Source organism: Paraburkholderia sp., assembly GCF_026225065.1.
Lineage (GTDB): Bacteria > Pseudomonadota > Gammaproteobacteria > Burkholderiales > Burkholderiaceae > Paraburkholderia.
Map to the genome: position 1 here is coordinate 1 of NZ_JAMFSB010000411.1, position 46,730 is coordinate 46,730.

42 protein-coding genes and 1 pseudogene are annotated in these 46,730 nt (G+C 62.1%); 12 read left to right on the plus strand and 31 right to left on the minus strand.

The genetic code is table 11. From position 1 onward, the window contains the following. Together M0954_RS28325 and M0954_RS28330 are read right to left on the minus strand one after the other, a co-directional pair. Window positions 1-108: pseudogene (locus M0954_RS28325) on the minus strand (DNA-binding response regulator); the annotation flags it as partial. Window positions 109-426: 318 nt separating this feature from the next. Then, window positions 427-1,689 carry a hypothetical protein gene (locus M0954_RS28330; RefSeq protein ID WP_297356803.1) on the minus strand — a complete coding sequence of 421 codons (1,263 nt, stop codon included), beginning with the start codon at window positions 1,687-1,689 and terminating at the stop codon, window positions 427-429. 304 nt (window positions 1,690-1,993) lie between these two features. Between M0954_RS28330 and M0954_RS28335 the strand changes: the two genes are divergently transcribed. Continuing rightward, complete coding sequence (locus M0954_RS28335; protein WP_297356805.1) at window positions 1,994-2,491, plus strand: DUF2165 family protein; 498 nt, start codon at window positions 1,994-1,996, stop codon at window positions 2,489-2,491. 31 nt (window positions 2,492-2,522) lie between these two features. Here the strand turns inward: M0954_RS28335 and M0954_RS28340 are convergent, their stop codons facing one another. Both M0954_RS28340 and M0954_RS28345 read right to left on the minus strand, forming a co-directional pair. After that, window positions 2,523-4,043, minus strand: a complete 1,521-nt coding sequence (locus M0954_RS28340) for a DUF4387 family protein (protein ID WP_297356807.1) — start codon at window positions 4,041-4,043, stop codon at window positions 2,523-2,525. Window positions 4,044-4,183: 140 nt separating this feature from the next. After that, entirely contained in the window at window positions 4,184-5,104 is a 921-nt protein-coding gene (locus M0954_RS28345; RefSeq protein WP_122155819.1) for a LysR substrate-binding domain-containing protein, read from the minus strand. 297 nt (window positions 5,105-5,401) lie between these two features. Between M0954_RS28345 and M0954_RS28350 the strand changes: the two genes are divergently transcribed. After that, window positions 5,402-6,376, plus strand: a complete 975-nt coding sequence (locus M0954_RS28350) for a dienelactone hydrolase (RefSeq protein WP_297356808.1) — start codon at window positions 5,402-5,404, stop codon at window positions 6,374-6,376. Between the two features lie 98 nt (window positions 6,377-6,474). Continuing rightward, a complete protein-coding gene (locus M0954_RS28355) occupies window positions 6,475-7,026 on the plus strand; it encodes a hypothetical protein (protein ID WP_297356810.1) in 552 nt (183 codons plus the stop codon). A gap of 18 nt (window positions 7,027-7,044) precedes the next feature. Here M0954_RS28355 and M0954_RS28360 read toward each other — a convergent pair whose 3' ends face one another. The 11 genes from M0954_RS28360 to M0954_RS28410 form a co-directional block, all read right to left on the minus strand. Continuing rightward, window positions 7,045-7,473 (minus strand): nuclear transport factor 2 family protein, encoded by a 429-nt coding sequence (locus M0954_RS28360; protein ID WP_122155817.1) that lies wholly within the window; start codon window positions 7,471-7,473, stop codon window positions 7,045-7,047. A gap of 141 nt (window positions 7,474-7,614) precedes the next feature. Continuing rightward, window positions 7,615-9,633: a phosphoenolpyruvate--protein phosphotransferase gene (gene ptsP, locus M0954_RS28365; RefSeq protein WP_297356811.1), complete on the minus strand. Its 2,019-nt coding sequence runs from the start codon at window positions 9,631-9,633 to the stop codon at window positions 7,615-7,617. An 87-nt stretch (window positions 9,634-9,720) separates the two neighbouring features. Then, complete coding sequence (locus tag M0954_RS28370) at window positions 9,721-10,098, minus strand: PTS glucitol/sorbitol transporter subunit IIA (RefSeq protein ID WP_208297260.1); 378 nt, start codon at window positions 10,096-10,098, stop codon at window positions 9,721-9,723. 19 nt (window positions 10,099-10,117) lie between these two features. Continuing rightward, window positions 10,118-11,146: a PTS glucitol/sorbitol transporter subunit IIB gene (locus tag M0954_RS28375; protein WP_122155814.1), complete on the minus strand. Its 1,029-nt coding sequence runs from the start codon at window positions 11,144-11,146 to the stop codon at window positions 10,118-10,120. Between the two features lie 48 nt (window positions 11,147-11,194). Next, on the minus strand, window positions 11,195-11,749 hold the full coding sequence (locus M0954_RS28380) for a PTS glucitol/sorbitol transporter subunit IIC (protein WP_220795546.1): 555 nt from the start codon (window positions 11,747-11,749) through the stop codon (window positions 11,195-11,197). A 111-nt stretch (window positions 11,750-11,860) separates the two neighbouring features. Beyond that, window positions 11,861-12,256, minus strand: a complete 396-nt coding sequence (locus tag M0954_RS28385) for a transcriptional regulator GutM (RefSeq protein ID WP_122155813.1) — start codon at window positions 12,254-12,256, stop codon at window positions 11,861-11,863. 162 nt (window positions 12,257-12,418) lie between these two features. Then, the gene (locus M0954_RS28390) at window positions 12,419-13,831 is read right to left on the minus strand and encodes an acetoin dehydrogenase dihydrolipoyllysine-residue acetyltransferase subunit (protein WP_297356812.1); all 1,413 of its coding nucleotides are present in this window, start codon (window positions 13,829-13,831) and stop codon (window positions 12,419-12,421) included. A 1-nt stretch (window position 13,832) separates the two neighbouring features. Then, entirely contained in the window at window positions 13,833-14,819 is a 987-nt protein-coding gene (locus M0954_RS28395; RefSeq protein WP_220795610.1) for an alpha-ketoacid dehydrogenase subunit beta, read from the minus strand. Between the two features lie 56 nt (window positions 14,820-14,875). Further along, window positions 14,876-15,916 carry a thiamine pyrophosphate-dependent dehydrogenase E1 component subunit alpha gene (locus tag M0954_RS28400; protein WP_297356813.1) on the minus strand — a complete coding sequence of 347 codons (1,041 nt, stop codon included), beginning with the start codon at window positions 15,914-15,916 and terminating at the stop codon, window positions 14,876-14,878. A 34-nt stretch (window positions 15,917-15,950) separates the two neighbouring features. After that, window positions 15,951-17,282 (minus strand): NAD(P)H-dependent oxidoreductase, encoded by a 1,332-nt coding sequence (locus M0954_RS28405; protein ID WP_297356814.1) that lies wholly within the window; start codon window positions 17,280-17,282, stop codon window positions 15,951-15,953. A 376-nt stretch (window positions 17,283-17,658) separates the two neighbouring features. After that, on the minus strand, window positions 17,659-18,648 hold the full coding sequence (locus M0954_RS28410; RefSeq protein WP_297356815.1) for a sugar-binding transcriptional regulator: 990 nt from the start codon (window positions 18,646-18,648) through the stop codon (window positions 17,659-17,661). 86 nt (window positions 18,649-18,734) lie between these two features. Here M0954_RS28410 and M0954_RS28415 point away from each other — a divergent pair, with 86 nt between their 5' ends. Together M0954_RS28415 and M0954_RS28420 are read left to right on the plus strand one after the other, a co-directional pair. Beyond that, a complete protein-coding gene (locus M0954_RS28415; RefSeq protein ID WP_123387351.1) occupies window positions 18,735-19,574 on the plus strand; it encodes a hypothetical protein in 840 nt (279 codons plus the stop codon). 34 nt (window positions 19,575-19,608) lie between these two features. Then, window positions 19,609-20,214, plus strand: coding sequence for a hypothetical protein (locus M0954_RS28420; RefSeq protein ID WP_122155806.1), 606 nt, complete (start codon window positions 19,609-19,611; stop codon window positions 20,212-20,214). 19 nt (window positions 20,215-20,233) lie between these two features. On the opposite strand, the gene M0954_RS28425 is transcribed toward M0954_RS28420, so the two are convergent. From M0954_RS28425 to M0954_RS28460, 8 genes are all read right to left on the minus strand, one after another. Beyond that, window positions 20,234-22,192: a response regulator gene (locus tag M0954_RS28425; protein WP_297356816.1), complete on the minus strand. Its 1,959-nt coding sequence runs from the start codon at window positions 22,190-22,192 to the stop codon at window positions 20,234-20,236. Between the two features lie 24 nt (window positions 22,193-22,216). Continuing rightward, window positions 22,217-24,028, minus strand: a complete 1,812-nt coding sequence (locus M0954_RS28430) for an ATP-binding protein (RefSeq protein ID WP_297356817.1) — start codon at window positions 24,026-24,028, stop codon at window positions 22,217-22,219. After that, window positions 24,025-25,116: an ATP-binding protein gene (locus M0954_RS28435; protein WP_297356819.1), complete on the minus strand. Its 1,092-nt coding sequence runs from the start codon at window positions 25,114-25,116 to the stop codon at window positions 24,025-24,027. Before M0954_RS28435 ends, M0954_RS28430 begins: the two co-directional genes overlap by 4 nt. Next, a complete protein-coding gene (locus M0954_RS28440) occupies window positions 25,101-25,487 on the minus strand; it encodes an anti-sigma regulatory factor (protein WP_166660966.1) in 387 nt (128 codons plus the stop codon). Before M0954_RS28440 ends, M0954_RS28435 begins: the two co-directional genes overlap by 16 nt. A 107-nt stretch (window positions 25,488-25,594) precedes the next feature. Next, window positions 25,595-25,954 (minus strand): STAS domain-containing protein, encoded by a 360-nt coding sequence (locus tag M0954_RS28445; protein ID WP_074268641.1) that lies wholly within the window; start codon window positions 25,952-25,954, stop codon window positions 25,595-25,597. A 34-nt stretch (window positions 25,955-25,988) separates the two neighbouring features. Then, on the minus strand, window positions 25,989-26,906 hold the full coding sequence (locus tag M0954_RS28450) for an STAS domain-containing protein (RefSeq protein WP_122159047.1): 918 nt from the start codon (window positions 26,904-26,906) through the stop codon (window positions 25,989-25,991). A gap of 264 nt (window positions 26,907-27,170) precedes the next feature. Further along, window positions 27,171-28,178 (minus strand): helix-turn-helix domain-containing protein, encoded by a 1,008-nt coding sequence (locus M0954_RS28455; RefSeq protein ID WP_297356821.1) that lies wholly within the window; start codon window positions 28,176-28,178, stop codon window positions 27,171-27,173. A 400-nt stretch (window positions 28,179-28,578) separates the two neighbouring features. After that, window positions 28,579-29,463: a CHAD domain-containing protein gene (locus M0954_RS28460; protein ID WP_297356823.1), complete on the minus strand. Its 885-nt coding sequence runs from the start codon at window positions 29,461-29,463 to the stop codon at window positions 28,579-28,581. 328 nt (window positions 29,464-29,791) lie between these two features. Between M0954_RS28460 and M0954_RS28465 the strand changes: the two genes are divergently transcribed. Then, complete coding sequence (locus M0954_RS28465) at window positions 29,792-31,501, plus strand: ATP-binding protein (protein ID WP_367279543.1); 1,710 nt, start codon at window positions 29,792-29,794, stop codon at window positions 31,499-31,501. A 28-nt stretch (window positions 31,502-31,529) separates the two neighbouring features. Here the strand turns inward: M0954_RS28465 and M0954_RS28470 are convergent, their stop codons facing one another. Then, complete coding sequence (locus M0954_RS28470; RefSeq protein ID WP_133894859.1) at window positions 31,530-32,423, minus strand: alpha/beta hydrolase; 894 nt, start codon at window positions 32,421-32,423, stop codon at window positions 31,530-31,532. A gap of 140 nt (window positions 32,424-32,563) precedes the next feature. Between M0954_RS28470 and M0954_RS28475 the strand changes: the two genes are divergently transcribed. Together M0954_RS28475 and M0954_RS28480 are read left to right on the plus strand one after the other, a co-directional pair. Beyond that, window positions 32,564-33,121, plus strand: a complete 558-nt coding sequence (locus tag M0954_RS28475; protein ID WP_122155796.1) for a glycine zipper family protein — start codon at window positions 32,564-32,566, stop codon at window positions 33,119-33,121. Between the two features lie 138 nt (window positions 33,122-33,259). Beyond that, entirely contained in the window at window positions 33,260-33,766 is a 507-nt protein-coding gene (locus M0954_RS28480) for a universal stress protein (RefSeq protein ID WP_297356827.1), read from the plus strand. 78 nt (window positions 33,767-33,844) lie between these two features. Here M0954_RS28480 and M0954_RS28485 read toward each other — a convergent pair whose 3' ends face one another. Then, window positions 33,845-35,428: a DHA2 family efflux MFS transporter permease subunit gene (locus M0954_RS28485; protein WP_122155794.1), complete on the minus strand. Its 1,584-nt coding sequence runs from the start codon at window positions 35,426-35,428 to the stop codon at window positions 33,845-33,847. A 258-nt stretch (window positions 35,429-35,686) separates the two neighbouring features. On the opposite strand from M0954_RS28485, the gene M0954_RS28490 reads away from it, so the two are divergent. Both M0954_RS28490 and M0954_RS28495 read left to right on the plus strand, forming a co-directional pair. Next, window positions 35,687-37,282 (plus strand): FAD-dependent monooxygenase, encoded by a 1,596-nt coding sequence (locus M0954_RS28490; RefSeq protein WP_297356828.1) that lies wholly within the window; start codon window positions 35,687-35,689, stop codon window positions 37,280-37,282. Between the two features lie 172 nt (window positions 37,283-37,454). Further along, complete coding sequence (locus tag M0954_RS28495) at window positions 37,455-37,625, plus strand: hypothetical protein (protein WP_183143209.1); 171 nt, start codon at window positions 37,455-37,457, stop codon at window positions 37,623-37,625. Between the two features lie 51 nt (window positions 37,626-37,676). Here M0954_RS28495 and M0954_RS28500 read toward each other — a convergent pair whose 3' ends face one another. The 6 genes from M0954_RS28500 to M0954_RS28525 all read right to left on the minus strand — a co-directional run bounded on the left by M0954_RS28500 (window position 37,677) and on the right by M0954_RS28525 (window position 44,144). Then, on the minus strand, window positions 37,677-38,879 hold the full coding sequence (locus tag M0954_RS28500; protein ID WP_297356830.1) for a hypothetical protein: 1,203 nt from the start codon (window positions 38,877-38,879) through the stop codon (window positions 37,677-37,679). Between the two features lie 122 nt (window positions 38,880-39,001). Continuing rightward, window positions 39,002-40,600, minus strand: coding sequence for a VWA domain-containing protein (locus tag M0954_RS28505; RefSeq protein ID WP_297356832.1), 1,599 nt, complete (start codon window positions 40,598-40,600; stop codon window positions 39,002-39,004). Beyond that, window positions 40,590-41,666: a VWA domain-containing protein gene (locus tag M0954_RS28510; RefSeq protein ID WP_123387366.1), complete on the minus strand. Its 1,077-nt coding sequence runs from the start codon at window positions 41,664-41,666 to the stop codon at window positions 40,590-40,592. The genes M0954_RS28505 and M0954_RS28510 overlap by 11 nt, the downstream gene beginning before the upstream one ends. Beyond that, window positions 41,653-42,189, minus strand: a complete 537-nt coding sequence (locus M0954_RS28515; RefSeq protein WP_297356834.1) for a DUF4381 domain-containing protein — start codon at window positions 42,187-42,189, stop codon at window positions 41,653-41,655. The genes M0954_RS28510 and M0954_RS28515 overlap by 14 nt, the downstream gene beginning before the upstream one ends. Beyond that, window positions 42,189-43,151 (minus strand): DUF58 domain-containing protein, encoded by a 963-nt coding sequence (locus tag M0954_RS28520; RefSeq protein WP_133894867.1) that lies wholly within the window; start codon window positions 43,149-43,151, stop codon window positions 42,189-42,191. Before M0954_RS28520 ends, M0954_RS28515 begins: the two co-directional genes overlap by 1 nt. Before the next feature lie 33 nt (window positions 43,152-43,184). Continuing rightward, window positions 43,185-44,144, minus strand: a complete 960-nt coding sequence (locus M0954_RS28525) for a MoxR family ATPase (RefSeq protein WP_123387369.1) — start codon at window positions 44,142-44,144, stop codon at window positions 43,185-43,187. A gap of 540 nt (window positions 44,145-44,684) precedes the next feature. Between M0954_RS28525 and M0954_RS28530 the strand changes: the two genes are divergently transcribed. Then, window positions 44,685-45,926, plus strand: a complete 1,242-nt coding sequence (locus M0954_RS28530; protein WP_122155786.1) for a formylglycine-generating enzyme family protein — start codon at window positions 44,685-44,687, stop codon at window positions 45,924-45,926. A gap of 78 nt (window positions 45,927-46,004) precedes the next feature. Beyond that, the coding region (locus tag M0954_RS28535; protein ID WP_297356836.1) for an HAD family hydrolase at window positions 46,005-46,730 on the plus strand (726 nt) is incomplete at its 3' end.

A 46,730-nucleotide genomic window follows, 5' to 3' on the forward strand; every position in this document is an offset into this window, starting at 1 on the left:
ACCCGCCTTGCCGTCGCGAACCCAGTCGACACTGCAATCCGCATCCTTCAATGCGCGAAGCAGGCTTTCGCCAATCTGCACATCCTCTTCAACCAGTAAAACTCGCATGATGTCCCACCGTTCTGGATAGCGTTCGCTCTACGTCGGCCGCACGCTATTGAAACTGGAAATCCCCCTGTTGATTCGGATAACGTATTGTGTTGGGCTTAAATCACCTGGAATTCACATTTGTGAAGAGTCTTGCGCATCCCCGCGCATGGTTTTGCCCTGGATCGAATCACGACAAGTGGTCGTCTTGATACTACGGGGCGCAGTGTGCAGGATTTTCTGGAATAGCGAAAATACCGACTGCCGATGCCAATATAAGCAGCGCATATAGCTCGCACCGCCCATGGTGATTTCCAGCCCGCCAGGCGCGGGCTGCCGTTACTGGCAAGCGGAATCCAGTCTCTTCACGACACTTTCCGAGATCGCCCGCATGACCGCGGGGTCGATGAACTCTTCCGCGTACACGGTGTTTGCGACCAGCAATCCGTCGAAAATCGCGACCGAAACGTTGGGGAAATTCTTCAAGCCACACGCATAATCAAAGCCGGTCACTTTCAGCCGCTGTGTCGGCCAACGAAATTTGATCGCCTGCATGTCGGAGACATTGAGCGCAACAGGTGGTTGTTGCATTCCGCCAAACAATCTCGGGTAATTCAGGTAAGTATGAAACACTGAACCGTTAGTCACGCCCTCGTGGATATCGTGAAAAACGAGTTTCGCGATGTCGAAGAGGGGACGATCCAGATCGGGGATCCGCGTGATGTGTCCTGTAATGGCCGTAAACACGAGTTCATGCGAAACGTGCGGTTCAAGCCTGCGGCGCATATCGACGCTCGATCGCATCAGAATCTGCCGCGGCTGCTCTGTCGCCACGTCGCCAATCGCGAGCGCAAACGCGGCGAGCAGAAGCGAGTGCACTGAGGAACCGTGCGCATGGGCTGCGGCGTGGATTCGCTGCATGGCGTCTGCCTGGATCATCGTCCGCTCGAGGCGTCGCCTCGGAGGCCCACCATCTTGCCGCGCCCGCGGCGGGATTTGCGCAAATGCCCCCGAATACGAAATGGGGACGCCTAGGTGGTCTGCTGGAAGCGCGGCCAGGCTTTGACTCACCGCCGCATCGAGCGGGCTCGGAACGGACTGTGTCTCCAACGCCGGGGCTATGCCGCGCACGATGCAATCGCAGATGTAAGCAAGACAGGCATGCAGTTCGACGAGCGACGTCGCGTCTGTCACTGCGTGCGTGCTTAGCATGAAGACGTCGAGCGTATCGTCACCGGCAATGACGTGGAGACTGTAGATTTTTTTCCGCGTATCCAGCTCGGCATTCAGCAACTTCGCATATAAGCCATCGGCGGAACACCGATCGGCAGACAACCAGGATTCAACCGCCTGCCAGTTGTCCGTCCGCTCCACGTATTGCCCATCCTCAACGACCGCACGGAGAATGCTGTAGCGAGCCTCCAGACACGCCACGGCGGTGTCAAATTGCTCCCTGTTGATCGCGCCTGCGATACTGCTCCGGCTCACCACATTCGTGTGCGTCTGCATGTAGATCATCTCTGTCGGCGAGGCGCGGCGATATATTCTTCTCGCGGTCCGTGGCCGGCTTTGGGAGGTAAGTTCGCAGTGAAGGCTCTGCATGGTGGGCTCCTGACAAAAAAATCAAATGAAAATGGGGCGGCCGGTCCACGATGGCGGCAATCTCTGGCCACTTCTTCGGGTTCCGGGCCAAGCCGTCGCTTGACGGTCTGATCACGCAGACAATTTAGGCCGCGAATATGAGGTGGGAATTAGAACGACTGGGACGAAGCGCAGATAATTCGCCGCTAATTGTCGATGTGAAAAATCCGGCATGCCGCCGCCTCGCTGGCTGCAGGTCCCTGAACCTTCATCAGCCGGTTTAATCTATGGCTCAACAGGACATTTTTGCCAAAACGAGGTCATCGTGACTATCCGTGTTTCCAAACTGCTGCTCGTAATGTCGATGGCGCTGCTCGCGTCGCTTGTGAGCTTCGGCAACCTCACCGACTACGGCAGCAACCTCGCGTTCGTGCAGCACGTCTTCCGCATGGATACGATCTTTCCGGGCAGCGCGATCGGTTATCGCGCGATAACGTCGCCTGTCATCCAGAACGCAGGTTATGTATCAATCATTGCGCTTGAGACCGTGGTCGCCGTCTGCTGCTGGATCGGCGCCTTCAATATGTGGCGCGCGCGCCGCGCGGACCGTGGCGCATTCAACCGCTCGAAACGGCGGGCGATTGCCGGACTCACGCTCGGGTTCCTCACGTGGCAGGTCGCCTTCATGTCGATCGGCGGCGAATGGTTCGGAATGTGGATGTCCTCTACGTGGAATGGCGAGGAAAGCGCGTTCCGGTTCTTCGCGACATTTTCCCTCGTGCTGATCTTCTTGAGTCTGCGCAATGACGATATCGCTGAATAGGGTTGCACTGGTGCGCAACAACCTACTAGCTTTATGCGAACATCGGAATGACCAGCCGCTCCAGCATGGACTGCTGTCGAGCGCCAAATACATCGCGTTCACCGGGCGCGAGCGACGCCGATACGATCGGCTTCTCCAAGGTGATCTTGATCGCGTTGCAGTTGTCGACGAAATAAGTGCCCAACACTGAGGTCAGCTCGAAGCCCAGTTCGTCCGCCACATTGCGCGCGCAGAAGAAGTTCGAGCGCAGTGCCGCCTCATACGCGTCCTTCGATACGAACAGCACGTCGAATGTTATCCAGTTGATGCCTGCGTTTGCGCTTCGGATCACACGGGCGATGTCGAGCAAAGGCCGGCTTCCCGATGGCGTCGCTTGTGGCGGCACGTCCTCGATCGCGCAGAGCGTTCTGTCGTCGAGATTCTGCGTGCCTGCCGGTTCGCCCACGTCGAAATACTCTGCTTTCGCCTCCCCTGTCCTGCTCCATTCGCGGCCATTTGCGCTGTAGTAGTGAACAGGAAACATCCGGTTGTGAATGACGTCTTCGTTTTGAAGGAGGTGATAGAGCGTCCATTCATACGTATCGGGCGTATCGAGGTCGAACAGCGCCCCCTTGGACAAACCCACGCGACGCACGCCCTCAAGCTTGATGCTCAACGGCCACGGCTTGCCGGTGCGATAAAAGCGGCTCTTGCGAATGCCCGCGCTGCGCGTACCGACGGCGAAGAACTCCGTCTTGGCCATCGCGAGCACGCCTTCAGGAAAGAACTGCAACTGCGGGTGAGCTTGCCCATGAAGCGAATGCGCAGCGAGGGAATACGGCGTACACGAACGGTTCTCGTCGGGTGCGATAAAAACCGCACTGCCGTCGTCGTAAATCTCCGCCACGAGACAGTCCGATGGCGAGCCGGGATCGCAAGCGAGCGCACCGGACTCGAGCACATGCCCGACGTGATAGGCAAGCCCCGGCGCGATGCCGCAGCGGAGCATGTCGGCTGCGAAGAGCGTCGCGCCACACGAACGGCCCGCGAAGACATACTTCGCGCCGCCATGCAGCGCTGCAAGCAGCGGATGGATGCCCATCTGCCCGACGATCGTGCTTTCGCGCAGCGACGCTTCATCGAGCGCGGGTCCCGCGCCGAGCGGGTGCAATGCTCCGGCGCGCGCTTCATCGATCACGATAGCCGGATCCAGTTCAGACCGGATGACGGCCACTTTCGCATCGCGCACGTCGAGTTCTTCGAATACCTCTCTGGCGACCTCGAGCATCCAGTCGAGATTCCGATTACCGCCCGCCATCCCGCAGTTACCGAGAATCACCGGGGCCGCGACAAGTTCTACGGCCTCGACCATCTTGCGAAAGTCTTTCTTGAGCGCATCACGCTCGAAGTATTGGGCGCCGCTGCCAGGGCAATACGGACCCGCACTCATCGAACCTGCGTTGGCGATCACAGCGTCGATACGGCCAGCCAGCGCCTTTTGCAGCGATTCCTGCGGGAATCCGGCACCCAATGCGGCGCTCGTGGCGACCACCCGATAGATTAATTTCGCCACGCCACCAACCCTCACGCCATGCATCGGACGACCTCATGTCGTCTCCAGGATGCCAAGGCCCAAGTCTGAGCGCTTTTTCAGGATGGGGAAAATACTGTCTTGCGATGCGGGTATAAGCGGCCGCGATAGCTCGCCATGGGTCATTCCCCGACTGGTTCGACGCCGGGCACCGGGTGCTCGGACAGGTGCTGTTTCACAAAGCCCGCAATGAAATCCCGCACGGCTTCCCCCGCGGCAGAGAGCGGCGTCTCCGCAGAAGAGACGATGCTGGCCGTCAACGAAACTGCGGGTTCGATGGCTTGCGCGAAAATATTACCGGGCAGTTCGTCCGTGCCGCCAAGCGGCAAGATGGTATCGCCGACACCGGCTTGTACGGCCGCGAGCATGTCGGCACTCACGTCGGCTTCAGCCGCGACATGCGGCTCGATCCCCGCCTCTGCGAACAGCCGGTCGAGTACAAGTCGCACGATATTCGGCTGATGCGGCAGCACGAGCGGGAGGCCCGCGAGTTCCTGAAATGTGATCGATCCAGGTCTGACCGATCCGTTTGTACGTCGCAGGAGAAAGAGCCGTCGATCGAATAGCGGCACACGGACACAACCCGCATACGGCTCACCTTCGAAGAGCACAGCAAGGTCGATGGCGTGTTCGCGAATGCTCGTGGCCAATTGAATGCTGCCAGCGGACGAAAGCTTCAGCCGCACTTTTGGCAACGCAGTGCAGCATGCCGCCATGATCGGCCCGGCGAGTTGCGCCGCAAGGGGGAAAGCCATGCCGATGGAAACGCAACCCTCCACCTCTTCGCCTTGTCCACGTACGACCTCAGGCAAGCGCTCGACGCGTCGCAGAATCGCACTCGCCTCCACGTAAAGCCGCTCGCCCGCAGCCGTGGCGTTCACGCCGCGAGCGCTGCGTTGCAGTAGCGATACGCCGAGCTGATCTTCGAGGTCGGCGATCTGCTGACTCAGGGCAGGCTGGGCCACATGGGCAACCTGTGCCGCGCGCGAGAAACTGCCGGCATCGACGATTGTCACGAAATAACGCAACTGCCGGAGTTTCATATAGCAGCACCTCGTCAGAGTGGCCACCATGAAGGCATACGCGCCTGGCGCGTGGTTGTTCCGTATGGCCTGGAACCGCGCCGGCTCGGGTCAGAGGGTTTGCTCGTCGGCTATGAGTAGCAGATTCTGAAAAGCGAACGATCGGCGCTCAACGAGTCTACAGCGTTGCCGGTCGACGTACAATCCGCGCTGTTGGCGCTTCCCTGAATGCCGACGTTCGCTGGCGCTTTAACCGGCGGCGGTCTTTTGCATGTCAGAGTGACGTCGACGCAAACACTGGAGAGCGCCGTGAGATTAATGGCCATGATCACCACTCTTTTTGCGCTGGCTGCTGCGCCTGCCTTCGCCGCCGATGTCGGTTTCGAGGAGGTCAAGATAGCGAGCGGCGCAGAGCCGCCGCTAACGGCCGGGATCTGGTATCCGACCGACACCCCGGCGACACCGCACGCCTTGGGCAACGTCACCCAGACTGTGGCGCCGGACGCTCCGATCGCGGGTCATCGCCTGCCGCTGGTGGTGATGTCGCACGGCGGAGGCGGATGGTACGACGGCCACTACGATACGGCTCTTGCTCTCGCTCACGCCGGCTTCGTGGTGGCCTCGGTCAGTCACACCGGCGACACGTTCGATGACCAGAGCCGGGTCTTGCAATTGTGGCGCCGTCCCGCCCAGCTTCACCTGCTGGTTGACTACATGCTTGACGAGTGGCGTGGGCATGGACGGCTGAATGCGGCCCGTGTCGGCGCGTTCGGCTTTTCCAACGGCGGCTTCACCGTGCTCGTAGCCGCAGGCGGGACCCCGGACCTCGCCCAGATCGCCCCGTATTGCGACGCCCACCCCGATCATGACCTCTGCGCGACTCTGAAACAGGCCGGCGTCGATCCCCGTCTCAGCGACGATGTTCCCGCCGGCGCCTGGGTTCACGATCCACGTATCAGGGCCGCAGTCATCGCTGCGCCCGCGTTCGGTTTTGCCTTCGGCAGCGCTGGGTTAAGCAGCGTGCACATCCCCGTGCAGCTCTGGCGAGCCGCTGACGATCGTCATCAACCGCATCCCTACTACGAGGAAGCCGTCCGCGCCGACCTGCCCCGCCCGCCGGAATATCACGTGGTCGCCAACGCAGGCCATTACGACTTTCTGCCACCGTGCGATGCGCGTCTGTCGCGGAAGAAGCCGGAAATCTGCGACAGCCAGCCGGGCTTCGACCGCGCGGCGTTCCATGACCAATTCAACGCCAGCGTGGTGCAGTTTTTCCAGGCAACGCTGCGATAGTCAATTTCCCGTCTTTAGTGCACTCGTGGTGGGTCGATCCGCGAACTGTCGAGGCTTGCGCTTGTCGGAATTGCATAGACTCGTTACAGGATAAATGGATGGCGCTCTCTGTAAGCCAAAAGAAAGTCCGTGCCACGGTGGCCCAGCTCGCCGCCGCAGTGCTATTCAGCGCGAGCGGCGCGTGTTTTGGCCAGGCTTCCGGTACTGCGAATACTGCAGATACTCCGGATACCGCGCCCGCAAGTGTCGAAGTTGCCCCTCCGATTGCCGCCTCCGAAGTTCCCGCCGAGCCGGGATGTTCCTCGGTAGTACTCAGTTGCAATACGCCGTCGCGGCCCATTGCTCCTGAACATCAGTTGCTCGATCCGGCCACGGCGCGCGATCAGGCGCAGCGCGCGCAAGCGCAGGCAGATCAAACCGCAGCCGAGCAGGCTTTGCAGCGACGCATCGAGTTCGAGCGTGAGCATCCGAACACGATCTTTGTGTACGGGGACAAGCCAACTCCACAAGAAAGCGTATCCGATGTCTTCAACCGGACGCTTGGCGTACCCACTACGACCCTGACCACCTCGACCTTTGACTCGAGGGGACGCCGGACCGAATGCGTGACTGCCTGCCGTGGGCCGCTTTGCTGTGTCACGACGCCCTAGGGCCTCGAACACGCTTTGTCAACGCTTGAAAATAGCCTTCGTCGTATCGAAGTCGATCGGAGAGGAGGTATGTTCGTGGATAATTTTCCACGCGTCGTCCTTCCGCCTGAGCGTCACGGTCATCCGATTGTCCAGCGAGCGCAAATCCGCGCCGTCGGCATTGACCGCTTTGTATGTCACGAAGGCGTGGATAACGGCGAGGTCCTGGGCGACGGTCGTTTGTGCGTCGCTGAAATCAACGATAACGCGTTCCGTACCCAGCGAGTCGAACCAGGTCACCACCATTTCTCGCCAGGACGCGATGCCGGTGTAAGACCATGCGCCCCACATGTCGAAGACCGATACGTGCGGGTCATACAGCGCAACGAACGAGTCGACGTTCTTTGCGAATACCGCAGCTTTGTAGTCATCCAGAACCTGCAGGATCGGATTGTCGGCTTTGTCCACTGTGTTTTCTCCTGGGTCGGATTGCCATGGCGGCTGGAACCCGATTACAACAGCAAACCCTCGGCTGTTGACCGGTTGCGTTCAAAGCAACGACGTTTGAACCCCGGCAGGATCGACATCTACCAGAAAAAAACCCGTGAACTACAACTCGCTCACAATCTTCTTCGCCCTCAACACCGACGATGGACTCATACTGAGTTCGTTGACCCCCAGGCCGATGAGGACCGGGATCATCTCGGGCCGCGCCGCCGCCTCGCCGCACACGGCCACGCTGATGTTCGCCTTCTTCGCCGCCTCGCAGACCATGCCAATTGCGCGCAGTACCGCCGGATGATCGGTCCTGTATAGCGCCGCCAGATTCGGATTGACGCGATCGACGGCCATCACATACTGCGTCAGATCGTTCGTGCCGATCGAGAAGAAGTCCACTTCGGGCGCCAGCAGATCGGCCGTGAGCGCTGCGGCCGGCGTCTCGACCATGATGCCCAGTTTCGGCTGTGCGTAGGTCACGCCTTCCTGGGAAAGCTCTTGCGCACAGATTGCAAGCAGCGTCTTCACACGCCGAATTTCGTCGAGATCATCGATCATCGGCAACATCACGCGCACATTGCCCACCACCGCCGCACGCAGCAACGCGCGCAATTGCGGCTTGAACACGTCGGGACGATCGAGGCACATGCGCACGCCACGCCAGCCGAGGAACGGATTGTCCTCCTGCGGAAAGACGATGCCGGGCACCGGCTTGTCGCCGCCGACATCTAGCGTACGGATCACCACCGGACGCGGATAAAAAGCCTGCGCCAGCTGGCTGTAAACGCCGTACTGTTCATCCTCGTCGGGCAAGCTGCGGCGATCCATGAACAGCAGTTCTGTACGGAACAGGCCCACGCCCATCGCGCCGGCTTCGAGCGCCGCGTCGATCTCCGTCAGTGAACCGAGGTTCGCCGCGATCTCGATGTGCCGGCCGTCACGCGTCACCGGAGCCACATCGCGATACACGCTCAATGCGGCACGCCGGCTACGGTCCTGCGCGATACGCTCGGCAAAGTCCGCCCGTAACCCGGACGACGGATCGAACCATACATGCCCCTGCGCGCCGTCGAGCGCGACGGCTGTCGCTTCGCGCAAGCGCTCCTCCGGCACCGGCAAGCCCAGCACTGCCGGGATGCCATGCGCACGCGCCATGATGGCAAGGTGCGAAGTCGCGCTCCCCTTGATGCAGACCAGACCCTTGATGTTAGCGACACAAGCGCGCGCGAAATCGAGGGCGCTCAGATCGGAGGCCAGCACGATGCAGGGCTGCGTCAATGACGCAAGGCTAACGTCATCGCGACCGAGCAGTCGTAACGTCACCTGACGCGCGATGCCGCGGATATCGTCGGCGCGGCTTCTCACATATTCATCGTCCATCGCGAGAAAGGCGGCGGCGAGTTCTTCGCCCACCTGCAACGTCGCCGCGGCCGCATCCCAACCCGACGTGATGCGATCCTTGACTGCGCCGGAAAACTCATCGCTTTGAGCGACGTCCGTCAGTGCCTCGACGATGTCGCCGTGCTGCCCCATCGTTTCGAACTGCGTATCCAGTGCGGCGATCGCTTCGCGAAACGCCACACCGAAGCGGGCCAACTCCCCTTCCACTTCATCCGGCTCGATAAACTGCCGCGCAGCACGCAACGCTTCGGGCAAGTACACGAACGCCTCGCCGTATGCCAGGCCTTCGCTCGCCGCCACGCCACGCACTGATGGTTCGCTGGCGGCTGCTCCCTCCGCTACGAGCGACTGCTTCTGCTCCTGCTGCTGCGTCTGAGCGGCTTCCGCCAGACCCGCAGCCTTTATGAGCTCGGTTACCCCAGCCTGTTCCCCCGAACCGCCATTTCCGTCATGCCGCGCAAGCGCCACCCCTGCAGTAGGCTCCGAGAGAAACTGCAACAGCCGGCGCACCGCATCGCTTTCGTCCGAACCGTCCGCTCGCAGCAGAATCTGATCGTCCTGTTTGACGCCGAGCAGCATGAGTTTCACCGCGCTTTTTGCATCGGCGCACGTCGTGCCGCGAAAGACCTGCAGCGAACAGGAAAACTCTTTCGCAAGCTTGGCGAACTGCGTGGCGGGACGCGCATGCAGTCCTTCGTTTACCTTCACGACGATTGCGGTTTCTAGCATGACAGGACCTTCTCACGTAAAGCATTCAACCGACTACTGCTCTATTGCAACCTTGACCGCGCTATCAATGCATAACGGGCTGCTGCATCAAACATCGACGATCTCGATCACGGTGCCGCTGCGGATCCACGCAAGCAGCGCATCCGTATCGACCGGTTGCGCGCAGATTTCGCCGGGACGCTCAGCGGTGCTCGAACCGTTGAAATTGATCACCACGTGACCCATCTCGTTCACCTTGTTCCATGCCGTCGGCCCCACTGCGGTGACGAACGCGCTGACCTCGCCGATGCGCAACTGCGAACCCGCGCGCGGTGCCTCGGGATGCAGTTGCTCGGCCCGATGCAGCACCGACACTTCGGCGAGTTCAGGCGGCGCGCCATCCGCGTAGAGAATCAGCACGCCGCCTTCCAGCAGGTCCCTCACTTCGGGACCGACCTCCGAGATCACCGTCTTGTAGTAATGCATAGTCATTCCATCTCACCCGTTAAAGTGCAAAGCTTGCCGCCCACGCGATCAGAACCGAAATCGGCCCCATGATCTGCCGGCTGATCAGGACCGCCGGCACGCCAATGCGGATCGTCTCCGGCTTCGCTTCGCCAAGCGCCATGCCGACCGGCACGAAGTCGCAGCCGACCTGGGTGTCGTATGCGAACAGCGCCGGGAGCGCCATCTGCGGCGGAATCGTGCCGTTGCCGATGGCCGGCCCAATGATTGCCGCGCCGATCACCTGGGCGATTACCGCTCCGGGTCCAAGTATCGGGGAAAGGAACGGCAAGCCGCAGATCGCGGATAGCACGATCAGGCCGACGATGTTGCCGGCGAGCGGCGACAGCAGATGGGCCAGCCCCGTGCCGATCCCAGTCGAGTTGATGATACCGATCAGCATCGTCACGAAGGCCATGAACGGCAGCACGTTGCGGATCACCGTATCGATCGCCTTGCGACCGCTGTTGAACAGCACGTTGACGACACCGCCCATGCCGCGCCCGATCCGCGTGATGAAGCCGATCAGGCCACGCGAGCTTTCAGCTTCGCGCGTGGCAGCGCCGACGATGCCGGTAGGCTCGGCGAACGGCGAGGTGCTGCTGCTTGCGGTACGCGCGGCGCTTGCGCGGGCAGCGCCTGGCTCGTCGTCTTCGACCGCCGTCAGGTTCGCCGGAGTGACGCCGGATACATAGGTATCCTCGGTAATAAATTGAGCCAGCGGGCCCGATTGGCCGACGGACGTCAGATTGATGGTCGGAATCTTCTTGCGCGGATAGACTCCGCAGCGCGCCGTGCCGCCGCAGTCGATCACCACCGCGGCCATCTCCGACTCGGGCGGCGGGTTGCGGAAGCCGTCGACAAGCACGCCGCCCGTCATTTCGGCGAGAACCCTCGCCAGTTCAGGGATGCTACCGCCCGTCACGGCGACGATCTTGTTGCGCTCCGCCGTGGGATGAATCAGGAGCGGGCCACCCCAACCGTTGGGTCCACGCTCGACCTTCACCGTTCTGTATGCTCTCGTATCCATGTCAGGTCTCCTCAGTCTCGATGTTGGATTGCCGGCGACGGCAGTGCATCACAGTTCGATGTTTTCACGGTGAGCCAGAATCCGGGTCAACGCCTCAGTAAGGATGCCTTTCAGCAGATTCACAAAAAGACCGACGATCAGGTAGAACAACGCGAGCTTCGGAATGGAAAACGCCAATGCATGGCTTTCCGCCAGTTTGGTGAGACCAGCCGCCACGCCGAGCCAGACAAACAGTTCGCCAGGATTGCAGTGCGGAAAGAGGCCGGTAATCGGGTGGCACAGCGAAACAGCGGAATCGTAAAACGCGGGCTTGTGCTTCTCTTCGAGAAACACCCCAAACGTGTAGGCCATCGGATTGGTCAGGAAGAACATCGCGAGCAGCGGCAACAGCGTGTAGCGGGTGATGACATTCTTCGAGAAAAAGCGCGCGAGGCCTTGCACCCGCTGCTCGCCGATCAGCGCGATCAACGTGTACACCGCGGTCAACAGCACGATCAGCGTGGGCAGGATGCCCACCACGAAACCCACAAACGTTTTACCGCCGGCATTGAAGATGCCGATGAACCCTTCAGCGACATGCGTGAGCCAATCAAGCATGAACATGGCGAATCTCCCAGATAAACCGAAACGATCGCGAAAAGCTCCGCAGGACTTGATTCAGCGTCACCCGGCGGAACCGGAAACAACAGTTTGCTAAACTATCTAATCAGGGAATCAGGTAGGTGCTTGCGCGGCGCGTTGGGCGCGCTCGAGTGCATCGGTGGCAGCCTGCGCAATGCTGCGGCGCAACTTCGAGGTCTTCAGGCGCGCGTTGAACTCGCTCGTCGACAAGCCGGTAAAACCTTCGTGAGGACGGAAGCGCGTGAAGACCGTGAGACCGGACATGCTGAGAAACTGGCAAACGCGCAGATCGGGGGACAGCACGACGATAGCGACCGCGCCGCGTCCGAGTTTGACCTTGCAGGCGCCGACGCCCAGAAAGCCGCTCTGCCAGCGCTTTGTGGTATCGCGGATCGCGTCGCCATAGCGGCGCATCTGAAACCATGAACCGACCAGTTGCAACGCCCAGAACACCGCCAGGGCGAGTAAGGCACCGCGCACAAAGTCCATCGTCGTCTCCTATGTCCCATGCAACATAGTTATCTGTGAACATCTTGTACTTTGGATAATACAATTGTTCATCTAGAATATCATTGGGGAAAACGCCATCCACTCCCCACTCACTCTCTCATCACGCGCCTTGCCGAACTGTTGCACAAGCCGCATGGTGCGCTATCGTATCGCGACACGCGCGCTCGTGTTCACCGCCATTGCAGATGCCATGTTTTGCACGACCACCCGGGCCACCTCCGCCTCGGCTTCGACGTACGGCAAATGACCCACACCCGTGAACCGGTGCACCGCGATATGGCCGGGCAACCCGTCTGCATGCCTAACCGGCAGTATGCGGTCCTGCTGCCCCCAGAGCACGCGTACGGGCATCGTCAGATCGTTGAGCAGATGCCGTAGATCCAGCATCTGTGTGCCGTCGGGAAAGAACGTATCCGCCACCATCGCAAGCCGTTCGCGAACCTCGGGGCTCTCCAGTTGCTGCCACGCAGTGGCGACAAACCCTTCATCCAGCCGCGCCGGGTCCGCAAACAACTGCCTGAGCCATGGGACGAGACTCGAACGCCGCGTCGCGTCAGTAAGGCCACGCAGGAACGCACCGTTGCTCTCGGGTCCCAGACCCGCCGGAGCAAGCAGAGCCAGTGAGCGCACCTCAAGCCGCGACGCCTGCGCCGAGGTGGCCAGGGCCAAAGCGCCACCGCAAGAATGGCCGACCAGGTGACAACGCTCGATGCCAGCGTCGAGCAAAGTTTGCTCGAGCGCCGCGACCATGTCTTCCAGCGAGCCCGCAGCCTCTACCGGCGATTTGCCGTGCGCCGGCAAGTCCACGGCCAGCATGCCGGCCTCCGTCCCGCCGAGGCGCACCACCGCCTGCGAGAACGGTCGCCAGCTATTGGATTCCGCGGCGAAGCCGTGCAATAGCACCAGCGGATCGCCGCTTCCCTTGCGTAACGTGATGCTGTGCAGGCGCGTGTGCGGTGCGCTGCTAAGTACCTGCCCTGGCGTCTCCTCTAGCATGGCCGCACGCAGCACATCTTGCGCAGCGATACGTCCATGCGGCCCGGACCCGGCAATCTCCACGAGCCGCAGTTCGTGCTCGCGAGCGAGGCGCCGCGCAGCGGGGGTCGCCCGTAAAGGCTCTTGCCCTTCAGTAGACGCGAAGTCGTCGGCCGCGTGAGGATTCTGATCGGAGGGTGCTGCGTACTCATACGCCTCCGTAGCGTAGGTTTGCGGCGTCTTTGTCTGCGTCTGCCCCTGCGTTGCCTCTTCCGGGTGCATCGACGCGCCACCCGCCACCGCTGCGCCGCCGCGCTCGCGGTGGTCGACCAACGCCTCACCCGCCGCATAAATCCACGCGACCGCCTTGCCCACCGGCACCGACTCACCAACGGGCGCATTGATCTGACGGATGATGCCGCTGGCCGGCGCGTCGATTTCCATGGTCGCCTTGCTGGTCTCGATCTCGAAGATCAGCATTCCTTCGCGTACCTCGTCGCCTTCGTCGACATGCCAGGCGGCGATCATGCCCTCTGTCATGTCCATGTCGACGCGTGGCAAGATGACTTCGGTCGGCATCTCACCCTCTCCTGCCGACGATGCGCCGTGCCGCCGCGACGATATCGTCGATCTGCGGGACCGCGGCCTTTTCCAGCTCGGGGTTGTACGGCAGCGGACAATCGGCGCCGCCCAGCCGAATCACCGGCGCGTCGAGGTAATCGAAGGCCTCACTCTCGCACGCAATGGCAGCGATCTCCGCACCTATGCCGAGCTGCTGCACGCCCTCGTACACGCAGATCAGCCGCGAGGTCTTGCGAATGCTCTCGATGATCGCTTCGCGGTCGATCGGCCGGATGCTGCGCAGGTCGATCACTTCGGCATCCACACCTTCCTGTTCGAGCTGCGCTGCGGCTTCCAGCGAGCGGATCGCCATAATCGAGGTCGCCACGATCGTGACGTCGCGTCCCACGCGACGCACAGCCGCCTTGCCGATCGGCACGGTGTAGTAGCCCTCGGGCACCGGTCCTTTGCTCTTGTACAGCAGCTTGTGCTCGAAGATCATCACCGGGTCCGGGTCTTCGAGCGCGGCCAGCAGCAGGCCCTTCGCATCGTGCGGTGTGCTTGGCTGGACCACCTTCAGGCCCGGCACATGAGCAAACCAGGCTTCGAGGCTCTGGCTATGCTGCGCGGCCGCACCGGTTCCCGAGCCCGCCGGAAAGCGCATCACCAACGGCACCGACGCTTCCCCGCCCAGCATGAAGCGCATCTTGGCCGCCTGGTTGACGATCTGCTCCATCGCCAGCGTGGCGAAGTCGGAGAACTGGAATTCGTAGATCGGCCGCGAGCCGGTCATCGCCGCGCCCACTGCGACGCCCGCGCCGCCCAGTTCGGAAATGGGCGTGTCCATCACCCGTTCCGGTCCAAAGCGCTGGTAGAGGTCACCGGTGACCTGAAACGCGCCGCCATAGACGCCAATGTCCTCGCCCATCAGGAACACGCGCTCGTCGCGCTCCATCGCAATGGCCATCGCTTCCTGAATCGCCTGGGCGTAGGTCAGTTCGCGCACTGCGTCGTGCGTCTTCTCTGCTTGCACCGTATGCGTGTGTTCAAGCACGTCCGCTGTCATTGCTCGCTCCCAGTGGTCGACGCATACACGTAACGGGTCAGTTCGGCCCGCGCCGGCGACGGACTGTTCTGTGCAAACTCGAGGCCGGCCTCGATCTGCGCTTCGACTTCTTCCCGCAGCGTGGCGATACTTGCGGCATCGAGCAAGCCGCACTGCAGCAATTCGTTCTCGAATCGCACGATTGGGTCGCGCGCACTCCACGCGTCGATTTCCTCGCGCGTGCGGTAGCGATTGCGGTCGCTCTTCGAGTGGCCACGCAGACGGTAGGTCTCGCATTCGAGCAGCGTAGGCCCGTTGCCCTTGCGTGCATGAGCAACGGCCTCTTCGCTGGCGTTGAGCACCTCGACGAAGCTGTTGCCGTCGACGGTCACGCCTGGCATGTCGTAAGCCAAGGCGCGCTGTGCGATGTGCGCGACCGCAGTGGAACGCTCCACCGACATCGACATCCCGTAGCGGTTGTTCTCGCACACGAAGATCACCGGCAGTTTCCAGATCGAAGCGAAGTTCAGCGATTCGTGGAAGGCGCCCTCGTTATTGGCGCCGTCGCCGAAGAAACACATCACCACGCGGTCCTTGCGCTGCCGCTTGATGGATAGCGCGGCGCCCACCGCGATCGGCATGCCGCCGCCCACGATACCGTTCGCTCCCAGGTTGCCCCGGCTCACGTCGGCGATATGCATCGAGCCGCCGCGACCGCGGCAATAGCCGGTCTCCTTGCCGAAAAACTCCGCGAACATGCGCTTCGGGTCCGCGCCTTTACCGATGCAATGGCCGTGGCCACGGTGCGTGGAGGTGATGTAGTCGTCGTCGGTGAGCGGCAGCGTCGCGCCAATCGCGCTCGCTTCCTGGCCGATGGAAAGGTGCATGGTGCCGTGGATCAGGCCACGCATATACGCCTGCTCGGCGCTCTCTTCGAAACGCCGCACAAGAATCATCTTGCGCAAGGCTTCGCGCAGCGTCGCGGCCCCGTGCCGGAACAATACCCCGCGCAGTGCCATGGCCGGCCTGGTGGGCAATGCTTCTACGATCTCCTGCATGTCCATCCTCCTTGACGGGCGGTGCACCCGTTCGTTACGCGACGGCGAGCGGCTTGCCGTACACCATCTCGTCCTGCAGGCGGCGTAGCGCGACGATCGGCGAGTCGCTGTCCACGGCGCAGTTGCGATAGGTCAGCAGTTCGCCGCGGCGAATCGGCTGCGTGACGCGGCCGTTTTCGATCAGCCCGCACGGCACGGCATGCTGCGCGCGCGCGTCGCCCACGGTCATGGCCCACGCTCGATAGGTGTATTCACCAATCGCGTCGAGCCGTTCGCCCGGCTGCAGGTCTTTCTTGGCGACGGCGCAGACCTCGACGACCGGCACCGGCAACGGCTCCATATCCGCGCGGCGGTACAGCACCGAGCGCGCGCAGGTGAGCGGCACTTCAAGACTGGTCAAGTGATACGGGCGATAGAACGTGTAGTACGGCCCCGCGCCGAGCTTCAGGTCCTCCATCCGCTCACGCAGGCGCGGATGCGCCAGTTCCGCGACGACGAACACGCCGGGCGCCACGCCCTTGCCTATCGTGTAATCGACCACACCCTTGCGCGACAGGATGCCGCCATCGGCCACCGGGCACAGCACCTTGTGCAGTTCCTCGAGCGTCGCCGACGGCCCATGCATGCCGGGCACGTCCGGCGTGAGGCCGGTGGCGTTACCGATTGCCGCCATCTCGACCGCCGTCTTCGAACCGTCGACGAACTCCACCAGCATGCGCGGATTCATGTTGCGGCGTTTGGCCTCGTCCATATAGACATCGGGCGTCGCGTCGATATTGAGCGGGTTGTTCTTGCCCTTGCCCGCTGCGACGATCGGATAACCGAGCGCGCTCACGAACTGGATCAGTTCGATAGTCGAGCTCGGTTCGTCGCCGGCGCCCAGCGAATACACCACGCCTAGCCGCTCCGCCTCGCGCCGCAGATAGGCGCCGATGGTCACGTCCGCTTCCACGTTCATCATCACCAGGTGCTTGCCGTGCTCCATCGCCAGCAGGCCGATCTGCGCGCCGACCGCGGGCTTGCCGGTGGCGTCGATCACTACGTCGATCAGGTCGCTCGTGCAGACCGCGTTGACGTCCTGCGTAATCGCAATCTCGCCGGCCTCGATCGCCTGTTCGAGCGCACTGCGCGTGTCGACCATCCGGTAACCCGTGTCCGCGCCGTTGGCGACACGCACGGCGGCGCGCGCAGCCTCGGGCCGCAGATCGGCGATCGCGCCGATTGCCAGGCCGTGCATCTGCCGCACCTGGGTCACGATATCCGTGCCCATCTCGCCGCTGCCAATCAGACCAATGCGAATCGGACGTCCGGAGGCGGCACGCTTTTCGAGGTCGGCCGCGAGGCCACTGGGAGTGATGTTATGCATGGGCATTGCTCCTGAAATTCAGCGCACGAACGCGCGAAGACGGATCGGCAGGCGCTTACTCGTTCCTAAATCGAACAGAACTTCTGTATTTCAGAATAGCACTTTGTTCACGCAAGGGACAAGATCGAATTTTGCCCGAACCGCGTTTTCAGGCTCGGTATTTACCCGTACGCGGACGCGTGCCTACGACGCGCCGATGGCGACGTCCAAGGTTTATCTGGAGCCTGAAAGTTCAGAGGAGAACGAACGAGCGCACGCATGCGCAAGCGCGCGCTGATTAATGCGGAGGGAGGAGAAATTTGGGTAGATGCCGGTCAGGCGGCGCGCGCAGGTCAATCAGCGCACGCCACCCCCACCGTTTTCGGGGACGTGCTACTCAGCCGGGGCCGGCAAGTTTCAGCACGTCTTTTGCGGTGTACTCGTCCGTGATAAGGACGGTCGGCTTGATTATCTTCAACGCGGCCGCGAGCGCCGGCACCTTGCTGGCCCCGCCCGCAGCCATCACGCGTACGGGCACCTTCTTGATGATATCGAGCGGCACCGACATCACGCGTTCATTGATCGGATGATCGACCAGGTTGCCGCCGGCATCGAAGAAGTTGAACAGCACGTCGCCCACTGCACCGGCCTTCAGCAGCGACGCCCGGTCGGCGTTGGAGATAAATTTCGACACGTGCGCCGTCGCATCCGCCCCCATGCCCGCGGCGCCGAGCACGACCGCGTCAAGCGCCTTCGCGAGTTCGAAAATATCACCAAGGCCGCAGCGTTCGATCAGGGTCTGACGCGTGGCCGCACTATCCACCACCAGCGGTGCGGTCATCAGATAGCAATCCGCCTGAAACAACGAAGCAAAACGCCAGGCGAATTCAGCCGGGTTGAACTTGCGCGCTTTCATGATGCCGCCGAGCAGCGACACCACGGAGACATTCTCCACCGTGCGCTCGCTCATGAAGGCGAGCGAGCTGACCAGGGTCCGGCCCCAGGCCACGCCAATCCGCATGTCGGCGCGCACCAGCGACGACACATAGGCGCCGGTCGCCGCCGCGATCGGGCCGGTTGCGTCGGCGCCGCGCGCCGAGAGCGGCACGACGATCGCCTCGTCGATGCCGAAGCGGCCTTCGAGCAGACGCTCTGCCTCGACGCACTCCGCCAGCCGATCGCCGATCGTGATCTTCACTTCATTGCGCTCGCGCGCAGCCGCCAGCAGGCGCACGACGGTCACGCGTCCCACTCCCAGCTTCAGGGCGATTTCGTTCTGGGTCATTTCCTCGACGAAATACATCCACGCGGCCCGCAAACGCAGACGCCGCGCGGGATTCTGTTCGTCGTTCTCGACGCTTTCCGGGGCAACACTCGCTTTCTGCAACCTCGGCTCCTATGATGAAAAAAGGCAATCTACGCACTGAACACTTGTGCTATCTTAACTTCAAATGTTGCAACATTGAGACGCCCATGGAGTCAAAATCGCCCTTGCCGCAGCATCTCAGCCGCGACATCAACCAGCTCGGGCTCGCGCTGCGCGATTGTGCGCGTCAACTGCGTTACGCGGCACGCAACGTGCCCGGACCGCTCAGAAGCGACCGGCCCGTGGCGCCGCTCGCGTCTTCCGCGACACCGCTCAAACCGTCCCCCCATCTATCGCTGGAATCGGTCGCTCATCTTGCGGACGGCCTGATCGAAACCGCCGAATCGTTTGCGGGTCACGCTGTACCGACCCTGCAGGATCACTGGAAATCGCCGGTTCTGCTGGAACCGCTCACGACTTACCTCGAGATGGCCAGTGGCCCGGCAAAGACGCTGCGCAAATTTTCGATGTCGTATTACGCGGCGGCAAAGCGGATGATCATGCAAAGCGGCGCAACCGACGTGCTGATTTTCGAGCACCGCATCTGCACGACGCTCGAACGCATGGGCGCGGCGTTGTCGGCGCCGCAAGCGGCCCGTGCGATGTCCTCGCGCAGCGCGCTATGCCTCGCATGCGCACAACTCGTGTTGTCGCTGCTCGATACGCAACCGATCCGCAGCACCCGCTTCGAAGTCCTACCGGATGTCAATGCACCGTGGTGGCTCGTCACCGAACCGAACGCCTATGTGTTCCTGATGCTGTCGTTAGTGTCGCTCGCGAAGGACACCTGTACTTCAGGCATCCCTACCGAACCCGATGCGGCAGTGCGATTTTTCTCCGACGTAGTGGGTGCGCGCGAAACAGCGTTCAAGCAGGCACTCAAGGGCCCCGAACCGCTGCATGCGTTGAGTCACGAAATCGAGTACGCGATCGCCCATCTTTGTTGAGGCCGGCGCTGCGTGTCTGCGAGGAGTTGTGCGAATGAGCCAACCGATCTGTAGCATCGAAGGACAGGAAATAGCGACGTGGAAGCGTGTGCAGAAGCTCACGCTATGCCGCCAGCTTTTGCAACGGTGCTGCGACGAGTACCGCGAACGGCACGCGTTGCCGGTCGAAATCGATGACCGGAATTTCACCACAGCGTTTTTTGCGTGGATCGATGTCGTCGAGCGCAGTGCAGACTATCGCCGTCAGAACGAACAGGACTACTTCCAGTTCGTGTTCGGCGTGCTGCTGCGAGATTTGCTGCGCGAGAAAGCGATTCACCTGAAGAAAGACGCGTCGACGCAGTTGCGGCCGTCGCCGGGGAACATCGCCGACTGGTGGCCGACCGGTTACGTGCTGACCCACTTTTGCATCGGCACGCTCAAAGCCACCCTGCGCGAACAGTGCGCGGTGGAAGTGCAAGCGTCCGACGCGATCTCCCACCCGGCGGTATGGCAATCGTTTCGCGAGAACATGATCGAGGAGCCCGGCCTTGCCATCGCGTTCTTCGACAAGTTCATGGGACTCGAGCCGAACTGGCGCGAACCGACCCAGATCAATAACCGGCCAGCCGCAGCGCGACGTCCCGCGAAAATCCAATAGCGTTCGCAAGAACGAATGCTTAGGCCTCCGACACTCCGCTTCCGGACAGACTCGAGGTCTTAGGGAAGCGAGTCTCGATCACACGGTGGATCTCGTCCACTGCCACCGGTTTGACCAGGTGATAGTCGAAACCCGCGTCGTGGGATCGCTGACGGTCGCCCGCCTGACCGTAACCGGTGACGGCCACTAACAGCGCGCTGGCGGTGCTATCCAGCTTGCGCATTTCCTGTGCGAGCTGAAAGCCGTCCATACCCGGCAGGCCCAGATCCAGCAAGACAACCTCAGGCTTGAACTGCGCCGCGATTTCCAGCGCCTGTGTTGACTCGTGCGCAATGCGTACGTCGTAGCCGTCCGCTTCGAGAACCATCGACAGAAGAGTCGCCGCGTCCACGCTGTCGTCCACCAGTAGCAGGCGCAACGCCGGTCCTGTACCTGGTTCGACGGGTAATGCCGCGACGGGCTCGTCCGGCACCGCCGGTTGCCCCGACTGCACGCGGCGCGTGAGCGGCAAGCGCACCACGAACTCGCTGCCCTGCCCGGCGCCAGCCGAGAATACCTGGATCTGGCCGCCGTGCAATTCCACCAGCGTGCGCGCCAAAGGCAGGCCGATACCGAGGCCACCCTCAGAGCGTTCCAGCGAGTTCTGCGATTGCACGAACAGATCGAAGATATGCGGGATCGTCTCAGCACTCATCCCAACCCCGTTATCGCGAACGGTAATTTGCACGTCTTCATCCGACTCGTGCACGTCGACCAGAATTTCGCCTTCTTGCGGCGTATATTTCACCGCGTTCGAGAGAATGTTGCCGAGCACCTGCGCAATCCGTACGCCATCGCCGACGATGTACACCGAGTCGTCCGGCATCTCGGTTCTCAGCGTATGCGCTTTTTTGGTTAGCGCAGGCGCGACGGTTTCGATGGCCGCTTCGATCGCTGCGACAAGACTGACGTTCTCCTGGCGTAGCGTGATTTTGCCCTGCGTGATACGCGCCACATCGAGCAGGTCGTCGACGAGCCGGCTCAGATGCCTCACCTGGCGTCCGATCACCTCGCGCATCGTTTCGAAATTCTGTGTGGTGGGCGCGCGGCTCGGATCGAGCAACTCAATCGCGTTGCGGATCGGGGCAAGCGGATTGCGCAACTCATGCGCGAGCATGGCGAGAAACTCGTCCTTGCGTCGATCCGCGTCACGCAACACCATTTCGTTGGCCTTGCGCTCGGAGATATCGTTGACGATACCGGCTAGCCGATAGATCGAGTCACGCGAATCGCGCACCGGAAAGGCGCGCTCGGCAACCCAGCGTGTCGTGCCGTTGGGACGCACGATCCGGTATTCGATCTCGTACGGCGTGCCGCTGGCAAGCGCCCGGTACGCCGCCTCGACCGTGGCTTCGTCCTCCGGGTGAACGCTGCCTGCCCAGTGCGCCGGTCCTGGCTGTGGCAGGATCGCCGAGTCTCCCCACAAATGATGATAAGCAGGACTGACGTAAAGCAACTGATCCGTCGCCGGGTCGAGCATCCAGAACACGTCGTCGATGTTTTCCGCCATCTGCCGAAAGCGCTCCTCGCTTTCGCGCAAGGCACCCTCCGCGCGACGCACGCGCAGCAGCGCGCGCACGTGCGCGATGAGTTCGGCGGGTTCGATCGGCTCAACCAGGTAGCTGTCCGCGCCTCCATCGAGCCCTCTGATCCGGTCGATACTCTGCACCGCAGCAGCGGAGGTCTGCAGCACCAGAATGGCCGCCGTCTCTGGAGAGGCCTTGATCTGCCGGCATACCTCGAAGCCGTTGATGTCCGGCAGCTTGACGTCGAGCAGAATCAGGTCGGGCAGTGAGGCCCGCGCAAGCTCAAGGGCCTGCGTGCCATTGGCGGCCTCGATCACTTCGAAGCCGGCACGTGAGAGGATTCGACTCTTCGCATAGCGGGCGCCGTCGTTGTCGTCGACGTTCAGTATCAGGTTGGCGGTCGCGTCATTCATGGAAGATACTTGTCCGTGGATCGGTCATGGGGCGCTCAACATCGCGTCCAGCGAAGTGAGCAGTTCGTTGCCCGACAGCGGCTTGATAAAAAAAGCGTCTGCGCCAAGAGACTCGGCGCGGCCACGCTGGTCCACATCGCTCAAAACAATCACCGGCACGTGCCGTTTGCGTGAGTCGCTGGCCGCTCTCACCGCGCCTTCGACCCGGCTTAGAAGCGAGTCATGCTCGCGCAATTCGCCTAACCAGGACCAACCGTCTTCGCGTCCGGATTCCATATCGATCAGCACGGCACACGCTGCCGTCATCGCCAGCGTCGACCTGGCTTCCCGCACGGTGGCCGCGGTGGCAGACCGGTAGCGCGTGTTGTGCAAGGACGCCTCGTAACGCAGCCGGTCATTCAGACTGGTCGACACAAAGAGCACCATATCGCGCCCGGTATCGGCATCGCTAGCGAGAGGCGGACGAGACTCCTGCCCGGCGATCTGCGGTAGATACGCCGGAATGGTCGCCGTGAAAGTCGAGCCGTTGCCGGGCTCGCTCACCAGACCCACCGTGCCGCCTAACAGCTTGCAGAGCTTGTTACACAGCGGAAGTCCGAGGCCGGTGCCTTTTACATAGGTCTGCAGCCGGTTTTCCACCTGTTCAAATTCTTCGAAAATACTTTGTTGATACTCAGACGCAATTCCGATGCCCGTATCCGAAACCGCGAACGTCAACAACTGCTGGTCAGCGTCGTATTGCGCCCGCACACGGACTTCGCCGTGCTCGGTAAACTTTAATGCATTGGATACAAAATTGCGGAGAATCTGCGAAACCTTGCCTTCGTCGGTGTAGACCGGTGGAATCTCGTCGCACGGCTCGAACACCAGTTCGACGTCCGCCGTCGGCAAGAGCGGGCGTAGCATGCCACGCAACGCCGAAAAGAGATTAGCGACCTCGAACTCGGCCGGGCGCAATTCGACTTTGCCCGCTTCGATCTTGGCGAGATCGAGCAGGTCGTCGACGGTCTCGGAGAGCTCTTCTGCCGCCTTGCGGATGAAGCGAACCTGTTTGGCCTGCTCGTCCGTCAATTCGCCGTCGGTGCGATCCATCAGCAGTTTCGACAGCGCGCGGATGGAATACAGCGGCGAACGGAACTCGTGACTCATGTTCGACAGGAAGCGCGACTTGGCGTCGTCGGCGCGGCGCAGATGGTCTGCGCGCTCGTCCAGTTCCGCGTAGAGCGCGACCACGCCGCGATTGGTGTCTTCCAGTTCGCGGGTGAGCCGCGTGAGTTCTTCCTGACGTTCCTGCAGTTCATCGAGCGCCGCAGCCAGCTCGCGACTTTGCCACTGCATTTCGTCGAACGAACCTCCTGCGCCCGGCGTAACGGTTTGCTGGGCGAGCACTGCAGCACCTTTATCGACAGCGAGCGGCGCCTGTGCCGACAGGTGTTTCACCAGCGTGACGATGGCGTCGCCTGCCACGTCGTCGATCGAACACGCATCCATCAGCCGTTGAGCCGCGAGTACCCCGAGCGGACCCGGAACCTCGCCGCTGTCGGTGTGTTCGGCGCCGGCCGGCCTTTCTAGCAGCTTTGCGACAGACGTTGAAGGCGCCACCAGACGGATCAACAGACCTGGCGGTTGATCCGCCCTCTCAAGCAAAAATTCGGCACGGCCGCCGGAGGTCGCGAGGAATACGACCCGTGCAACCTCGAGCACGGAGGTTGCGATGCGGATCTGATCATGCTTTGTGAAAGCGAGCGCTTCGCTGAGTTCGCGGGCACGCCGGCGTGCGGCGACCACTGAGAGTTCGCTGTCGAGCGGAAGAACTTGCAGCGACTCGGCCATCATGCGTCCCCGCTGCGCCGCGCGCGCGCGACAAACACCGTCACGTCGTCGCGACCGCGCGTGAAGTCGCGATAGAGTACCGCCGCAATCAACGCGGGATGATGCTGCGCCAGACCCGGGTAGTGGCCCAGGTCCCAGCGCGTTGCGAGGCCATCGGAATGGAGAATCAGTATTCCGTCATGAGGCCAGTCGACCTGAAACTCCTGGGTCTTACGCATCTGATGGCCCACGATGCCCGCGTGCGACACCAGATGACGATGACTCGACGACGTCCACACGCTTGCTGCGATATTGCCGACGCCGCAAAAGCGTGCGCTGCCGAGAGCGCCTTCTCCCGCCTCGGGTGCCGGAATGCTCGCGACGCCGAGCGCGGCGCCGCGCGTTGGCCGCAGCGCTTCATGCGACACCGCGACAATCTCCGTCACGCCCGCGCCGCCGCGCCGCGCAAACGTCTCCGTTGCGGCAAGCGCTGCTGTGTTGGCAAGCGGGCCGTGCCCCAGGCCGTCGACAACCAGCACCTGGAATTCGCCGTCCGCGTAGCCGCACATCCACGCGTCGCCGCACAGCGTCTCGCCGCGCAGCGGCAGATTGATCGCGCCGTACACAATCGGCGATGGATTCTCTGGCACGCTCGCGTCGGCCTCCTCGGCCCACGTCACGATACGCATTGCCGTACCGCGGCCTGGCGCGCTCCAGATGTCGAGCTCGTCGCTCAGCCGTTGAAGCGCACCCATGCCGTTGCCAGGACTGCCGGCCGTCGTGTAACCGTCGACAAAACAGGCGTGCAGATCGAGGATGCCAGGGCCGTTGTCGATCGCGAGCAGTTCGACGCCGTAACGGACAGGCAGCGGCGAGCCGGATTCGCTCTCGCGGACAATCGAGCGCACCAGCAGTTCGCCGCGTTGCGCATGTTTGATCTGATTGGTCGCGCACTCGGTCACGATGATCGCCAGCTTGCCGAGCACCGTGTCGTTGAAGCCAACGTTATACGCCACTTCATTGATGCCACGCCGCGCAAACGAAATCGAGCTAGGATCGCCGATCTCGAACTGCCGCTGGGTCACGCTCAGCCCATTCAAAACGGTTTCCATTTGGTCACCGAAATATGTGTACCTTCGCCTGGCGCCGAACGGATCTCGAACTCATCGCACAGCCGCTTGGCGCCGCCCAGGCCCAGACCCAGACCGTTGCCGGTGGTATAGCCGTCGGACAACGCACGCGCCAGGTCTGCGATGCCAGGTCCGTTGTCGATGAACTCGAGCCTCAGGCCAACACGGCCGTTACGTCGCAACGTGTATAAGTGTACGTCGCCTCCCCCGCCATATATCAGCGTATTGCGCGCGAGTTCGCTGGCCGCGGTCACAAATTTCGTCTGATCGATCAGCGAAAAACCGTGGGCCACCGCCTTTTCGCGCACGAGACGCCGCAACCGCACGATCTGTTCATCGGAGCGAATCGGCATGATCTCGTCAGGAGGCTGACCGTCAGCGCCTACCGGGCCCGCAGTCTTGTCGTCGCTGGGCATGGAGGATAGAGGGCTAGGCTCGATTGTCTTGCCGGGGATCGTGCTCAAAGCGGTGACGTACCGGTCAGGAGCGCCATGCCTTTTTCGACGTTCAGCGCGGTACGCACGCCGGGGAGCGCCAGTCCGAGTTCGACCAGCGTGATCGCGACGGAAGGCTGCATGCCGACCACTACGGTTTCAGCGTCGAGCACACGGGCCATCGCGGCCGTGTCGCCGATCATCCGGCCGATGAACGAGTCCACCACATCGAGCGACGAAATATCGATCAGCACGCCTTTGGCGCGATCTTTGACGATGCGGCTCGTCAAATCGTCCTGCAGCGTCATGGCGAGACGATCGTGCATGTCGACCTGAATGGTGACAAGCAGAAGTTTGCCCATCCGCAGAATCGGAATGCGTTCCATTGTCGTGGTCCGGTTGAACCCGCGTGAGCCGGCGTCAGTCGCCGGCGAACTGGTTGCCGCGCAACGGACCGGGTGCGCCGGGCGCTTCGCCATGCGCACCCGCGCCCGAGACCGACTTGCCCGTACGGCTCAGCGCCACGACGAATGCGTCCGCGAGGGTAGCCTTGGTGATGACGTTCTGCAGATTCACCCCGAGGTGAACGATGGTCTGTGCGATCTGCGGACGGATGCCGCTGATGATGCAATCCGCGCCCATCAGCCGGGCGGCGGCCACGGTCTTGAGCAGATGCTGCGCAACGAGGGTGTCGACTGTGGGCACGCCGGTGATGTCGATGACAGCGATAGCCGCGCCCGTATCGACGATCTTTTGCAGCAGGCTTTCCATCACGACCTGGGTGCGCGCGGAATCGAGCGTACCGATCAGCGGCAACGCCAGAATCCCGTCCCACAACTGCACGACCGGCGTCGACAGTTCGAGCAGTTCCTGCTGCTGACGCACGATGACCTGCTCGCGGCTGGTCTGGAAGACTTCTGTGGTGTAGAGGCCCATCGCATCGAACAACGTGCTGATAGTCCAGGTGAGCTCGGCGAGAGTGGCAGGGTCGGCCGCGAGTTCGACACGCAAGCGGGCGAACAGCGGTTCCTTCAGGGAGAACACGAACATTGCTGTTTCGACAGGCGTAAAGCCTTGTCGCGCGCGCTGCGTCGAAACATCCGCGAGAAAGCCGCGCACTTCGTCCCACCCTCGAGTCTTGAAGTCCACGCGGTCTGACGATTCAAGTGCCGCACAGACGACGGCAACGAACTGCACAAACTGGTCACGCAATTGCACTTCGGTAACACCGCCGCGGCGCGACGCAATTGCATACTGCTGCGGCACCCATTCGCCGAGCAACTCGTTTTGTCGTTCATTGAAGAGTCGAGCGAGACGCGTTCCGCCAAGCGTTTCCATACAGTGTCCCCAGTCGATGATCAGTTGACGGCGCAACGCGCCGACAATGTCGTTTTGCTCGCGCCCAGACCAACTGCTCAACGGCGCAATGGACTTTAACATGGGCCTGGGCGTCATCACAACGGCACATGCCGATTGCTGCGCGCCTTGCTGGACAAGGCTGGCGCGGATCGCGACGGGGCTTCATCCGCTAGGTCGAATGTGCCTGAAGGCGAATGATCGACAGTTCTAAAGGTAACAATTACGTGCGGCAGCTGGCCGTGCCTAAGCCGTCTCTGCAGCCAAAGCCCGGAAGTCCTGCGGCGCCATATCGAAGGCCCGCCGGAATGCCCGCGTAAAATCCGAAGCGCTTTTAAAGCCCACACCGTAGGCAATCTCCGTCACGGTCGCGTGCGGGTAGCGCGTCAGATCTTCAGCCGCGCTGCGCAGCCGGAGATGACGGATATAGGCGCTCAGACCGCCCTCATGTTCAAACAGGCGATACAGGCTCCGGCGCGGAAACGGCAGCGCGCCGAGCACGCTCTCGGGCGAAAGCGTCTCTTCGTAAAGATGCGACTTGATATAGCGTCGCGCCTCATCGAACATGACCGATCGGGCCGCCGCGCGAGCATTGCCACTCAGCCCCGCGTCCTTGCCAAACCCCGCAACGAGCAGTTGGGCTCCCGCGCGTATGGCGCTGTCCGCTTCGCCGGCACTCATGCTGCCGATGTTCTGGGCGAGCGCCGCCACGTGCCTGACGATCATCCCCGCGAGCGGCGCCGCACCGGAAAGCGCGCGGCAGTGGATGGCTTCCGGATCGGGAAATACTTCCTGCACGAGTTCGCCGGGTACAAAAAACGTCAGCACCCTGCAGTCATTGCGCTGCATGCGCACGGGCTGGCCCATATCCAGCGCAACGATCCTCGCAACAGCAGGCTTATCTTCGCGCTGCCTGGGCAGGGCGATGTTCGCGATTCCGCCCTCCAGAAACACGTGGAAGACGAAATCGCGCACGCTGTCGACCGAGATCCGCGCCAGCGAACGCTCGAGCACCATCAGATCCGAGCGGCAGTCGGTGAATACCAGATCGCCGACCTGATAACGATCGATCGAAGCCTGGAAGGGTCTTTCCAGATCGGACCGCGAGGGCAAGACGTCAATGACATGGCCAACGCGATCGCGCCAGGCGAGCAAACGCCGCTGCGGAGGTTCCGCCTGCACATTGAAATGGCTGTAGGCAATGCCCTGTTTCATCGGGCGGCGCAGATCAGCCGGACTAACGCGGGAGTTCATTTAACGCAATTCTTGTACTGGAATGGTCCCCCAGAGGTCTGCTGGGGTCGTCGCTCCTGAAATTTAACCGAAAAATTCACGTTGCATGAATTTTTCCAAATTGGAGGACGAAAAAGGATTCGCCCGGCGTCAAAAACAGCCGGGCGAGTTGCGTAGACGATACAACCAGGCCGCCAATGCGATAATACGAACTCTCTCAGGTTCTGGCACGGCCCTCGGATGGCCAGAATCCTTCGCCGACCGTAACCCGGTCGGCTTTTTTTATTTGATTTTTTTGTTTTTAGTCAGATTGCTCATTGGGTCTCTCCGCCCGCTCTAGCATCCGGACGCCATTCTGACCGATTTTTACTGGCAGGCTTGACCGTGTGTGCCAGTTTTGGGGAGTTTTTTACTGCTCCCTTCATAGCAGCTTCGCAGCAGCGCGAATCCGGCGCTTACGCTGCTTCTCCAGAGCCGCCAGAGCAGTAGCGACCGATCGGCTATTACTGAATATGTCGCGGCTATTGCCTCGCAACAGCTCTTCGCTCGCCACCACGTCGTTTAGCGCGCCGAACCGCTTCTGGAGCTTCTTCAAGCCCTTCAGCGTTTTCAACTGCTTTCTGGAAAGCAGCGGCTCGAAAAATTCGAGCAGGTAGCGAACCTTCTTCCCCGCCTTGCGGACGTCGTGATACGAGGTGTATTCGCCGCCCTTGGCGCCTCTGGCGCGGCGCATGCGTTTGTGAAGCGATTTCTCCGCGGCCGCCACGCGCTTGCGGGCAAACTTCTTCAATGGCGTCGGTTTGCGCATTTGGCGCAGGGTGTCGTTCGCATCGTTCAGGGCGTCCTGCAGTTCCGAGTTGATGCCGGCGTGAGCCAACCTCTCCCGGCTGTCGCTGAGCGCAGCGGCGCGTGCGGAAAGCAGACGCTCAGTGGGCGCCCGCTTCTCGCCCAGGGCATCACTGAGCAATTCGATCAGGATGTCCCAATCGCGTGTTTTGCCGGCGGCGCCGGCGAGAGACCTGAAGCGATCTCCCTGCCGCCCCTCCAGTTCCTCGCCAAGCAGCGGCCGGTAGGCCCAGAGAAGCGTTCGCAGACGCCTGAGCGCAACCCGCAACGTGTGCAGAACGTCAGCGTCGGAGTCCGAGCGCAGCGCTGCCGCAGATGAATTCGCCTCGTCAATCAAGGGTTTGGCATAGTCAGAAAAGCGCGCTTCAGCGGCATCGGGCTCGGAGCCCTGTTCCTTTTTCGTTTTCATCTCGTCTCCAGCTGGTAGCCGACCGGTTTCCGCGGTCACGGCATCCTGCATGTGGGGCACGTTTGATGGGGTGAGCAACCTGCGTACCCACACACAAACCGGCGCAGCGAAAGCGTGCTCGCAGGCGTTACGGGTTAACCCGCTTCAGGCAAAACCAATCCGTCGACGCCCGACACGACGAGCATACCGACGACATGCGTGAGGACTCGCGCCCGCTCCGCGCGAAAGCCTCGTACAATCTTCTTCGGAGCGATTAGCCAAGCCTTGTCGCCTGCAGACGTGCCTCTGCCGCGAGATGCCATCCTATCGTCCTGCGGGGCTTCATGCAGCCTTCCCATCGCGACAATTCACCTGCCCTTTCTCAGCGCGCCTCAATGCCATGGAAAGCAATTACAGACCCGCACAGACGGACGTGCTCCGTATGCGTTCCGCGCGGCCAGCGGACCATGCCGCGGAAAACAGCGTACTGCTGAGGCTCGCTCGAGCCCAGTCAGGATCGCGCGAGCAGCTCTTGCAGGAGATAGCAGACGCTGCCCTGTCGCTCTGCGACGCGGGTAGCGCCGGCATCAGTCTCATGGAAGGCGTCGACGCCGAGCGGCACTTTCGCTGGCTGGCCGTGGCGGGTTTATGCGTGGGCTTGCAAGGCAAAACGACCGCATGGCACGAATGCCCGTGCCGGCTGGCGGTGGAATCCGCGGAGCCCCAATTATTTCTTCTCCCGCAAGATCGCTTTCCCAGCTTGCAGTTTCCCGGCGTGGAGATTGCCGAAGGACTCATCGTGCCGATTCCGACTGACAATGGCCTCGTCGGCGCGATATGGGTGATGTCGCACACCCCGGCACGCCAGTTCGATCTCGAAGACGTGCGCCTGCTCTCGGACCTGGCGGTCTCGGCCGGTGCCGCGCTGACCACCGTGGATGCCCGCGATACCGGCGAGGAAAGCGAACGCCGGCATAGCGAATTCATAGCGATGCTCGGGCACGAGCTTAGAAACCCAATGGCGCCGATCGACAGCGCGGTCGGCGCCGCCATCAAGCTCTGCGCGGAAAATCAAAAAGCGGTTGAAGTCCTGACTATTGCGCAGCGGCAGATGAGGCATCTGCGAACGCTGGTCGACGACCTCCTCGATGCCGCGCGACTAAAGCATGGCAAGCTCGCCATCAAACACAGCGATACCACGCTCAACGAAATTGCCTTCGATGCCGTGACCGCCGTCAAGCACCACATCCAGTCGCGGCGGCACTCACTCAGGTTGACCGGCCTCGAGAAGCCCGTGCCCGTGCGTGCCGATCACATCAGGCTAAGCCAGGTGCTCGGCAATCTGCTGTCCAACGCCGCGAAGTACACGCCGATCGGCGGGACCATCGAACTGGCGGTAAAGATCGTGGCCGAAGACCGCGAGCCGGAACAGAAGGATATGGTTGTCATAGAAGTGACCGACAACGGCATTGGCATCGACAGCGCGGTCCAGCCGCATGTATTCGAACTCTTCGCCCAGTCTGCCCGCGGCAATGCCCGCTCAGAAGGTGGACTGGGAATTGGTCTTGCCGTGGCCAAGCGCATGGTCGAGCTTCACGACGGGACAATCTCGCTGCAAAGTGAAGGCAGCGGGAGGGGCACCTCGGTCACCTTGCGTCTGCCCATCCTGAGCGTCCGCGACGAATCAGCGGTCACCGGCGATACGACCGAATCGCTAGGCCTGGGATCGGTGCGTCTGCTGCTCGCCGACGACAACGCGGATGCGTTGCAGTCGCTCGGCATTTTGCTGGAACTGGATGGACATCACGTCACGATGTGCGGCAGCGGGCGCGAAGCGGTGCGCCTGATCAAGGAAGAGCTGCCCGAGGTTGCCATCATCGATGTCGGCATGCCCGACATGGACGGCTTCGATGTCGCCCATGCGGTAAGGTCCGACAGCCAGTTCGACGATGTCCTGCTCGTGGCGTTGACCGGCTATGCCGCGGAATCCGACAAATCCCGGGCACTGGCCGCGGGTTTCGACTATCACCTCACCAAGCCGTTGTCGCTCGACAAGCTGCGCTACATCCTGGCGAATCGTGCCGGCGGAAAACTGGGCGGCATTGTCTGAGCGGGCGGCATCGCGTATTCCGCCCCCCTCAACCCGCCCAGGCGTTGACATCGAGAACTGCGCTGGCGAACGCGTCCGGCGCCTCTTGCGGAAGATTGTGGCCTGCACTCGGCACGACGCGGTTCTCGTGGTGCCCGGTGAACCGCTTCAGGGACGCCTGACTGCCACCCTGAGGAGTAACACCATCGGCGTCCCCTTCCAGGGTGACCGCGGGTATGGTGATCGACGGCATGGAGGACAAGCGTCGCTCCATATCATCAAACTGGGGATCGCCATCAACGAGTCCGTAACGGTGCCGATACGAATGGATCACCACGTCGACGAAGTCTGGATTATCGAAAGCGGCGGCTGAGCGCGCATAGGTGTCGTCGTCGAAGCGCCAGGTGGGCGACCATAACGACCACAGCAGGCGGCAAAACTCAAAGCGGTGTTCGGTCAGTCCGGCCTGGCCGCGCTCGCCATGAAAGTAATACTGGTACCACAAGCGATATTCTTTTTCCGGCGTACTCGGTTGCATGGCGGCGGCGATATTCTGGATGTTGTAGCCGTTGACGGAAACAAGCCCGCGCGCTCTCGCTGGATACAGCGCCGCGACGATGCACGCGGCGCGACCGCCCCAGTCATATCCACCCAGCACGGCTCGTTCAATCTGAAGCGCGTCGAGCAGAGCCAACAGATCCGCGCCGAGTGCGGCCTGTTGGCCCGAACGAAGCGTAGTCGAATCGAGAAACCGCGTTGGCCCATAGCCGCGAAGATAGGGCGTGATAACGCGCGCGCCTTTGGCGGTCAGGCGTGGCGTCACTTCGTCGTATGCGTGGATATCGTAGGGAAAACCGTGCAGCAGAATCACGGGCCATCCTGCGCTATCGCCCTGTTCGTCATAGGTAACGTCGAGCAGATTGGTTGCAATGCTTTTAAGCATGACGCCCTCCCGAGCGGCAAGATTAAAAAAGAATGCGTTCAACCAATTATGCCGGAGGATGCTCCACGCGGCGCCAGCCTAATTCGCCGCTAAGTTTGCCCCCTCAAGATGGCGTCATCGAATCAGAGGAGGCAAACATCATGAAGCTCGTACGAATCACTCGCCTGGCGCTGCCCGTGGGGCTCGTCGCCATTGCGCTCACCGGCTGCGCCGTTATTCCGCCGTCCGGCCCATCAGTCGTCGCACTGCCCCCCAGTGGCAAACCGATGAACGTGTTCCAGCAGGAAGATTACGCCTGCCGTGACTACGCGTTCCGCTCCGACAATGCCGCCGCACCGGCCCATGGCGCAATACCCGAAGGCGTCGGCAGCACCGCCATCGGCACCGTGGGCGGCGCAGCCGCCGGCGCGCTGCTCGGCGCCGCAGCGGGCAATGCCGGCATCGGCGCAGCAATCGGTGCGGGTGCCGGCCTGCTGTTTGGCAGTGCTGTCGGTGCAAACGACACGCAAGCCACTTCGGCCAGCCTGCAGTCGCGCTACAACGCCGCCTACGCGCAATGTATGGCGTCAAAGGGCAACACCATTTCCCAGCCGGACGTCTATAGCACGGTGCCTGTCTACGCTCCACCGCCTGTCGCTGTAGTACCGGCGCCCATTGTTTATGGCTACCCGCAACGCTACGGCTACTGGGCTTACTGAGCGGGCTTACTGAGCGGACCTACTGAGCGCCCGCGCCAATTCCCTGCTCACTCTGCCGCGCGATGATGCGGCCATGGATCACGGAGAGCACCAACCCGTTGCCGTGCCCTGCCTGGCAAATACTTGAGGATACCTACCATGTTCAAGAAGATTCTCGTTGCAGTCAGTACAAGCTCCGCCGATAGCGTCCTGGCACCCGCCATCGAAGCCGCGCGAAAGTACGATGCGCAAATTGTTGCACTCCACGTAGTGGATCCATCGCCCAGCTATATTGGGGGTGCGGACTGCAACTTCGGCCTGATCGTCGAGGCCATGGAAGCACACGGGCACCGGGTCGTCGCACACGTCCGGAGTGTGCTGGATGCTCATGCGCTGCCGGCGGAAGTCCGCATGGTGACGCTGCCGTTTTCCGGCATGACGGTGGGCAGCGCGATTGCCGCCGTTGCGGAAGAGACGGGAGCCGACCTGATTCTTCTCGGGAGGCGGAACACGTCACGGTGGCACTGGTTGAGCGAAGACGTGGCAGCGGAGATGATGCGCCATACCAGTCGGCCAGCGCAGATCGTCACCGACAAGCCCGTGGCGAATCCGGCACGCCGTACCGGCAGACGCTGGATTGATGTGACGGCCGCCGGCACCTGGTAAGCCTTGTGACTCACCGGTCCTCGCTTCTGCATCGCCGCCATTCGCAGCATCGCACTATCCCGGAGATCCCGGCCAGGCTCAATGCGCCGCGGACGCTTCCCCAGAGTCCGCTCCGCCCTTCGCCGGCCGGGTGATCCAGATCAGCGGGATGATGAGAATGAAGATGAACGTGGACGCATAGAAGAAATCGTCCAGCCCCATGACCGCAGCCTGACTCGTGACCATCGATTCAAACATTGCGTGCGCGGCCCCCACATCCAGATGTAGTTGCGATTGCAACGACGCGATGGTTGCATTGAAAACCGGGTTGTCGATGTTCGCCTGCTCCATGAGTCGAACGTGATGCACGGCGGTGCGGTGACCCCACACCGTACCCGCGATGGACGTGCCGACCGCACCGCAGAAAATACGCGCGAAATTGGAGAGCCCGGCCGCCGCTGGAATACGTTCGGGCGGGAGCCCCGAGAGGATGATCGACACGAGCGGAACGAACCAGAGGACGGTCGGAATGCCCTGCAGCAAGGTCGGGATCACCAGATGCCACGCGTCCACCGAACTCACATACTGCGTGCGCATGAAGAACACGCCCGCCAGACCCACGAAAGCGACGGACACGAGCACCCGGGCGTCCACTAATTGCAGCATGCGCCCGATAAAAGGCGAAAGCAGAACCGTGAAAATACCAACAGGTGCGGTGACGAGACCCGCGTCGAAAGCGCGATAGCCGAGATACTCCTGCATCCACTGCGGCAACAGCACGAGGTTGCCGAAATACAGCGCGTAGGAGACCGAAATTGCAATCGTGCCGCTGCTGAAATTGCGCAACGCGAAGAGCCGGAGGTCGACGACCGGATGCTTCTCGGTCAACTCCCACACGAGGAAGAACGCGAAGCTGACGAGCGCAATCAGCGCTAGCGCAACGATGAACGGAGACGCGAACCAATCGAGATCCCGCCCCTTGTCGAGCATCACCTGAAGCGATCCGACCCATGTGACGAGCAGCGCGAGACCGACGCCGTCGATCGGCAGTTTTTTGGTCGGCGTTTCGCGCTTGCGGTAAATGAACCAGGTGGCGCCGGCGGCGATAAAGCCGACCGGAATGTTGACGTAAAAGATCCAGGACCAGCTGTAGTTGTCCGTGATCCAGCCGCCGAGCACCGGCCCCGCGATCGGGCCCACGGTGGCAGTCATTGCCCAGAGCGCTAACGCCATGTTGGCCCGGGCCTTCGGATAGGAACTGAGCAAGACAGCCTGAGACAACGGAATGAGCGGCCCTGCCACGAGTCCCTGCAGAATCCGCGCGCCCAGCAGGAACGGCAGGTCCGGTGCGATGCCGCAGAGCCACGAGGCAAACACGAACATCAGGATCGCGCCGACGAAAAGCCGGATCTGACCGATCTGCTGCGTGAGCCACCCCGTCAGCGGAATGGACACGGCATTGGCGGCCGCGAAGATCGTGATGACCCACGTCCCTTCGTCGACGGACACACCGAGGTTGCCCGACAGATTGGGGACCGCCACGTTCGCAATTGATGTATCCAGAACCGTCATAAAGGTCGCAAGCGCGACCACGATCGTCGCGATCACAAGCTGGCCGCCTTGTAGCGGCGGATGTTGGACAGGTGCTGCGGGTGAGGCGGGAGGGGTCGATTCCTGCGTCATAAATCGTGGCTTGTGGTGTGGGCAAGGACGGCGAACCCGCTATGGTACGCGCTTCTGGAACATTTATTAAATACTTACACCATCATGCGGCTTTGAAAAAAATTTGCAATCGGGCCTTTCACCAAGGCGGCATCGTTCGCGGCGTCAGCGGGTAGCGCGGGCGTGCCCCTTGCGTCGGCTAAAAGCGGGCTTTACCGGATGGGTCATACGCCATCTACTCTTGATGCCGATACCCGCCAATCTTGGGAGAAATTCGCCATGGACCAGCACACCCCTGTTTTGATCGTCGGCGCCGGCCCGACCGGCTTGACGCTGGCGCTGACGCTGCGTCGTTACGGCATCGCGACCCGGGTGATCGACAGGCTCGAGAAGCCCGCGGACCTGTCGAAAGCGCTCGCCGTATGGCCTGCGAGCCTTGAGGTGTTGAGCAGCCTCGGCGTCGGCGCGGCGTTCGACGAGGCTGCCGTGGCGATGAGCGCGGTGACGTTCGGCGATGGCGCGCGGCGGCTTGCGCGCGTGTCGATGCAGGACGGCATCGACAGCGCCCATCCCAATCCCCTTCTGCTCCCTCAGTCGCAAACCGAAGCGATCCTCACGGCGAGGTTCATCGATATGGGCGGCGTGATCGACCGTGGGGTGGAACTGATTGGCCTCAGCGAAGCATCCGATACGGTGACGGCGACGCTGCGGCACGCCGATGGACGAATCGAGAGCACGACTGCCTCGTGGCTGGTCGGCGCCGACGGCGCGCGCAGCGCGGCGCGGCATGTACTCGGTATCGCGTTCGAGGGGGAGACGGAACCGGACACGTATCTGCTAGGCGACGTGCGCATTGACGGAGTCGATCTCGACCGGCACAGCATTCACATCTGGTGGCACGGCGGCGGCACGGTCGCGCTGTTTCCGTTCGCTTATGACGTATGGCGGGTGATCAGCCGCCGCGTCGATGATGAAGCGGCGGCGCGCGGCGAAGAGCCGCCGACCCTCGATGAACTGCAGCAGAAGATCACGCGCCACGGGCCGCCGGGCGCGACGTTATCGGAACCCGGCTGGCTGTCGACGTTTCGGATCAACGAGCGACTCGCGGCGCGCTATCGCCAGGGTCGCGTGTTTCTCGCCGGCGATGCTGCGCACATTCACAGTCCCGCAGGCGGCCAGGGGATGAACACCGGGATCCAGGACGCGGCGAACCTCGGCTGGAAGCTCGCCTACGTGCTGCAGGGGCGCGGCGACGCCGCGACGCTGCTCGACAGCTACGAGGCCGAACGGCGACCGGTCGCGCGTAACGTGATCGCCAATGCGGCGCGACTGCTACACGTCGGCATGGCGCCGCATCCGCTTGCACGTCTCGCACGCGACGCGGCGGTGTCCGTGCTCGATCATGTGCCTGCATTGCAGGAGCGATTGCGCACCGAGATGGCCGAGACGGACGTGACCTATCACGACGGTCCGCTGGTTGCGCTCGCCGAAAGTGCGCGTCATCCGTCGCGCGGCTTGCCCGGCACGCGTGCGCTCGATCTGCACTGGAGCGCTGCAGTCGACGGAACGCCGCGCACGCTATGGCCACTGCTCGATGCACGTCACACGTTGATCGCGTTTCGCGATGGCGCCGAGGTGGCGCGTGCCGAGACGCTGGTTGCACCACATACCGATGCGGTCCAGATCGTGGCGCTCGATGCTGCTGACGATCCGTCCGGCGAGGCGCGCCGACGCTACGGCTTCAAAGGCGCAGGATGGGTGCTGATCAGACCTGACCAGGTCGTTGCTGTGCGCGGTGAGCCGGAGGATCTGGCGTCGCTCGAGCGCTATCTGAAGAATGTTGTCGGCTTGCGGGTGGGTGACGGGACACGTTAGCGGCGTTGGCCAGGCTCGGGTTCGGGCTTCGGTCGGCCGCCTCAGGCGCGGAATCTGCTACTCAACAGACCGGCTGATCACTCGCGCCAGCCCCATCATTCGACGACCGCACCGGGATGAAGCGTGACAGGCAGGCAGCCCGTCGCAGCCGTCGACCACAAAGGAGAAAACGATGACCCTGGTCATTTATCTTGTCGGTTGGATCATTCTGATAGGCGGCGTGTGCTGGGCGCTCATCGCCATGCACGTCTCCCAGCACACGATCGAAATCGTCGCGGTCATCATGCTCGGCGTTGCGATCATCACGGGCGCCACCCGGACTCGCAACCGGGACCGTTCATAGCATATGGGTATCGTTCGGGGAATCAACGATCGCGGCGAGATCGCGCAGTAATCAATAGCGGTTCAGAGGGGGAAGAGAAGATTGCTTCTTTCTCTGTTTCCTCGCGCGCTTCGTGGTCCGCAGAAGCGCACGCTCGACTGCAGTCCACTGAACCTCTCCCATGACACCGTTGGAATAGTGACTGTTGATGATATTCACCAGAGGTTCAAGTCCCTCGCTGCCGTCTATCCGCGCTGGATGTCCGAATTCACCACTCTTGTCCATCCAGCGGTAAAGCGCTGGAACAATGTGTTGCGGGACGCCTTCACGCGTCGCGCGCCGCAACGCGCGCCAGGCGGGCGCAGCACCATCGGCACGGCGAAGCCGGGCCTCGCGCATATAACGTTGGGCTGATTGATAGAACCGCACCAGGCGCGGATACGCCCAAACCAGCGCCGATAACAACGCCACTATCAGGCCCGCAATCACAATCTGCTCCCGGTCTACCACGATGATCCGGTGTGCCGCGCCATTGCCGAGCGAATTGACCGGAATCGCAAAGATTGGCTTTTCCGTCGCCGCGACCGCCGAAATAGTCACTTCCGGCAAGACGATGGTTTCCTTCCTGCGTGCCGCCGTATTCCACCACTCGATGGTGAGCGCCGGTAACCTGAGCTTGCCGCCATGCTCGATCCGATAGGTCGCGGTATCGGTTCGCTCACCCGCTACCAGCCCCGCCCTGTCCTCCACGACATCCCTGGTCGTGGCGTTCCCCGGATAGCGCTTTAACCCCGCGACTTCCGGAAAATCGAGCGGAGGAATGAGCATCGATTGCGTGCCGGTCGCTCTTTGCGTCACGGTCCGCGTGATCTCATCCCCTACTTTGGCATGCGCCGGCGAAGGCTCGATCTGCTGGGTCGCCACCAGCTTTTGCGTCGGAAAGAAGATGCGCATCCCCTCCGCTCCAGCGGGGACCGTGGCGGCAAACTTCAGCTCTGGAGTCATCAGCTTTACCGGCCCGCTCATCTGCCCCGGTTGAACCGTGATCGCGAACGAGTGGATAACAAACGCCTGAGCCGTTTGCGGCACAATGCGATAGGCCCGGCTTACGCCAAACCAGTCCACGCCGTTGATGACCTCGTGGAGGTTTTCAGCCTGCTCGTCCGGCAGGCTGACGATCGCACCCGCTACGTCGAAGAGCGGCCAGTCTGGCGCCTCCGTAAACCAGCTGGTAGTGAGGCAGTCCACGACAAGCTTGATCTGACTGCCCGCCACGACGGAGCCCGACGGTTCGAGGTGCGCCCGCACCATCGCCTGTGGCGTGTTGTCTGCGGCACGTGCTGCCGCTACCGCAAGCAGCATGAGAACGCACAGCCAGCGATTCAGACGCAGCAGGCTCATGGCGTACTCGCGTTAGCCGCGCCCGACTCCTGCTCGAAGCGCTGACGCAAAAACGTGGCGGGAGACATATTGAGGCTGCGCATCCAGACATCCTCCGACGGTACCGGCATCAGCGTGCTTTGCTCGACCCCACCTTTCTTTTTCTGAATCTTGATGTCGTCAGATTCTTCGTCTTCCTCATCTTTCTGTGGATCCTGTTTTGGCTTGATCAATAGTTGCCGCATCAGCTGGCGGTTTGTCACAGCCTGCCTGAGCGTTGGGTCCAGGGCCAATGCATTGTCAAAAGCCTTGATGGCCCCCGTGTAGTCTTCGAGATGCGCGAGCGTGTTGCCGATATAGAAATACGACTGTGCCGTTTTCAGCCGCGAAAAAGTCTCGAGTGAGCCTGCATAGTTGCCGGCCAGGTATTGGGCACGCCCCTTCCACATCGGATCGTCGAAACGTTGTGCTGCCGCCTTGAAGTCGCCGTGCTCGAAACTCCAGCGGCCCTGCTGGTCGTGCGTCGCAAAGAGGTCCTGCCAGTGCCACGAACCCCATGCGGCCGCCTCGGCATGGCGAGGCGCCGCACCGCAGGCAAGCGCCATCAGAACGACGGGCAGCCATTTCACGGTCCAGCCGCGGCGAAAACCCAGCAAACCCAGGATCAACAACGGCACCAGAAACCAGTAACCGGACTCCTGCCAGCGCGGCACGCGTTTCGATTCGTCTGCCTCGGCGAGCCACGCACGCGCACGGTGCTGCACCCACACGACGTCGTCGTTGTCGACGCGCATGCTCGCCAGCGGAATGCCGGCTTCGTCGGCCACCTTGCGGATCGCGTCGGCGTCGAAGCTACCCATCAACGGATGACCTTCGGGGTCCATCTGCACCATCCCGTCCGCTCCAAGAATCGGTCCGCCGTTTTCCGTGCCGACCGCGAGCCACAGCAGTTGGTGCCGCGACCGCCCGGCCTTTTCCACAAATGCGCTGGCCTGGCGATCGTCGAAACCGTCGCTCATCAACACGATCGTGCCGGCGACGGGATCATGCGCCAGCAGTCGCTCGGCGATATCGAGCCCGGCTGCGACGTTCTTGCCATCCTCCGGCATCAGCGATGGCGATAGTACTGGCACATAAAGCTGCAGCATGGCGGGATCCTCGGTCGGCGGCACGACGAGGTGGCCAGTGGAAGAGAAGACCACCAGTCCGGTGCGCGCCCCTTTGCGCGCGGCCGCAAGGTCGAGCACTTTTTGCTTCGCACGCTCGAGGCGGGTGGGCGCGACGTCGGTCGCATCCATCGAACGTGCGAGCTCGAGCACGACGACGAGCGGCGCCTGGTCCTGAGTGAAGGGTGGCCGCTCCTGCTGCCACGTGGGTCCAGCGACGGCGATCGCGCCAATCGCGATGAGAAGAGCCAGCGTATGAATGGGCTGCACGCGCCGCCTCGCGCTATCGCCAACAATCAGATGCTCGAGCAGGTCCGGCGCAATGATATTGCGCCAGCGGGCCCGCACATCGTGGCGGCGCAACCAGCAGACCGGCAGCAGGATGGCGGGTACCAGTAGCCAGAGCCATAGCGGCCGCAGAAAATGAAAGGCCGTGAGATCAATTTCCATGATTGGCCCCAGTGCTCACCTTAACGCTCACCTCGTTACGCACCTTAGCGGGAAAAACACGCGCCGGAGCCGGGTCACGCCGTGGCGCACGCAGCGTGGCCGTTAGCAATGCCAGGCAGTGGTACAGCGTGAGCAACAGCACTGCAGCGGCTAGCGGAATCCAGTAGAAATCGCGTTGCGGCCGGTAGATTTCACGTTTCACTTTTTCGGGCGTGATGCGATCGAGCGTCCTGTACACGTCGACCAGATCCTCCTCCTTGCCTAACGCGCGAAACGCCCGGCCGCCCGTGATGTCGGAGATCCGCTGCAAAGCCTCGAGATCCACGCGGTCCTCGCCGGTCGCCTCAGGGTCGCCAATGCCGATCGTATGAATGACCAGCTTGTGCCCTTTGGCGATTTCCGCCGCCTGTTCGGGGGGTATCGCGCTGGCCGTATCGTTGCCGTCGGTCAGCAGGATCAGCACTTTTTCCGGCGCCGGCGAGTTGTCCATCAGCTTCACCGTCAGGCCGATCGCATCGCCAATCGCCGTACGCGGGCCCGCCATGCCGATCTGCATCTGGTCGAGCAGCACCAGCGCGCTGTCGTGATCCAGCGTCAGCGGTGCCTGCGGATAAGCTGCCTGGCCGAACACGACAAGGCCGATGCGGTCCCCTTTGCGATGCGCGACGAAGTCCTTCACCACACGCTTGACGGCGGTCAGCCGGTCCATGCGCTCGCCGGTCGAGACGCTCACGAAATCGCGCGAACTCATCGATTGCGACAGGTCGATCGCCAGCATCAGGTCGCGCGCGGGTTCTTCATGCGTGACAGGCGGCTCGACCAATACGGGTTTGGCTGCGGCGACAACCAGCAATGCCCACAACAGCGGCATCATCAGCCGCTGCAGCCAGTTGCTGCGCAGGCGTACGCCGCCCGGCGCAGGGGTTTCGCCGGCGGCGTCGGCCAATTCGTGAAAGAACGGCACGCGCACCGCGGATGCCGTCGTGCGGTAGGCCGGCACCAGCCACCACACCAGAATCGGCACAGGTAGCAACAGGAACGCCCACGGGAAATCAAATTTCCACATGATGGTGCTCGATCCAGTCGCGCGCCGCGCACAGCAACGCGGTGGCATCGCGCTCCGAAACCACCGCGATCCGCTCCGCCGGGGCATAGCTGACGAGTGCAAGAAGCGCCCCGCTTTGTGTATCGAAGTGCGCGTGTGTCCGTGTGAGAAATGCCAGCCACGCGTCGCCCGTGAGCGCGGCGACCTGCTCACGCGGCGCCGCAGCCAATGAGGCCCGCTTGAGCAACGGCGGAATGGCCGCGAGTGCCGTCACGCGTTGCGCCGGGTCCGTCAGTTCCGCTTCAATGCAAGCCAACTGTGCGAGCGCGACCCGCCGATAGCGTCTCCTGACGTGACGTCGCCATACCGCCCATGCGCCGCATAACGCGGCTGCGATCAGCACGATCGCAACGCCGATCCACCCTGCCGTCTGCGGCGTCCACGAAACAGGTGACGGTAGCGGCAATTCCTGCAGCGACTGCAACACCCCTGGAGTATCAGCGGGAGCGGGAGCCGGAGCGGCCGCAGGGCTTCCGGGCGCCATCACAGGCCGGCTCCGCTCGGCAAGCGGGCACGTTGCCCAAACAACCGCCGCACCTGATCGACTGCAGGTTCATCGGTCGACAGCGCCATCAATGGAACCCCACTCGAGCGCAGCAATTTCGCCACCTCGGCCGCGCGCCCTTCGAGCATGCTCGCAAGCGGCACCCGCACCCGCTCGTTGTCGATCCGCAGTTCGACTTGCAGTTGGCCTTCGCTCACCACCAGCGCGCGGTGTTCGGGCATGTGTTGCCAGAGCGGATCGAAGATCATCGCGGCAATCACGTCGTTATGCCGCGACAGTTGCTGTAGCAGTTGCCGGGTGCGCTCGCCCGCACCGGCGAAGTCGCTCAGGATGCAGATCAGATAGTCGTGTGCCGCCAGATGCAGCACACCTTCGAGCGCGCTATCCAGCTGACCGTAGTCGGTGCGATGCACGCTATCCGCATGCAACGCAGTGTTCATTCTGGCGATCGCACCGAACAGCAGCTTGATGCGGTTGCGGCTACGCAAGGGCTTCACGCGCACAACCGAGCTGTCGTCGAAAATCACGCCACCCACCCGGTCGCCGGCGGCGAAGCCCATCCATACGGCAAGGGCCGCGGCCTCGGCCGCCACCACCGACTTGAAGGCACGGTTCGAACCGAAGAACATGCTCATCCGCTGATCGACGACCACCAGCAACGGACGGTCGCGCTCCTCCGTATAAGTGCGCACCTGTGCCTTGCCCAAACGTAAGGACACCTTCCAGTCGATATGACGAATATCGTCGCCCGGCAGATAGCCGCGAATCTCCTCGAAATTGAGGCCGCGCCCGCGCAGGCGCGAAGCGTGGTCGCCCGACAGAATGCTCGAGACCGGCGGCGGCGCAACGAAGCTCAGGCCGCGGGCGCGGAACTCAAGCTTCGCAAGATGCGCGGCGTCGACATACACGCGGCCGAGCGTAGTTGCGGACCTCACGGCCATCGACATTCTCCTTGTCGCCGCACAGCGCGAGATTCAGGCCGGCACGGCCACTTTTTCGATCAGCCGGTCGATCACCGCATCTGCACTAACGTTCTCTGCATTGGCATCGTACGAAAGGATCAGACGATGACGCAGCACCGGATGAATCACTGCACGCACATCGTCCGGCGTGACGAAATCGCGCGCCTGAAGCCACGCCTGCACCCGGCTCGCACGGTCAAGACCAATCGCCCCGCGCGGGCTCGCCCCGATCTCGATCCATTTACCGAGTTCCGGGTCCAGTTCGCCGGCATGCCGCGTCGCATTGACGAGCGACACAATGTATTCGTCGATCGCCGGCGCCACCGACACCTGGCGCACCGCCTCGCGCACTTTGAAAATGACGTCCTGCGCAAGCGTTTCAGCCGGCAATGGCGTCGTGCTACTTTCGCGTCGCAGCAGACGCAGCATGTCGCGCTCGCTCTCCGGCGACGGATAGCTGATCAGCACCTTCAACAGAAAGCGGTCCATCTGCGCCTCGGGCAACGGATAGGTGCCCTCCTGCTCGATCGGATTCTGCGTGGCCATGACGAGAAACAGTTCGGGCATGGGATGCGTCTTGCCGGCGACAGACACCTGCCGCTCTTCCATGGCTTCAAGCAACGCAGACTGAACCTTCGCGGGGGCGCGGTTGATCTCATCGGCCAGAATCAGGTTGCCGAAAATGGGCCCAGGTTGAAACGTCAAGGTACGCTCCGTGCCGGCCTGCAACAACGTCTCGCCGCCCGTGATGTCCGAGGGCAACAGGTCTGGCGTGAACTGGATACGTTTCATGGTCGCGGCCAGCCGCGCGGCGATGGCCTTCACCGTACGGGTCTTGGCCAGTCCCGGCAGGCTTTCGAGCAACACGTGGCCGTCTGCCAGCAGCGCGATAAGGATCTGCCGCACCACGGCATGCTGCCCAACCACGGCTTCGTCCACACTCGCCTCAAAACGCAAGATAGTTTCGCGCATTGCGTCAATCCATTTAATCGTTTCGTTTTTTATTGCCTGGATATCGCCGGCTATTTTTAACGGTAACGCACGCCACATCATCCGTCAAAGGCGTTAGCAATCATTTGAAAAATATCGTGAAGTCTTACAAAATTATTGTTAATCTCCATTCTCATGAAGAGTTGCCATCCCGTCCGTCGCCCGGCAATTGCGGCGCTTGCGCTCCGGCACGCTAGATCGGCGCGCAGCCTGGCTGCGGGGTTAAGGGGAACAGGTAGCTGCCGAAGAGCGCGGCCATGCATATCCAGCGCGTGAATATAGAGCGCTGCATTGTTTCAAAAAACGATTCAGAGAGAATGACAAATACAGTTTCTGAAAAATAACGCCGGTTATTACGCAACCGGCCGGCCGTTTTATCTTCCGCTGAGAATTCTGATTAAGCATTTCATGCAGAGAGTTTTCTAACGCTTTTCGCAAAACGCATATCGCATATACGGGAAGTTCGAGCGAGGCGACTCCGACCCGATAAGGCTACGTAGTGCATCTCCTGGAAGCGAAACCATGAGCAAGCAAAATCAGAGCACTGTCACATTACGGAGCGCCGGCATAACGTCGGCTCCCCTTCCCGAAGCGAAGCGGCTCCGCCAGATCCTGCTATGGGTGGCGGCATTTGTGCTGCTTCCCGCTTTTCTTGGCGCAGCGGTGACATGGGCGATCGGCACACATACAAAGGCGTCCGAAATACGTGTGGTCTATGGCGACGGCACACGCGGCCCGCTAGGCATGGCGTGGGTCCCCGGCGGCGAATTCATGATGGGCAGCGACTACAAACTCGCCCAGCCCAATGAGCGCCCAGCCCACAAGGTGCGCGTGCACGGCTTCTGGATGGACCGTCATCATGTGACCAATGCCGAGTTCCGCAAGTTTGTCCAAACGACAGGCTATGTGACCACGGCAGAGAAAAAGCCGGACTGGGACACGCTCAAGGTGCAGTTGCCGCCCGGCACGGCACGACCGGACGATAGCGCACTGGTGCCGGGCGCTATGGTGTTCGTCGGAACGGACCAGCCGGTCTCGCTGGAAGACTATTCGCGCTGGTGGCGCTACGTGCCAGGAGCGAACTGGCGTCATCCGGACGGTCCCGACAGCAACATCATCGGCAAGGACGATCATCCCGTCGTTCAGGTGTCCTACGAGGATGCACAAGCGTATGCCAAATGGGCCGGCGGGCGCTTGCCGACCGAGGCGGAGTGGGAGTTCGCTGCGCGTGGCGGTCTTGACCAGGCCACCTATACGTGGGGCAACAAGTTTTCGCCTGACGGCAAACAGATGGCGAATGTCTGGCAAGGCCAGCAGGCGCAACCATTCCCGGTGGTCAGCGCCAAGGCCGGCGGCGCGCTCGGCACCAGCCCGGTGGGCAGCTTTCCGGCGAACGGCTACGGCCTGTCCGACATGACCGGCAATGCATGGCAGTGGGTGGCCGACTGGTACCGCGCCGACCAGTTCCGCCGCGAGTCGGCCAGCAACACCGGCCTGATCGACAACCCGGCTGGGCCGAGCGCCTCGTGGGATCCAGCGGACCCGGGCGTGCCCGCGGATGCGCCCAAGCGGGTCACGCGCGGCGGCTCGTTTCTCTGCAACGAAGCCTATTGCCTGAGTTACCGGCCAAGTGCGCGACGCGGCACGGATCCCTATAACAGCATGTCCCATCTCGGCTTCCGCATCGTAATGGACGAGGACACCTGGAAGGACAACCCGGCGGCCCAGCAACAAGCCAATCGGGCCGCTAGCCGTGGAGGGTGAGCCGGCAGCGCGGTTGCTGACTCTAGCGCTGCTTCATTTGTGGACCGTAAAGCCCGTGCCATATAAGCAGGAGTTCGAATGGATTGCCTGAACCATCGCGGCTGGATTCGGCATGCTGCCGGCCAGATCGGCCACGCCTTGTTTGCGTTGATGTTTGCCCTGACGCTGGCCGGCTGCGCAGGCTCAGGTAATGGTCCGGGCGCCGCGCAGACCGGCGTGTCGAGCACGACCGACCCGCTACCCTCCTGGCGCAACGGCGCAGCGAAGCAGTCGATCCTGAAGTTCGTCGCCGATGTCACGCGCGAGGGCGCGCCGAACTACGTGCCTGCGGCGCAGCGCGTCGCGGTGTTCGACAACGACGGCACCTTGTGGAGCGAGCAGCCCATCCCGTTCCAGCTGGTCTTCCTGCTGGACCAGGTCAAGGCCGCAGCGCCCGATCATCCCGAATGGAAAAACAACCCGGCCTTCAAGGCGCTAACCGCGCACGACAGCGCAGCACTCGCCACCCACCAGAAGGAGTTGCTGCAGCTGATCGCCGCTGCGAATAGCGGCATGACGGTAGACGCGTACGACGAGACCGTGCGCAACTGGCTGGCGACCGCGCGCGACCCGAAATTCAATCGGCCGTACACCGCGCTCGTGTATCAACCGCAACTCGAACTGCTCGCCTATCTGCGGGCCAGCGGCTTCAAGACCTACATCGTGTCGGGCGGCACGATCGACTTTATGCGGCCGTGGTCCCAGCAGGTCTACGGCATTCCGCCCGAGCAGGTGATCGGCTCCAGCCAGGCAGTGAAATACGAA

What these genes read in the sequence shown, in the direction of transcription:
- M0954_RS28330 (WP_297356803.1), bottom strand. Translation starts at nt 1,689, where the DNA reads ATGCAGAGCCTTCACTGCGAACTTACCTCCCAAAGCCGGCCACGGACC.
- M0954_RS28345 (WP_122155819.1), bottom strand. Translation starts at nt 5,104, where the DNA reads ATGAAACTCCGGCAGTTGCGTTATTTCGTGACAATCGTCGATGCCGGC.
- M0954_RS28350 (WP_297356808.1), top strand. Translation starts at nt 5,402, where the DNA reads ATGGCCATGATCACCACTCTTTTTGCGCTGGCTGCTGCGCCTGCCTTC.
- M0954_RS28355 (WP_297356810.1), top strand. Translation starts at nt 6,475, where the DNA reads ATGGCGCTCTCTGTAAGCCAAAAGAAAGTCCGTGCCACGGTGGCCCAG.
- ptsP (WP_297356811.1), bottom strand. Translation starts at nt 9,633, where the DNA reads ATGCTAGAAACCGCAATCGTCGTGAAGGTAAACGAAGGACTGCATGCG.
- M0954_RS28370 (WP_208297260.1), bottom strand. Translation starts at nt 10,098, where the DNA reads ATGCATTACTACAAGACGGTGATCTCGGAGGTCGGTCCCGAAGTGAGG.
- M0954_RS28375 (WP_122155814.1), bottom strand. Translation starts at nt 11,146, where the DNA reads ATGGATACGAGAGCATACAGAACGGTGAAGGTCGAGCGTGGACCCAAC.
- M0954_RS28380 (WP_220795546.1), bottom strand. Translation starts at nt 11,749, where the DNA reads ATGTTCATGCTTGATTGGCTCACGCATGTCGCTGAAGGGTTCATCGGC.
- M0954_RS28385 (WP_122155813.1), bottom strand. Translation starts at nt 12,256, where the DNA reads ATGGACTTTGTGCGCGGTGCCTTACTCGCCCTGGCGGTGTTCTGGGCG.
- M0954_RS28390 (WP_297356812.1), bottom strand. Translation starts at nt 13,831, where the DNA reads ATGCCGACCGAAGTCATCTTGCCACGCGTCGACATGGACATGACAGAG.
- M0954_RS28400 (WP_297356813.1), bottom strand. Translation starts at nt 15,916, where the DNA reads ATGCAGGAGATCGTAGAAGCATTGCCCACCAGGCCGGCCATGGCACTG.
- M0954_RS28405 (WP_297356814.1), bottom strand. Translation starts at nt 17,282, where the DNA reads ATGCATAACATCACTCCCAGTGGCCTCGCGGCCGACCTCGAAAAGCGT.
- M0954_RS28415 (WP_123387351.1), top strand. Translation starts at nt 18,735, where the DNA reads ATGGAGTCAAAATCGCCCTTGCCGCAGCATCTCAGCCGCGACATCAAC.
- M0954_RS28420 (WP_122155806.1), top strand. Translation starts at nt 19,609, where the DNA reads ATGAGCCAACCGATCTGTAGCATCGAAGGACAGGAAATAGCGACGTGG.
- M0954_RS28425 (WP_297356816.1), bottom strand. Translation starts at nt 22,192, where the DNA reads ATGAATGACGCGACCGCCAACCTGATACTGAACGTCGACGACAACGAC.
- M0954_RS28430 (WP_297356817.1), bottom strand. Translation starts at nt 24,028, where the DNA reads ATGATGGCCGAGTCGCTGCAAGTTCTTCCGCTCGACAGCGAACTCTCA.
- M0954_RS28435 (WP_297356819.1), bottom strand. Translation starts at nt 25,116, where the DNA reads ATGGAAACCGTTTTGAATGGGCTGAGCGTGACCCAGCGGCAGTTCGAG.
- M0954_RS28440 (WP_166660966.1), bottom strand. Translation starts at nt 25,487, where the DNA reads ATGCCGATTCGCTCCGATGAACAGATCGTGCGGTTGCGGCGTCTCGTG.
- M0954_RS28445 (WP_074268641.1), bottom strand. Translation starts at nt 25,954, where the DNA reads ATGGAACGCATTCCGATTCTGCGGATGGGCAAACTTCTGCTTGTCACC.
- M0954_RS28450 (WP_122159047.1), bottom strand. Translation starts at nt 26,906, where the DNA reads ATGGAAACGCTTGGCGGAACGCGTCTCGCTCGACTCTTCAATGAACGA.
- M0954_RS28455 (WP_297356821.1), bottom strand. Translation starts at nt 28,178, where the DNA reads ATGAACTCCCGCGTTAGTCCGGCTGATCTGCGCCGCCCGATGAAACAG.
- M0954_RS28460 (WP_297356823.1), bottom strand. Translation starts at nt 29,463, where the DNA reads ATGCAGGATGCCGTGACCGCGGAAACCGGTCGGCTACCAGCTGGAGAC.
- M0954_RS28465 (WP_367279543.1), top strand. Translation starts at nt 29,792, where the DNA reads ATGGAAAGCAATTACAGACCCGCACAGACGGACGTGCTCCGTATGCGT.
- M0954_RS28470 (WP_133894859.1), bottom strand. Translation starts at nt 32,423, where the DNA reads ATGCTTAAAAGCATTGCAACCAATCTGCTCGACGTTACCTATGACGAA.
- M0954_RS28475 (WP_122155796.1), top strand. Translation starts at nt 32,564, where the DNA reads ATGAAGCTCGTACGAATCACTCGCCTGGCGCTGCCCGTGGGGCTCGTC.
- M0954_RS28480 (WP_297356827.1), top strand. Translation starts at nt 33,260, where the DNA reads ATGTTCAAGAAGATTCTCGTTGCAGTCAGTACAAGCTCCGCCGATAGC.
- M0954_RS28485 (WP_122155794.1), bottom strand. Translation starts at nt 35,428, where the DNA reads ATGACGCAGGAATCGACCCCTCCCGCCTCACCCGCAGCACCTGTCCAA.
- M0954_RS28490 (WP_297356828.1), top strand. Translation starts at nt 35,687, where the DNA reads ATGGACCAGCACACCCCTGTTTTGATCGTCGGCGCCGGCCCGACCGGC.
- M0954_RS28495 (WP_183143209.1), top strand. Translation starts at nt 37,455, where the DNA reads ATGACCCTGGTCATTTATCTTGTCGGTTGGATCATTCTGATAGGCGGC.
- M0954_RS28505 (WP_297356832.1), bottom strand. Translation starts at nt 40,600, where the DNA reads ATGGAAATTGATCTCACGGCCTTTCATTTTCTGCGGCCGCTATGGCTC.
- M0954_RS28510 (WP_123387366.1), bottom strand. Translation starts at nt 41,666, where the DNA reads ATGTGGAAATTTGATTTCCCGTGGGCGTTCCTGTTGCTACCTGTGCCG.
- M0954_RS28515 (WP_297356834.1), bottom strand. Translation starts at nt 42,189, where the DNA reads ATGGCGCCCGGAAGCCCTGCGGCCGCTCCGGCTCCCGCTCCCGCTGAT.
- M0954_RS28520 (WP_133894867.1), bottom strand. Translation starts at nt 43,151, where the DNA reads ATGGCCGTGAGGTCCGCAACTACGCTCGGCCGCGTGTATGTCGACGCC.
- M0954_RS28525 (WP_123387369.1), bottom strand. Translation starts at nt 44,144, where the DNA reads ATGCGCGAAACTATCTTGCGTTTTGAGGCGAGTGTGGACGAAGCCGTG.
- M0954_RS28530 (WP_122155786.1), top strand. Translation starts at nt 44,685, where the DNA reads ATGAGCAAGCAAAATCAGAGCACTGTCACATTACGGAGCGCCGGCATA.